We start from the raw sequence: 53,482 nt of genomic DNA, 5'->3' as shown, positions 1-53,482 counted from the left end.
TTGGAAAGCCACAGTATAATAATTCCTATACCTACAATGCAGAGGACTACAATCCGAACCTGGAATTCCAATATTTAAGAGCCCGTTATTATGATGTAGAGCGGGGGGATTTCCTGACGGAGGATACTTATTTAGGTGACATTACAGACCCATTGACCCTGAATAGATACAATTATGTGAAGAGCAGTCCTTTGAACTATATTGATCCTAGTGGGCATTTTTTCAAAATTCCAGAGAGCTGGTTACCACCAACAAAAAGTAATATAATGGGTGTGGATGATTATACATCGTTAGCCAATGACAGTAATGCTAGGCGGGACTGGGGTAAGTAGGCTGGCTCTATTGGTAAGGATCTTACAAATTAGCAGAGGACACAACTTGCAAATTCGATGAAACAGGCGGAAGAAAGTTCTTTTACTGTTACTTGTGATTATGTAGTAAATATTGCAGCATCAACATTAAACTTTATATCAAGTTTTGTAGCAGGAGCTGTGACAGCAGTATTAGAAAACGGAACGGCCATAATTAAGAAACCTGAAGAACTAATTGCATTGGCCCAAGGACGCGAATTTACTTCTCTCACTGATGTCATGGAAATGTATGTGGGAAATCGAGCAGCTTTTTATGCTGGAAAATTAGCTGGTGATTTAGCCAGCATAGTGGCTGGCATCATACTGGCTCTTACAGGAAAATCTCTAGAGGCAGGCGGTATAGTTGCAGTGCCAGTAACCGGCGGAGGTTCCATGGTAGTAACAGCTGCAGGAATTGTTCTGGAATTAGAAGGTCTTTCGATTACTGCCAGTGCTTTAGGGGATGTCGTGGTAGCGTCTAAAGAACTTGGAGTTGAAATATCACAATTCGCAAGCGAGAGTGGTGGATCTTCTAAAGGGGATTCTGAGTCTAGCCATATGTTGGGAGAAAAAGGAACTCAATTTGAAAGTAAAACAACATGGAAGAATGGAAAGACGGAGCGCCTTGACGTAGAAAATCCTGCACCAGGTGAACGACCAGGACAAATTCATTATCATGATGCTAAGAATAATAAGTGGATGTATGATATTGATGGAAAATATTTTTATGATGGGGACACCGGTGACTTAGCGCCTAACAGCATTCAAAAATTATTAAAAGATTCAAAGTTTAGTAGCGCAATAGAAAAGGCTTTAAAGTATTTAGGAGAACAATAATGGTAAAAATGAATGAAAAAATGAAAGAATTATTAAAAAGAGAAGGAGGAGAAAGCCAGATAAACATATCAGAATTATGTAAAAATATAATTTTGAAAACGAAGTGCATTAATGATTGTGTTTTATATGACGAAACTGGGAATTTGGAAAAGAAAAAAATAAACTGGGAATTTGTATTAAAAATTAATAAAGATTGGACAGGTTATGAGGTTAGTCATAATGAAATTTTAATACCAGATGTTATTTTTTTTAAAGATAATATAGTAACATTTTTGGAAGAGATGAGAGCACAATTAAAAATAAAATATCCAAATAAAATTTTTTGCCTTGTTTTGTCATATAGTGATAGAGGAGTTCTAAGATTTCATACATATAGACCCATTGAAGGATTGTGGTTATCGCCCGAAATTGAAAGGTATAAAGAACCGATTTTATTTGACTTGTGATTTGCTGGTAAATATGCGTTAAATCCTGCCCAATTTGGTGGGGTATATTCCTAGCGGTTATGCATTACATTCGGCATTGGGTATAGGAAAAACCATATTCAATAGTCTTAAATACCCCCTTCAGATAATTGTCGGAAGGGGGTGTTTTACATTATGGCAATTCAAATGATTCAGATATCAACAAACGAAACATCAAGAAAGAGTAAATGATTCCATTAAAACTAAGAGAGGTGCCGAGATGCCTTCTAAAGAAATACAAATGTTGATAGATAACTTGCATTATTGGGATGTTATAGCTCCCAGTTCAATCATGTGAAAAATTATGACAAATTTGGAACAGTAAAAAAATAAAACAATCACAATCATCATACTTTTTGCAGGATGCTAAAATTGGCGAAGTCATTGAATCGGGTATTACCTTTCATTGAATCGGGTATTACCTTTTATACATGCAAAATAATCATGTTTCCATTGGATTTGGAAATTTGGTGTAAAGATATACAGATTACAAAAGAAAAGAGGAATATAGATAAAATACTTCAGGAGAAAAAACATGAGAGAAGAGGCTGATAGATGAGGAATCGTGCTGCAACGTTTTTTACTGTCATATTATGTTCATTTAGTATATGGATAATGGCTTGCGGAAGAATGACAGGAGAGACCATGGGTGATAAGGAAGATGAGCCTAAGGTGAGTTTAAATGGTGATGAAAAGGATATTCAAATACAAGATAATGATAATTCTTTTTATCCTGATAACAATAATAATTCAGTAGCTTTTTTAGTAGATTCAAAAGAAATAAGTAAAATTGAAGAAAAAGTTTTGAAAACAGGAGAAGTAAGGAATAAAAGTAAATATTGGAAAAAGGTGGTTGCCTGGGATGAGGAGAATCTAAGAACAGGGGTAGATAGGGTATTTGAACCATTACTAAATTCTGAGAGTCAATATTATAGTGTAATTGATCTTGAAGGTTTCCCGAAAACAATTCTTTACTTAGCAAAAAACGAGATATATGCATGAAATGGTTATATTTTTGTAAATGATGAATTAGGAAACTATTTTAAGGGGCATATTTGGTATTCACCTACTGTCAAGGCGTCAGAATTTAGTGATGAGGTATTTAATGAATATGAGACAGTGAACCTTCAATTGCTGGTCGATATGCTGTCTGTACTGGAATAATACCGATTTTTAAGAAAAGTAAATTACTCTATCAAGAGATTATTTAATGACTTTAGAACCTTAATATTGTTTGCCCCATCGCCACTGGACAGAAAAGCGTGAGAGTCATGTAAATATCAACGAATAACAATCTTTTTTCTCCAAAAACTATAGAAATCTCCCCCCAAATATGATAAAAATATAATTAGATTTTATGTAAAGCACCAAGTTCACAGAAATGGAGGAAATGCAAATGAGCGAAGAAAATAAAGCCCCCCTTCTCACCGAAGAACCGGTAGAAACCATGGAGGATTATGCGGCGGAGCTGGAGGCATCCTATAAGAGGGTGAGAGAAGGCGACCAGCTTACCGGAACTGTTGTCAGCGTCAGCGAGGACAAGGTGATTCTGGATTTAAAATATTATGCAGAAGGAATCATTTATAAAGAAAACATGAGCAATGATCCTGATTTTATTTTAAACCTGGAGATTCACCCCGGAGATGAAATCACTGCAGAGGTCATAAGGACCGATGACGGAGAGGGAAACATCCTCCTTTCCAGAAAGATGGCTAACGACCGCCAGGCATGGGACAAGCTGAAGGCCATGCTGGATGACCGCACTGTGACAACCGTCAAGATCGCAGAGATCGTAAAAGGCGGAGCAGTGGCATTTTTAGAAGGTATCCGGGGATTTATTCCGGCTTCCAGGCTTTCCGCGGAATATGTGGAGGACTTAGAGGAATACAATGGTAAGACCATCGAGGTCACCGTCATTACGGCAGATGAGGAAAACAACAAGCTGGTGCTGTCAGGCAAGGAGCCGGCCCTTTTAAAGATGAATGAAGAAAAAAGCAAAAAGATCGCCAAGTGCCAGGTGGGAGCTGTTATGGAAGGAACCGTGGACAGCATAAAAGACTACGGCGCATTTATAAACCTGGAAAACGGTCTTTCCGGCCTTCTTCACATCTCCCAGATCAGCACCCAGAGGATCAAGCATCCGGGCGTCGTCTTAAAAGAAGGACAGACTGTGAAGGTGAAAATCATCTCCACAGCAGATAACAAAATCAGCTTGAGCATGAAGGCTGTTTTAGAGGATGAGGAAGCCGCAGAAGAGGTATTTGACTACCAGGAGGAGGGTTCTGCCTTCACAGGTCTTTCCTCTTTATTAAAAGGATTAAAATTTTAGAAACTCAAGGAAAACAATATAAATTGCCAGGTTTCTATGGTATACTATTAAAAGGGCTGGGGGCTGCCGGATTATGGGGCTGCCCCTGTCTTATGGGGTCAAATACCCCGCGGGGTATCTGATTCTCGCAGCATTCGCCAAATGCAGGAATGGAAGCATTCCCGCAGATGGCCCATTGTTCGCGGAAATTAAAGCGCAAGTGAAAGAGGGGAGGGGGTATGAAGAATGAATATTCCCAAATCATTTGATCAGGTGGACCAGTGGAAATCAGTCATGTTTTTGTATGACTCGGCACTAAAGGAAATCAACACAAAGATCGAGATACTCAACAATGAGTTTATTCATATCTATAATTACAATCCAATTGAGCACATCAAGTCAAGACTTAAGACGCCGGACAGCATCGTAAAGAAGCTGAAACGGTATGGTTACGAGGTGACCATCAACAATATGGTGGAGCAGTTAAACGACATCGCCGGAATCCGGATTATCTGTTCCTTTACGTCGGATATTTACCAGATTGCGGAGATGATAACCAGGCAGAGTGATGTTACGGTCCTTTTTGTAAAGGATTATATCAAATATCCTAAACCAAACGGCTATAAAAGCTACCATCTGGTCCTTACCATACCCATTTATCTGGCAGACGGGCCGGTGGATACTAAGGTGGAGGTTCAGATCAGAACCATTGCCATGGACTTCTGGGCCAGTTTGGAGCATAAGATTTACTACAAGTTTGAAGGCAATGCACCGGCCTATTTACAGCAGGAGTTAAAGGCCTGTGCTGATGTGGTGAATGTGCTGGATGCCAAGATGTTTTCCTTAAACCAGGCCATACTGGAGCTGAGTGAGGCTCAGCAGAGAAAGGCTCTGGAGGAAGAAAAGACGGAAGAGGAAGATCTGACATAAAAGCGCAGCCTTGACGATTCCATTCGCCGGGGCTGCTTTTGATTCAGTAAAGAAGAAGGTTATAAAGAAATGAGCATGTTAATCAAGGATACATGGAGGATTTTTAAGTTCAACCAGAAAAATGCGTTTGTGTTTGGATTTTTGTTCCGGGTGGTCACCACCATCCTGTATCTGACAATCTTGAACAAAGGCATTTTGTTTGCTCTGCGCATGGCGGGTTACAGCTATTTAACCGGGGCAAATATCGGCGCTTTTCTGGTAAAGCCATGGACCCTTATCTTATTGCTTGTGATGGCTGTTATGGGTATCCTCATCCTGACCTTGGAAACAGGCTGCTTTCTCACTCTTTATCAGGGGTCTTTTTATTCCTGGAGGATGAGGCCCTGGGAGATTCTGGCAGGAGGCTTTTCAAAGCTGGCTGATGAGGTGCAGAAGGGAAATTGGCGGCTGGGACTTTTGATTCTGGCTAATTATGCGTTTTCCAATTTATATCTGATGTACCGGCTTCTGACCCATGTAAAGCCCCTTAATTTTGTCCTGACAGAAATGCTTCGTCAGCCCTGGTGGAGGGCCGCTCTGGTTCTTTTTCTCATTCTTCTTCTGGTGACGGTGGTGCCGGGGCTTTATGCATTTCACGCCTGTATGATTGAGCAGAAAAGCTTCTGGGACGGGTATATAAAAAGCTGGTGCTTTGTAAGGCGCAGGCTGTTCAAGGTTGTCTGCTTAATGCTTATTTATTACGGGGCGGCCATCATAGGCCTCCGTCTGGTTTACTGGTTCTGTGTTTTGATTACGGCTGCGGCTGTGACCCTGCTTCCGGACAACAGGCTGGCTCTGGCAATTCTTCCGGCGGCTTGCGACAGGATCGAGCTGGTGCTCATATTTTTCACCAGTATGCTCATGACCATTGGAAACTTCGGCGCCCTCAGCCTTCAGTATCTGCAGTTTGGCAGCGGATACAAGAGGAAGGAAAAGGGCTTTTATCAGGCTCATAAAAAGTATGCAAACCGGCGCATGGCGGTTGCGGTTATGGCGGCTTCCGTGGGAATCAGTCTGGTTTCCCTTTTTTATGCGGTGCGCAACGGTTCTGTGATTACGGGAGATATTTTAAAGGAAATCCAGATCACTGCCCATAGAGGAAGCTCTAAGGCTGCACCGGAAAATACTTTGGCTGCCATGGCAAAGGCAGTGGAGGAATTAGCAGATTTTGTGGAAATCGATGTTCAGGAGACAAAGGATGGCGTGGTGGTTTTAGGACACGATACCACCTTGAAACGGGTTTCCGGTGTAAACCGCCCCATAAGCTCCTATACCTTTGAGGAGTTGAAGGAACTGGAGGCAGGAAGCTGGTTTTCCGGCGAATTTAAGGGAGAGCCCATTCCCTCCCTGGAGCAGGTTATGGAATACTGCAAGGGCCGTATTAATATTAATATTGAGCTTAAGAATCTGGGAAATGAAAGTCAGCTTCCGGATAAGGTGGTGGAGCTGATCGGAAAATACCAGATGAAGGAACAATGCGTGGTCACCTCCAGCCGGTTTTCCTATCTGGTCCGCATCCGCGAACTGGCTCCGGATATCCGGACGGGATATATTGTTTCAGCGGCCTATGGAAATTACTATTCCAGCGATACCATTGACCTTATCAGCCTTCGCTCCAGCTTTGTGACAGAAAGGCTGGTGGAGGCAGCTCATGAAAAGGGCAAGGCCGTCCACGCCTGGACGGTAAACAGCAAAAGTGAGCTGGAACGGATGAAGATGCTGGGAGTGGATAATATTATAACCGATTATCCGGTTCTGGCAAGGGAGATCGTATACCGTGAGGAGGCTACGGAAACGCTTTTGGAGTACTTGAGACTGGTTTTAAGATAGACAGGAGAAAATGATATGAAGGTTGTATTGCAGCGTGTGTCCAGTGCCAGCGTTACGGTAGAGGGCACACAGATTGGTTCTATTGGAAAGGGATTTTTGCTTCTCCTTGGAGTGTGTGATACGGATACAAGGGAAATCACGGAAAAGCTGGCGGATAAGATCTGCAAGCTTAGAATTTTCCAGGATCAAAACGGGAAGACCAACCTTTCTCTGGCCGATGTGGGAGGAGAGCTTTTGGTGGTCAGCCAGTTTACCCTTTATGCGGACTGCAAAAAGGGCAACCGGCCCAGCTTTATCAGGGCAGGCAGCCCCGCTCTTGCGGAGGAGCTTTACGAATATATGGTGGAGCAGCTAAAGGCCCGGGGAAACCAGGTGGAACACGGCAGCTTCGGGGCCGATATGAAGGTGGAGCTTGTCAATGACGGCCCCTTTACCCTGGTTCTTGACAGCCAGGAGATATGCGGAACAAATTAACTGAATCAACAAAGCAGCAGAGCGGATTGCGAATATCCGCCTGACCCAGCAGAGCAGGACAAAAAGCCTGCTGACATCATAGGAGGTTTACTTAAATGGAAAAGACAATAGGACAAAAGCTCCAGGACGAACTGACATTTACATTTCCCCACATTGCAAAGGCGGCACCTGAGCAGAGAGCAGAGGCAGAAGAGTTCTGCCAGGGCTATAAAAGGTTTTTAGACAACGGCAAGACAGAGCGGGAATGCGTCAGAGAGGCATTGGCAATGCTTGAGATGCAGGGTTATGTGCCGTTTGAAGAGGGAAAGGCTTATAAGACCGGGGATAAGGTCTATCTGGTAAACAGGAATAAGGCCATTCTGGCAACTACCTTTGGAAAAGAGAACCTGGATAAGGGAGTGCGCATCAACGGTGCCCACATCGATTCCCCAAGGCTGGATTTAAAGCCTAATCCCCTTTATGAAAAAAGTGAGCTGGCTTTCTTTAAAACCCATTATTACGGCGGAATCCGCAAATACCAGTGGGGTGCCACCCCTCTTGCCATGCACGGTGTTATCATCAAGAAAAACGGGGAAACCGTTGAAGTGAATATCGGAGAAAAGGAAGGTGATCCTGTATTCTGCGTGACAGACCTTCTTCCCCATTTATCTGCAGAGCAGAATGAGAGAAAGCTGAAGGACGGCTTAAAGGGAGAGGAGCTTAATGTGCTTGTAGGCTCCATTCCATATCTTGACCAGGCGGAAATTAAGGAGGGAGTCAAGCTTTTGGCTCTTAAGCTTCTTCATGAACGCTACGGAATTGTGGAGGCTGACTTTTTCCGGGCAGAAATCGAGATGGTTCCGGCAGGAAAGGCCCGGGATGTAGGGCTGGATGGCAGTATGATCGGAGCTTACGGACAGGATGACAGAGTTTGCGCCTACACGGCCTTGATGGCGGAAATCGAAGCCAAAGAGCCGAAGTACACCACAGTGACTATTCTGACAGATAAGGAAGAAACTGGTTCTGACGGAAATACAGGGCTCAGCTCTGATTATGTGCGTCACTACATTGAGGACCTTGCTCAGATGGCAGGAGTTAATACCAGAACAGTGCTGCGAAATTCCATCTGTCTGTCCTCGGATGTGAATGTGGCTTATGACCCCAACTTCCCTCAGGTATGCGACGAGCGGAATACCTCTTTCTTAAACAAGGGATGTGTCCTGACCAAGTACACCGGAGTGCGGGGAAAAGTTGGCACCAGTGATGCCAGCGCAGAGGTGATGGCAAAGGTAATTGCCATGCTGGAGCAGGAGGGAGTTTACTGGCAGGCAGGAGAGCTTGGCGCCGTGGATCAGGGCGGCGGCGGCACCATTGCCAAATATGTGGCCCATATGGATGTGGACGTGGTGGATTTGGGAGTTCCCATTCTTTCCATGCATTCTCCTTTTGAACTTTCCTCTAAGCTGGATGTGTACAATACATACAGGGCGTTCCAGGCTTTTTACAAGTAATAAAATTTAAATAAAGGAAGTTACGGTTTCATTAAGAAATATATGCCAATTTCAGGAAAAGGCTTTTTTTACTTTGGCTGATATGGTATAACTGTCAGGAGACAGTTGTGTCGGAATTAATTTAATAGAAGGAAAAGGATTATATGATGAAAAAAATTTTTAAAGTATGTATGTGCGGCCTTGTGGCTGCAGCTCTTATTTCAGGCTGTGGAAAGAAGGCAGCAGAAGAAACAACAGAGGCGGCAACCGAGTCCTCTGCCCAGGAGACTCTGGAAACAGTGGATTTATCCGGTGTGGATAACGGAACCATCACCCTTGGACAGTACAAGGGAGTGGAAGTGACCAAGGATGCAGTGGAAGTGACAGATGATGAAGTGAACCAGCTCATTCAGGGTGAACTGGAGCGCAGCGCAACATATGAAGAAGTGGACCGTGTTGTCCAGGACGGCGACCAGGTTAACATCGATTACGTGGGAACCAAGGATGGAGTTGCCTTTGAAGGCGGAACAGCTCAGGCCTATGACCTGACCATTGGCTCAGGCCAGTTTATTGAAGGCTTTGAAGAGGGCCTTGTAGGTGCTAAAAAAGGAGATAAGGTCAACCTGGACCTCACCTTCCCGGAAGGCTACCAGAGTGCAGAATTAGCAGGCCAGGCAGTTGTATTTGAAGTGACTGTCAATGCCGTAAAAGAGAAAAAGGTTCCTGAGTTAAACGATGCCTTTGTTCAGGAGAAATCTGAATTCAAGACAGTGGATGAATACAAGGAAGACAAGATGCAGACCCTGCTGTTAGAGAAAAATGAGCAGGCAGAGCAGAAGGTACAGGGCGACATCTTCAATGCAGTGTTGGAAGGCTCTACCGTTGAACCCAACCAGGAAGCCATTGATGCAAATTACAACAATGTAGTAGCCACTTATACGAATCAGGCTGCAGCCTATGGCATGGACCTTGCCACCTTTGCAGGCGCTCTTGCAGGAATGGATGTGGAAACCTTTAAGGAAACCGTGTTAAAGCCTCAGGCAGAAGGAATGGTAACCCAGAGACTGGTGATCAACGCCGTTGCAGAAGCAGAAGGAATCACTATTTCCGATGAGGACCGCCAGGAGGTCGCAGATCAGATGGGCTATGAAAGCGTGGAAAAGCTGCTTGAAATCGCAAGCCAGTTTGACCTTGACGATTATATTATGACCAATAAAGTAATGGATTTTCTGAAAGAAAACGCAGTGATTAAATAACAAATAAATTACGACAGGGAGGAACCTTTCATGCAGCTTTTAATGGACCGAATCCGCAGGGATGGAAAAATCAAGGCCGGCAATGTGTTAAAAGTTGACAGCTTCTTAAATCACCAGATGGATATTAAGCTGTTTGTTGAGATCGGAAAAGAGTTTAAGAGACGTTTTGCCGATTGTGAGATCAATAAGATACTGACCATAGAAGCGTCCGGTATCGGCATTGCCTGTATTGTGGCCCAATATTTCGATGTGCCGGTGGTTTTTGCAAAAAAATCCAAGACCAAGAATATTGCAGGCGATATTTATACCACCCAGGTGGAATCCTTCACCCATGGCAGGACCTATGATATTATGGTTGCCAAGGAATTTCTGGGAGCTGGTGACAAGGTGCTTCTCATTGACGATTTTTTAGCCAATGGGAAAGCCTTGGAAGGTCTGGCTGAAATTGTAAAAAATTCCGGCGCAGAGCTGGTAGGGGCGGGAATTGTAGTTGAAAAAGGATTTCAGCCCGGAGGAGACCATTTAAGAGAGCAGGGAATTAAGGTAGAATCCCTGGCTATCGTGGAAAGCATGGATGAGATCGCGGGTACCATACGTTTTCGGGGGGAATGATGGCTGGAAAGAGAAAGGTTTTATTTTTTGATATTGACGGAACCCTTTATTCTGAGGTGAACCGGATTGTGCCGGAAAGTGCCAAAAAAGCGGTGGCTAAGGCCCGTGAAAATGGGCATCTGGTATTCATCAATTCGGGCCGTCCGTATTGTCTTATTGGGCCTATTAAAGAAATGATTGAGGTGGATGGTTACTGCTGCGGCTGCGGAACCAGGATAGTGGCAGGAGAGGAAGTTCTTTTCTCTGCCACTATCCCTCGTGAAAGAGGCATTGAGATTAAAAAGATCATTGTGGATCATAACATGGATGGAATTCTGGAGGGGACGGAAGACTGTTATTTCCGGGAAGGAACCTCCCGCATACCTGCAATCGAAAGTCTGAAAGAAACGCTGAAGAAGGAAGGCAGTGTGCTCTCTCCCTTTGGCTGGGAAACAGATTGTTATGATTTTGATAAATTCTGTGTCTTTACTGATGAGAAAAGTGATTTAAAGGGCTTTGCCCGTGCCATAGGGCTGGACTTTGATATCATAAACAGGGGGAACGGTTTTTATGAATGTGTTCCAACCGGATATTCCAAAGCAACAGCCATGGAAGTGGTCTTGAAGCATTACGGAATTCCTCTGGAGGACGCCTACGTGTTTGGAGACAGCACCAATGACCTGTCCATGTTTGAATATGCGAAAAACTGCATTCTCATGGGACATCACGATGTGGAACTGGAGCCTTATGCAACCTTTTACACCAAAAATGTAGAGGATGACGGGGTGGCTTATGCCATGGAGAAGCTGGGGTTAATTTGATGAAAAGCAGGAAGAAAATAGAGAAAAGGCAGATCATCATGTATCTTCTGGGTATTTTGCTCATTCCGGTGGGGGTTGTTTTGACCGTAAATTCCCATGCAGGAGCGGGAGGATTTGATGCTATGAACTTTGTTCTGGCAAAATACCTGGGTATCAACACTTCGTATGTGATTTATGCAACTTCATTTTTGATTGTACTCATTACAGCAGGAATCCGCAGAACTTATCCCAGAATGGTTACCTTTGTGTCATCATTTTTAATCGGATTTTTTATTGATATCAGTAAGAAAATGCTGGAGGGTGTGGAGGGAACAGGACTTATTTCCTCGGCAGTCCTGCTCATAGTGGGAATAGTTATACTGGGCTTCGGCGCCGCCTCTTATATTGCCTCGGGACTGCCGCCCAATACCAATGACGATCTGGTTGTGGCACTGAGGGAAAAGGGAGTGCCTATTGGAATGGCTAAGATTAGTTTTGATGCGGTATGTGCTGTTCTGGCTTTTCTTTTAGGCGGTGAGATCGGCTGGGGAACCATTGTGATTACCTTTGGCCTTGGATGTGTGGTACAGTTTTTTGATGGCATTATTGGCAGCTATGGGAAAAAGGCTGTTCCAAACTAAAAGCAAGAAATAAAAAAGCAAGAAAAATAAAAAGGCCGCTCTTTCACCTGTTCAAGTGAGAGAGCGGCTTAAATTTTATTATTAGTTCATCTTTGCAAGAATACTTCTGGCTACGCTCAGTCCGTTTGCAGATGCCTGCTGAAGACCTCTTGTTACAGAAGCGCCGTCGCCGATGGCCCGTAAGCCTTTTACGCTGGTTTCAAAATCCTGGTTAACCACAACCTTATTGGAGTAGAATTTCACTTCCACACCATATAACAGGGTCTCATCGCTGGCAATGCCGGGAGTTACCTTGTCAAGTGCAAGAAGCATTTCCTTGATGGCCACCATAATGCGGTGAGGGAATACCAGGGATAAATCTCCGGGAACTGCATCCTTTAAAGTGGGGATTATGTTATTACGGCATAATCTCTCTTCCGTGGTACGTCTGCCTCTCTGGAAATCACCGAAGGTCTGAACCAGAATCCTTCCGTCGCAGAGCATGTTGCTTAACTGGGCGATGTGCTTGCCGTACTCAATGGGAGTCTTAAAAGGCTTTGTAAAGTTCTTTGATACCAGAATAGCGAAGTTGGTATTGTTAGTCTTATACTCCTGGGACTTATAAGCATGGCCGTTGACAACTGCCAGTCCGTTTTCGTAATATTCCGTAGCAACCTCTCCGGAGGGATTGGTACAGAAGGTACGGACCTTATCGTCAAAGGTAGGAGTGTAATAAACCAGCTTTGCTTCATAAAGGTTCTTATTTAAGAATTCCATGACCTCATCACGAACCTCTACACGAACGCCGATATCCACAGTTCCCACCATGGTTTCAATGCCGTGGTCATCGCAGATGTGGCTGAACCAGTCAGAACCTTCCCGTCCGATGGCGGAAACGATTTCCGGTGCGTAACAGGTCTCATCCTTATCGGTAATGACAGCTGTTGCCACATTGTCCTCGATAATGATGTCCTTTACCATGGTGTTAAATGCCATTTCAACGCCCTGTGCCAGCAAGTGCTCCTGGAGGCGGGTATAAATCTTATAGCCTTCCTCTGTTCCTAAGTGACGGATGGGACATTCGATCAGCTTTAAGTTGGCGTTGATGGCCTTTCTTCTGATCTCCTGGATTTCCTTCTGCTTGTCCACGCCGTAAACATTGGTGTCAGCTCCGAATTTCAAGTAAATATTGTCAGATTCCTTTAACAGCTCTGAAGTTTTATCGTATCCCAGGATTTCAGGAAGATTTCCGCCTACGTCAGGGGATAAGGACAGCTTTCCGTCAGAGAATGCTCCCGCTCCTGCAAAGCCGGTGGTGATGGAGCATGGCTTGCAGCCTACGCACGTCTTGGTTATTCTCTTTGGACATGCCCGTTTTTCAATGGGACGGCCCTTTTCTATCATTAAAATTTTAAGGTCTGGTCTTTTTTCAATCAGTTCATAAGCACAAAAGATACCGGATGGGCCTGCACCGATGATGATTACGTCGTAATTCTTGGAAACATTCTTCATGAACATTACTCCTTTTCTATCAAATCCTGAGACAACTGTTACATGGAAATATATTTTGCCCGCCTTTTTTCATATTCAAACAGGCACAGCGGCTCTATTTTACCATAGAGGGATGAGGATGACAAGAAAAATCATATTAATAAAAGATAAAATTAAAGATGAAAGCCCTTTTGCCTTTACATCTGAAAATGTTGCTGTTAAAATGAAGAGACAGCGTTAGACCCCCGGTAAGGGAAATCTAACGCTTTTCAGGCGTGAAATGCTTTAAAAATGGTATGAATCGGGACGGCAGTTAATATAGTGAGGAGAATCAACATGTATATCATAGCAGGACTTGGAAATCCAACAAGAGAATATGAAAAAACCAGACACAACGTAGGTTTTGAGGTAATAGATATACTGGCGGACAGGCTGGGAATCCGGGTGACGGAAAAAAAGCACCGGGCTTACTGCGGCCAGGGAATGATAGGCGGGGAAAAGGTCATACTATCAAAGCCCCAGACCTTTATGAATTTAAGCGGCGAAAGCATCCGCTCCATGGCTGATTTTTATAAGGTAGAGCCAGAGCAGATCATCGTCATCTGTGATGACATCAATTTGGCAGAAGGGCAGTTGAGGATCAGGGCAAAGGGCAGTGCAGGCGGACACAACGGTTTGAAAAATATCATCAGCCACTTGGGAACCCAGGAATTTTTGAGAATCCGGGTGGGAGTGGGAGAAAAGCCTAAGGAAATGGATCTGGCAGACTATGTTCTGGGACGGTTTCCAAAGGCCCAGGCGGAGCTTATGGCCCAGGCCTATGATGACGCTGCAAAGGCAGCCATCATGATGGTCACAGACGGGGCGGATACGGCAATGAACTACTTCAACAGGAAGAAATAAGGAGATTTCATGAGCGATCTATTTGAAAAACCATTGCGGGAGCTGAAGGATTTTGAGGACCTGGCAAATGATTTGGCAAAGGGAGCCGGACCGGCTGCGGCAAGCGGCTGTATGGATTCCCAGAAGGTCCATCTGATGTACGAGGCGGCTAAGGAAGCAGGGTTTAAGCTGGTGGTAACTTATGATGATATCAGAGCCAGGGAGATCTATGAGGATCTGCGCTTTTTTGACCCCAATGTCTGGCTTTATCCTGCCAGGGACTTGCTTTTCTTCAATGCGGATATCCATGGGAATCTGCTGACCAAGCAGCGCATGGAAGTGTTCCGTCATCTGATGGAGGGTGACTCCGGCTGGGTGGTGACCACCATGGACGGATTGATGGACCATTTGCTTCCTCTTGAATACTTAAAAGAACAGGTGCTTTACGTAGAGGAAGGTCACATCATCGATGTGGAGCAGTGGAAGAAGCGTCTTTTGGAGCTGGGATACGAGCGTATGGGCCAGGTGGATGGCATGGGCCAGTTCTCCATCCGGGGCGGTATCATTGATATATTCCCTCTGACAGAGGAACTTCCGGTCCGCATTGAGCTTTGGGATGATGAAGTGAATTCCATCCGTACCTTTGACTTGGAAAGCCAGAGGTCCGTAGAAACCTTAGAAAGCATCCGGATTTACCCTGCCACGGAAATGGTGCTGACAGAGGAACAGATTCAGGATGGAATCGGCATCCTGGAAAAAGAAGCCCAAACCTATGAAAAAGAGCTGAAAAAACAGTCTAAAATCGAAGAGGCCGCCAGAATCCGCCGCCATGTTTCCGAACTTTTAGAAGGAATCCGGGAAGGGTGGAAGCAGAGAGGCTTAGATGGCTATGTCCACTATTTCTGCCGGGAAAGCGTTTCCTTTCTGGATTATTTTCCGCAGGAGCACAGGGTATTGTTTTTAGATGAACCGGACCGGCTTAAGGAAAAGGGAGAAACCGTTGAAACGGAATTCCGGGAAAGCATGATACACCGTCTGGAAAGCGGCTATCTGCTTCCCAGCCAGACAGGGCTTCTCTTTTCTGCAAAAGAAATGCTTGCCAGGATTCAGACAAAGACCACCGTTTATTTAACCGGCCTGGAGCAGAAGCTGTCCGGCTTTTCGGTAAAAAACCGTTACAGCTTCCAGGTGAAGAATGTCAATGCCTATCAAAACGGCTTTGAACTTTTGATTAAAGACTTGACCAGATGGAAAAAGGAAGGTTATCGGATTGTCCTTTTGTCCGCCTCCAGGACCAGGGCCAGCCGTCTGGCAGGGGATTTGAGGGAATACGATTTAAGGGCCTACTGCCCCGATGAAAGTGAGGAGAGCAGCGAGGTAAAGCCGGGAGAAATTCTGGTGACCCATGGAAACCTGCGGCGGGGCTTTGAATACTCTCTGCTGAAATTTATCGTCATCACAGAGGGCGATATGTTCGGAGTGGACAAAAAGAGGCGGAAGAGGAAAAAGACGGTCTATGAAGGGACTAAAATCCGCAATTTCTCAGACCTTTCCGTGGGAGATTACGTGGTTCATGAAAGCCATGGCCTTGGAATCTACCGGGGCATTGAGAAAATAGACCAGGATGGAATCACCAGAGACTACTTAAAAGTGGAATATGCGGAAAACGGAAGTCTTTACCTGCCCGCCACCAGACTGGATGGAATTCAGAAATATGCGGGAGCTGAGGCCAAGAAGCCTAAGCTGAACCGCCTGGGAGGAGACCGGTGGAATAAGACCAAGGCAAAGGTCAAGGGCGCGGTAAAGGAAATTGCAAAGGATTTGATCCAGCTTTATGCCGCCAGACAGCAGACCGAGGGCTTCCGGTACGGAGAGGATACGGTCTGGCAGAAGGAGTTTGAAGAGATGTTCCCCTATGAGGAGACGGAGGACCAGTGGGATGCCATTGAAGCCACCAAGGCGGATATGGAAAGCCGCAAGGTCATGGACCGTTTGATCTGCGGGGACGTGGGTTATGGCAAGACGGAAATTGCTTTAAGGGCGGCATTTAAGTCCGTTCAGGAGGAAAAGCAGGTGGTCTATCTGGTTCCCACCACCATTCTGGCCCAGCAGCATTACAATACCTTTGCCCAGAGAATGAAGGACTTTCCCGTCCGGGTAGACCTTTTGTCCCGGTTCAGGACTCCGTCCCAGGTGAAGAAGACTCTGGAGGATTTAAAACGGGGTACCGTGGATATTGTTATCGGCACCCACCGGCTTCTGTCAAAGGACGTGAAGTTTAAGGATTTGGGACTGCTCATCATTGATGAAGAGCAGCGCTTCGGAGTGACTCATAAGGAAAAGATCAAGCAGTTAAAGGAAAATGTGGATGTTCTGACTCTGACCGCAACCCCTATTCCCAGAACCCTGCACATGAGTCTGGTAGGAATCCGGGATATGAGCGTGCTGGAGGAGCCTCCGGTGGACCGGGTTCCCATCCAGACCTATGTGATGGAATACAACGATGAGATGGTCCGGGAAGCCATTCACAGAGAGCTTTCCAGAGGCGGTCAGGTGTATTATGTATATAATCGGGTAGGAAATATCGATGAGGTGGCAAACCATATCGCAAAGCTGGTTCCTGATGCAGCAGTCACCTTTGCCCATGGACAGATGCATGAACACGAGCTGGAGCGGATTATGCTGGACTTTGTGGCCGGAGATATTGACGTTTTAGTCTGCACCACCATCATTGAGACAGGGCTGGACATCCCAAATGCCAACACCATCATCATCCAGGATGCAGACCGCATGGGCCTTTCCCAGCTATACCAGCTTCGGGGACGGGTGGGGCGTTCCAACCGGACCTCCTATGCCTTCATGATGTATAAGCGGGATAAGCTTTTAAAAGAAGAGGCGGAAAAACGCCTCCAGGCCATCCGGGAATTTACGGAGCTGGGCTCCGGTATCAAAATTGCCATGCGGGATTTGGAAATCCGGGGTGCGGGAAATGTGCTGGGAGCCGAACAGCATGGACACATGGAGGCCGTGGGATACGACCTTTACTGCAAGCTTTTAAACCAGGCGGTTTTGGAGCTTAAGGGAGAGCGGAATGAAGAGGATGCCTACGAGACAGTGGTGGATTGCAGCATTGATGCCTATATTCCCTCTTCTTATATTAAGAATGAATATCAGAAGCTGGATATTTACAAGAGGATTTCCAGCATTGAAAATGAAGAGGAATACATGGATATGCAGGATGAGCTGATGGACCGTTTCGGCGATATTCCAAGGCCGCTGGAAAATCTCTTGAAGGTGGCTGCCTTAAAGGCATTAGCCCACAGCGCCTATGTGACGGAGGTCAATATCAACCGCCAGGAAATCCGCCTTACCATGTATAAAAACGCAAAACTCAATGCGGAAAAGATTCCGGAGCTGATCAGCCGGTACAAGGGAGATTTAAAGCTTCAGACTGGAGATGAACCGGTATTCAAGTATTTAGACCGGCGAAAAAACAATTCCATTGATGTGATGGTAGAACAGACTCAGGTAATTTTAAAAGAAATATGCGAATTAACCTTAGGATCATAAGCCAGAAAGTCAGGGCCTGCTTTTTAATAAAAGCAGGCCCTGATTTTAAAATTTGGGAAAAATGGCAGACTTAAGTATAATCTTTTGTATTCGTAGCAAAATAATACCAGACATGATTTACCTGATACTAAATCGCACAAGATGGAGGAATTATAATTATGAAAGCAACAGGTATTGTGAGAAGAATTGACGACCTGGGACGGGTAGTAATACCAAAGGAAATCCGAAGGACTCTCAGGCTGAGAGAGGGAACACCTCTTGAGATATTTACCGATAGGGAAGGAGAGATCATTTTAAAGAAATATTCCCCTATGGTGGAGTTGACTTCCTTTGCCGTCCAATACGCAGAGGCCATGGCCCAGACTACCGGGCTTACTGTATGCATCAGCGACAGAGACCAGATTATTGCGGTAGCGGGAGGGTCGAAAAAGGAGCTTCTCCAAAAGACCATCAGCAAATCGCTGGAAGCCCTGATCAATGAACGGGCTGTTGTAACGGCAGGTAAAGATGAAAAGGGCTTTATTTCTCTGACCGACGAGACCTTAGAGGGTGTGACCGCCCAAGTTGTGGCTCCCATCATCTGCGAAGGTGATGCCATTGGCTCGGTAACTCTTTTAAGCAGAGAGCCAAGAGTCCGTTTCGGAGAAATGGAAGCAAAGCTGGCTACAACGGCCGCCGGTTTCCTGGGCCGCCAGATGGAGGGCTGACCTGTTGACCGCTGAAAGCAGTAAGGAGGTGAAAAACTATGAAGGATTATTTGCCGGAAGAAGATTACTACGGAGATGGCGACATCCCGGAAATTGATACAGAAACCTATGAAGACGGATTCTATGTAGAACCCCTGCCGGAATCAGAAAGACCCAGAAGAGACGGCCCCGGAGGAAACTAAAGACAGCCGGAGATAAAAAAGAAACGGCCTGGGCCGTTTCTTTTTAACATCTTTAATAGATAATCTGATCTCCATCCTTGATGGAGTAATTCACTTTTACGTTCAGCTCTTCCATCCACTGTCTGGTTTCCAGAGTCTTCCAGTCCCCGCTTCCGATGCCGCCGCCGTTATCATTGTTCCAAAGCCAGAGGGGGCAGGGCCAGAGGGCGATCTGGGGCTTGATGAGGGCATAGACGTCTTTGTTGACGCCGTATTGGCCGTGGTGGGACATCTGGACGATATCACTTTTTAAGTCCTCGGCGCTGCAGTCTTTGGCTAAGGCATCGCCGCCGTCAGGACCTAAGTCTCCAAGAGCCAGAATGCTCACGTTATTTAAAAAGAACTTATAAACAACAGAGCTGTTGTTGACGGCAGCCGTCTCCAGAAGATAAGGGTCATTTAACACTTTGACCTTGATCTGGCCGATCTGGATTTCCTGGTTCTTACGGACCTGGTGAACGCTTTCCTTAGGAAGAGTTGCCAGAGCAGAGATCAGGCGGGGAATTAAGTCAGAGCGGGAAGGTTCCACAGCCTCATACCAGGCCGGGTCCGCCATGGAATGATACACATGATCAATGGTGATCTGGCTGTCAGGGTTATTGAGGATTTCCACAAGGGCGCCTACATGGTCTGAGTGGGGATGGGTGATGAACCAGCCGGATACCCGTCCGCCTTTGGAGCGGATCACATCAGTCAGGTGTGCGGCATCCATGTCCCAGCCGCCGTCGATGACCACAAGCGTTCCATCCTTATCCTGTAAAACCATAGAAAGCATCTGCCGGTTGTCGGAGTTGGCTAAAAGGGATAAGCTTCCCCCGTCAAAGATTTTAGCACCCGGTCCTATGGTGAGAGAGGGGCCAAAGCTCATCCCCTTTAAAGTCAGATCTCCCTGGGTTTTCATAGAAGGAGAAAAGCCGGATAAAAGAGAAGGAAGTACAATGTTAAGCATCAGCAGAAACACTGCTATTTTTTTCCAGATGTTAAAATGTTTCATAAATTACCTCCAGGTTCATTAAACTATCCACTATTATATAGGAAGAGGATATTTTTTAACAGAGGGGAAAAGCAATTGTCAGAAAATCGTCAGAAAGTCAGGTGGTTTCCATAAGTCGGAAATGCAGGGAAATGGCTTGCCAAAAGCGGAAAAAACCTTGACAAATACTGGAGAAACAGCTATAAATGATATAGTAATCGTGTTAACGCGAAAAATCGTAGCCCGGGCTACATTCTAGGAGGAAGATATCAATGAACAAAGCAGAGTTAATCGCAGCAGTAGCAGAGAAAGCAGATCTGTCCAAAAAAGATGCAGAGAAGGCGGTTAAGGCTTTAACAGATGTAATATCTGAAGAGCTGGTTAAGGGTGAGAAGGTTCAGTTAGTTGGTTTCGGTACATTTGAGGTGTCTGAGAGAGCAGCAAGAGAGGGAAGAAACCCAAGAAGCGGCGAAGTTATGAATATCCCAGCTTCCAGAACACCAAAATTCAAAGCCGGAAAAGCTTTAAAGGATCTGATAAACGAATAATTTATGAGACTCGATAAGTTTCTTAAGGTTTCCCGCCTCATTAAAAGAAGAACCATAGCCAACGAGGCCTGCGACGCAGGCCGGGTGCTTGTCAATGACAAACCTGCAAAGGCTTCCTTAAGCGTAAAGACCGGTGATACGATTGAGATTCGCTTTGGAACCAGCTCTGTTAAGGTGGAAGTTCTCGATGTGGCGGAAACTGTAAAAAAGGATGAGGCTAAGGAACTTTACCGCTATCTTTAACCCATTGGTCTTAATATTCAGGAATATTACAGGGAACCTCCTAATATACTTTATACAGGTATATTAGGAGGTTTTCTTATGGAAGAAAGAATGAGTATCCGCCCTCACAGGCTGCAAATCGAAAACAGAGCTTCCGGTACGATCACAGGGGTCCGGGAGGTAGTGTCCTTTGATGAGGGACAGGTGGTTCTGGACACGGATATGGGACTTCTGACCTTAAAGGGAAAAGAGCTTCACGTCAGCCGGCTGACCTTGGAAAAAGGGGAAGTGGATTTAAACGGCAATATTGAAAGCATTGTCTATTCTTCCAATGAAGCCCTTCGAAGGTCCGGAGAATCCCTGTTTTCCAGGCTGTTCAAATAAAGAACCGGAGGGAGTCGTATGAGCGTTCATATTGTGTATGAAGTCAAGCTTCTGCTCTACAGCTTCCTGACGGGCGCAGGGCTTATGATGACGTATGATCTTCTGCGCATTTTCCGCATCTTTGTTCCCCACTCCTATATTTTTACGGGAATAGAGGACATGGTGTACTGGGTTTATGCTGCGCTGGTCACATTTTCCCTGCTGTATGAGCAAAATGACGGAAGTCTCAGAGGATATGCCATAGCCGGGGTATTTATAGGAATGGTTTTATATGATAAAATAATAAGCAAACATTTTTTAAAACTCTTGAAACATTTTCAAAAATATTTTACAATAAGGATAGATAGATGTAACCGGAAAAAGCAGAGTAAGAGATGACTGGTGATTGTATGAGCAGTATGGGGAAATCGAGAAGAAAAAGAAAAGATAAATGGGGCAACCGTATGACAATCATAGGGACCACTTTTGTTGTGATCAGCCTTGCTGCCATTGTTACGATAAAAGGGGAGAGCCTAAGGGAAAAGGACCGGGCGTACCAGATCCGTCTGGAAAACTTAGAAGCCCAGGTAGCCAGGGAAAAGGAGCGCTCCGGAGAGCTGGAGGAGTACCGGGTATACGTCCAGACCAAGCAGTATGTGGAGGAAGTGGCAAAGCAGAAGCTTGGACTTGTAAAGCCTGATGAGATTCTTTTAAAGCCTTCTAAGAGGCGGTGAAAAAGCAGAACATTGTCGTATAATTTTAAAAACAGAGTCAGCCATTTTGACAAATATTTCCCTCCTGCCTGTATATAATGGGGTCTAAACCATGAAACGGGCAGGAGGGATTTTTGTGTTCAGACGTAAGGCGGGACATCACCATATGGCTGATGTGAATGTATATACTGCAAAGAAATTAAATGACATGGCAAATTCGTTGGGAGAGCTTGCCAGGGCGTTTACAGATGATTTATCCTCACAGCAGGGACTTACAAAGGAGGACGGCGAAGCAGCGCTTCAGACTGCAGCGTCCATGGTATGCGCAGGATGCACCAAATGTATCGTATATCCGGGACAGGAACAGGATAATCAGTATTACCTTCACTATCTGATTCGTGCATTTGAACAAAAGGGGAGCGTGGACTACGGGGACATGCCCCGTTTTTTTCTGGAAACGTGCAAACACAAAGATGAATACTTAGTCCAGCTGAACCGGGGCCTTGGAAGGGCCACCATGAATCTGGCCTGGAAGAACCGGTTTTTAGAGAGCCGGGATGCGGTTGTGGCCCAGTTTAAAGAACTGGCCGTTATTTTAGAGGAATTTTCCTATCAGGTGGAAAACTCTGTTGACATAACTCCTAAATGGGAGGACGCTGTAAAGCGGGCATTCCGGCGCCACCACATTTCCGTAGAAAAAATACTTTTTCTGGAATATGAAAACCGCCAGAGGGAAGCATATATAACTATGAGGACTGTAAACGGGCGGTGCGTGACCGTAAAGGAAGCGGCAGAAATCCTGGGGGATGCTGTGGAGGAAGGGGAATGGACCGTGCCTCCTGACGGCAGAAATCTGGTGACAAAACAGGCTGATACCATACGGTTTGTGGAGCGGGGGCAGTATCAGGTGATTTACGGCGCTGCCAAGGCTACTAAGACCGGGGAAGAGGTATCCGGGGATAACTATACCTTCGGCCAGATCCAGCCCGGACAGGCCATCATGAGCCTGTCGGATGGAATGGGCAGCGGAAAGGCCGCTGAGGAGGAGAGCAGACAGGTGATCGAGCTCACCCAGAGGCTTTTGGAGGCCGGCTTTTCAGCCAGGGCAGCCCTTAAGCTGGTCAATACGGTTTTGCTGCTGACCGGAATGTCCCAGCACCCGGCCACCCTGGATTTGTGCTGCATTGATTTGAAAACAGGAATCTTAGAGGCCATGAAGCTGGGGGCAGCCGCCACCTACATTCTCAGTGACAAGGGTGTGGAGCTGTTAGAGGCGGGAGAGGTGCCCATGGGCGTTTTAAACGGCGTGGAGCCTGTTTTGCTGTCTAAAAAGCTGTGGGAGGACAACCGGATCATCATGGTCAGCGACGGTGTTTTAGATGCACTTCCGGCAGAGGATAAGGAGCTGATGCTTCAGGAATTCATTGCAGGAATGCCCATAAAAAATCCTCAGGACATGGCGGACCGGATTCTCCTCTTTGCCAGGTCCTTTACGGAGAGGACCAATGACGATATGACGGTTTTGACAGCCGGCATATGGAAACGAAAATAGTAATTGCAAGGGACATGTTTTGCGGGTATACTTATCGTAGTATGCTGACTGTTCAGCAGTGATTTATCAGCCAAATTATACATGGCACAGCTAGGAAAATATGCAGAGAAAGGTGGTTCCATGTACAAAAAGATATTGGACTATATCAGGCGGAACCGGCTGTTTGCGACCGGAGACAGGGTCATTGCGGCCCTCTCCGGAGGTGCCGATTCGGTCTTTCTTCTTATGGTCTTAAATGAGTTAAAAGAGGAACTGGGGCTTGTGCTGAAGGCCATCCATGTCCACCATGGCCTGCGGGGTGAGGAAGCGGACCGGGACAGTGAATTTTCCCGGGATCTTGCCAAAAAGCTGGGGGTGGATTTTTCCTGCATCCATGTGGATGCGGCACGCTATGCCAGGGAAAACGGAATGTCAGTGGAAGAAGCCGGACGCCACCTGCGCTATGAAATTTTTGATATGGAACGGCTGGACTTTGGAGCGGTGAAGATTGCAGTGGCCCATCATGCAGACGATCAGGCGGAGACCATTCTTTACAATCTGTTCCGGGGAACCGGGTTAAAGGGGCTTGGGGGAATGCGTCCTGTAAGGGATCATATTGTCCGCCCTCTTTTGTGTGTCAGCAAAGAGGAGATTCTTGCATATCTAAAAGAAAATGGGATATCTTATTGTGAGGACTCTACCAATGCTTTAGATGACTATGCCAGAAACCGAATCCGCAGCAGGATTCTGCCCCAGATCAGGGAGCAGATTAACAGCCGTGCGGATGAAAACATCCTCCATGCGGGAGAAATGGCGGCAAAGGCCGATGCTTACTTAGAAAAGCAGGCAAAGAAGCTTCTGGACTGCCTGGGAGTCTGGGAACGGGATGAAGACGGCAAAGCGACAGGCTGCGGGATTTCAGCAAAAGCTCTTTCAGAGGAAGAAGAAATTATCAGAAGCTATGTCATCCGGGCCATGATCCGGTCTGTCCGGGACTCCATGAAGGATATCACCATGAACCATGTGGAAAGCGCAGCAGCGCTTCTTTTTACGCAGAAAGGCAAGCGGGTGGACCTTCCCGGAGGCCTGATGGCGGTGCGTAACCCGGAGGAATTGTGGATAAAAGAGAAGAGCCGGAAGGTTTTTGGGGAAAAGGAAGGTGAAATTTTGCTTCCTGAAGTGGAATTTAAGGTATTTTCCTACAAAAAAGGCCAGGAAATTCCCAAAAACGGGTATACGAAATGGTTTGATTATGATAAAATCAATAGTACGCTTTCTGTAAGGTATCGGGAAACCGGAGATTACATCACACTGTCCGGAGGCGGAAGAAAATCCGTTAAGTCCTTTATGATCGATGAAAAGATTCCCAGGGAGGAACGGGGTAAAATTCCCCTGGTAGCAGACGGCTCCCATGTCCTCTGGGTAATCGGATACCGGATCAGTGAATATTATAAGATTACAGACGATACCCATACAGTCATACAAATGCAGATAGACGGAGGAAGCACCCTCCGGGCATACCATTATGCCCAAAATGCAGGGCAGGAAAGAGGAAAACACAATGGATGATAAGATACGCACACTGCTTTCAGAAGAAGAGGTTGCACAGAGAACAAAGGAAATTGCTGAGATAATCAGCAGGGATTATGAAGGAAAGCCCCTTCACTTAATCTGCATCTTAAAAGGAGGCGTTTTCTTTACCTGTGAGCTTGCCAAGAGAATCAGCATTCCCATTACCATGGACTTTATGTCCGTGTCCAGCTACGGAGCCGGAACGGTGTCCAGCGGAATCGTAAGGATTGTCAAGGATCTTGATGAGTCCATAGAAGGAAAGGATGTATTGATTGTAGAAGACATTATCGATTCCGGCAATACCTTATCCTATTTGATTGAGGTGTTAAAGCAGAGGAATCCAAACAGCATTGAGCTGTGTACTCTTTTGGATAAGCCGGAGCGCCGGGTAAAGCAGCAGGTAAAGGTAAAATATACCTGTTTCACTGTGCCTGATGAATTTATTGTAGGCTATGGCCTTGATTACAATCAGAACTACCGGAATTTACCATATATTGGAATTATAGAACAGCAATAAGGAGGCAGCGTGTTGAAACAACAGCAACCATTCAGAAGTTTAGGTTTTTTGCTCCTGCTGGCCGTCATTTTCATATTTGCCGTCAGCCAGACTAAAACAGGCAGCAGCATTACCAACCAGGAACTCATGCTGGCCATTGACCAGGGAACCATAGAAAAAGTGACCATCTATATGAACGATCCCCCTCCTACGGGCCGGGTGGTGTTAAATATGGATGGCAATGCGATGGAGGCCAATGTATCCAATGTCATTGACATTCAGGACCGTTTGGACCGCAATGGAATTGATTATACTCTTGAAGCAGTGCAGAAGGAAAACTTATTCTTGAGCATTGCCCTGCCGTTGATCCTCACAGCAACGGCTTTGGTGTTCCTGTTCATGATGATGAACGCCAGAGCAGGGGCAGGAAGCGCTAATAACAGGATGATGAACTTTGGGCGGAGCAGGGCCCATCTGGCCAAGGATGCCAATAAGGTCAACTTCGGCAAGGTAGCAGGACTTGAAGAGGAAAAGGAAGAGCTGGAAGAGGTGGTGGATTTCTTAAAAAATCCCCAGAAGTACACCGGAGTGGGAGCCCGTATTCCCAAGGGAATCCTGCTTGTAGGGCCTCCCGGAACGGGTAAAACCCTTCTTGGAAAGGCAGTGGCAGGAGAAGCCGGAGTTCCGTTTTTCTCCATTTCCGGTTCTGATTTTGTGGAAATGTTTGTGGGTGTGGGAGCTTCCAGAGTCAGGGATCTCTTTGAAGAAGGAAAAAAACATGCCCCCTGTATTATATTTATCGATGAGATCGATGCCGTTGCCCGCCGCAGAGGTACGGGCATGGGCGGAGGCCATGACGAAAGGGAGCAGACCTTAAACCAGCTCCTTGTGGAGATGGATGGTTTCGGAGTCAACGAAGGAATCATCGTAATGGCTGCCACCAACCGGGTGGATATTCTGGACCCTGCTATTTTGAGACCGGGACGTTTTGACCGTAAGGTGGGCGTTGGAAGGCCCGATGTAAAGGGAAGAGAAGAGATTTTAAAGATCCATTCAAAAGAAAAGCCTTTGGCAGAAGATGTGGATTTAAAGAGAGTTGCCCAGACCACTTCCGGATTTACCGGTGCGGATCTGGAAAACCTGATGAATGAAGCGGCCATCTATGCGGCCAAACAGGGAAAGAAATACATCAATCAGGCTGATATTGAGAAGTCGTTTATAAAGGTTGGAATCGGAGCAGAGAAAAAGAGCAAGGTGGTTACGGATAAGGAAAAGAAGATTACGGCTTACCACGAGGCAGGCCACGCAATCTTATTCCACGTGCTTCCTGATGTGGGACCGGTGCACACCGTTTCCATCATTCCTACGGGAATCGGAGCCGCCGGATACACCATGCCCCTGCCGGAAACTGACCATATGTTTAACACAAAGGGAAAGATGCTTCAGGATATTATGGTGGGACTTGGCGGAAGAATCGCAGAGGAAATTATTTTCGGCGACATTACCACCGGAGCCTCCCAGGATATCAAGCAGGCAACCGCTCTGGCTCGTGCCATGGTGACCCAGTACGGCATGTCCGACAAGGTAGGTATGATCAATTACGATAATGACGGAGACGAAGTTTTCATCGGCCGTGATCTGGCCCATACCAAGAACTACGGCAGTCAGGTGGCAAATACCATTGACAACGAAGTGAAGCGGATTATTGACGAATGCTATGAAAAGGCCAGGGAGATCATCTTAAAGCATGAGGATGTACTCCATGAGTGCAGTAAGCTTCTGATCGAGAAAGAAAAGATCGGACAGAAGGAATTTGAGGCATTATTTCCAGTTTCAGAAATAGCATAATTTTAACAAAACCAGTGCAGACCCGGTAAAATCTCTAATTTTTATGACCTGGTCTGCACTTTTTTTGATAGGGGAGAAGAGGATTGCAAAAATGCATAAAAATAATTTTAAAAAAAACGTATGTTTGTGCACACTTATTTTGAAGACCGTGGTATATTAATAAATGTAACCCCCCCCAATACATTATATAGTTTTTGCTACACCCCATAAGAAACGAAATACCTTCTCCGAAAAAACGGTCAGCTCCCCCGCTGGCCGTTTTTTCTAATTTTTTGTGAAAAAGGCGGGGTTGTATATTTGGGGTGAATCGGATAGAATAGAACGTATAGATGACGAGAAAGGAAATATAAAATATATGTGCTTCCAGGCTGAGACCATAGATAGAAATGCATTATTCACCGACGAGACTGAAAGTTTCCGATTTCCGGCAGAGCCTAATGAGGGAGACGATGTAATCCTGCTTTTTCGAACCGCAAAAGATGGTGCGGACCTGGTCTGTTACATTCAGGAGGGCAAGACGGAAGAGCTTGCCATGGAAAAGACAGATTCCGATGAATTGTTTGATTATTATGAATATAGATTAACGGCAGTAAACGACAAAATCAGCTACAGCTTTAAGGTGGTAAAGGGCGGGGAGGTCTGTTATTACAACAGACTGGGTCCCTCCGACCAGAATACGGCAGGCTTTCAATTCCGCATTGTGCCCGGCTTTTCCACTCCGGATTGGGCCAAAGGAGCTGTCATGTACCAGATCTATGTGGACCGGTTCTGCAACGGAGACGAGAGCAATGACGTGGTGGATGGGGAGTATATCTACATCGGCAGGCCGGTGACCAGGGTAGAGGACTGGGAAAAGTATCCCAACCAGATGGATGTGGGGTATTTTTACGGCGGAGATTTACAGGGAGTGTGGGATAAGCTGGATTACTTGAAAAATCTGGGCGTGGATGTAATTTACTTTAATCCCATTTTCGTATCGCCTTCCAACCATAAATACGACTGCCAGGACTACGATTACATTGATCCCCACTACGGCGTTATCGTAAAGGATGGAGGCAGAACCGTGGAGCCGGGGACTGCGGATAACAGCCATGCGGAAAAATACATGATACGGACTACGGACAAAGAGAATTTAGAAGAAAGCAATGCATTTTTTGCCCGGTTTGTAGAAGAGGTACATAACCGGGGGATGAAGGTGATTTTAGACGGCGTGTTCAATCACTGCGGTTCTTTTAACAAGTGGCTGGATGGAGAGCGGATTTATGAGATGTCCGGCAATTATGATCCGGGAGCTTACGTGTCAAAGGATAGCCCTTACCGAACTTTTTTCAAGTTTTACAATGAAGAGGCGTGGCCGTACAACAGCTCCTATGACGGCTGGTGGGGCCATTCCACCCTGCCGAAGCTCAACTATGAGGATTCTCCTATTCTTTATGATTACATCATGTGTATTGCCCGCAAATGGGTTTCTGCGCCCTACAACGTGGACGGCTGGCGTCTTGATGTGGCCGCTGACCTGGGCCACAGCAGTGAATACAATCACAAATTCTGGAGAGATTTCCGCCGGGCGGTGAAGGAAGCCAACCCGGAGGCTATTGTGCTGGCAGAGCATTACGGTGACCCCTCCGGCTGGCTCCAGGGAGATCAGTGGGATACGGTCATGAATTACGATGCATTTATGGAGCCTGTTACCTGGTTTTTAACGGGCATGGAAAAGCATAGCGATGAAAGCAACCCCCAGCTTTTCGGTGACGGGGAAAGCTTTTTCATGTCCATGAAGTACCACATGAGCCGTATGATGGGAGGTTCCATCCTGGTGGCTATGAATGAGCTGTCAAACCACGACCATTCCCGTTTCCTGACCAGAACCAACGGCCAGGTGGGCAGAATATCCACCCATGGTCCTGAGGCGGCTTCTGAGGGCATTAACTACGGCATATTTCGGGAAGCGGTCATGATCCAGATGACCTGGCCCGGCGCTCCCACCATTTACTACGGAGACGAGGCCGGGGTCTGCGGCTGGACCGACCCTGACAACCGCAGAACCTACCCTTGGGGCAAAGAGGACTTGGAGCTGGTGGAATTTCACCGGTATATGACAGAGCTTCACCACTGCCTGCCTGCTTTGCGGCTGGGGTCCTTAAAGCAGCTTCTGGCCGGATACCACCTTATTTCCTACGGCAGATTTTACGGAGATAACATCTGCGCTGTAGCGGTCAATAGCCTTGATAAGGACCGGACTGTGACCATTCCCGTCTGGCAGCTTGGTTTAAAGGACGGGGAGACCATGTCCCGCTATATGCTGACTTATGAAAATGGTTACAATGTGGGTAAGGTTACTTATGAAGTGGAGAAGGGCCAGATCACCGTTGACATGCCCGCAATCAGCTCTGTCCTTCTGGTGGCGGACCGGGAATAAAACCCTGAATTTGGAACTTAGATTTTTTTCAAAAAAACCTTGATTTTTTCATGTCCCTATGGTAAAATTACGCTTGCTTGACAAAAAAGCATGGGCGGATTCCCGAGCGGCCAAAGGGGGCAGACTGTAAATCTGTTGTCGACGACTTCGAAGGTTCGAATCCTTCTCCGCCCAGTTCATAAGAATTGGAATCATAAAAAACATCCTTTTAAAACGGCATGGAAGCCGGAGAAAAAGGATGTTTTTTTGTTGTACCACAGAAGAATATTTCTCTGCTTAAACGATTATGGGTTTTTCTTATAGGCATACATGCCCAGGCGGTTATTGGTGATATACATAACCGGAACTAGCAGTTTTTTCACTCCGGGGAGCAGATGACGCATCTCATCAGTGAAGTTGATGAGGCCGATCTGCTTGATTCCAGGGCAGAGACGTGTCACTTCACTGCCATCCTTAACGCCCCAATGAAACTGAGCCCCGGTCTTTCTAACTGTATCATGAACGCCTCCTTTGTTCACCAGCCCCTTGTACAGCAGATCAAAGTGGGCTTCAAATCGGTCAAAGCCTCTGGTTAATATTCCGAGGAGTTGGGCCACTTCCCTTTCGTGGAGATACATCAGCATGCCCTCGGAAATAATCAGAAGATGCCCGCTGTTTGTTTCCACCTCCTGCGTCCAGCTGGGGTCCAGGGCGGATTTGGAAATATCCTTCACACGGGGGTGATCTTCAAAAAACAGTTTGCGCTGCTCAATCACCTCAGGGAAATCCAGGTTATACCACATTATTTTTCCGTTATCCACCCTGGAAAAACGGGTATCCAGTCCGCAGCCTACTGACACGACAGTGCATTGGGGATGCCGCCGGATAAATGCCCGCGCCTGATCATCCATCATCTTGGCCCGGGCCAGAACACCGTAATAGGACATAATACCGCTGTCAAATTTAGAGAAGTCGTAGTCTATTTCTGCCACCATCTCCGCTGCCTTTTGGTCGTTAAGGACAGGAGCAGCACTTGCCGCGTCTTTTGCCCGTATGTAAAGAGTGATTAAAAGCGTCTCCATGACGCCGTCGAGTTTTACCGCCATATTCATTCCTCCCCGCATATGTTATGCAATTATTAAATAGTTAGTTTAGGCTAACTATACGCTTCGGCATTCTGTTTGTCAAGGGTCAATGATACTTTCAATATAAAAAGCCGGTTCAGCAAAAAACTGAACCGGCTTCCCTTATTTTTACGCCTCTGCCTTCCAAAAGCCATGAAGGTTGCAGTAAGCGAAAGCAGCCTTTGGAGAATCTCCTTTTTCCAGGGTAAAGCAGGCTTTGGGCTCACAGTCGGGGCTTAAGTTCACTCTCATAATGCATCCAGCCTCAGTTTGAAGACAGACCCAGGTAATATTGTGTTCCTCAGACATGGGATGGAATACGCTTCCCACCTTTACAGTCACGTGTTCTCCGTCTGTTTCAATGAAGGGAACATGCTTTTCTGAAGCGCCGTCAGAAGTGTTGGGTTCCAGCACTTCAAAGGGCTTTAAGCTGTCGGGAAGGGCTGCATTGGGTGTTCCTAAGATCACTTCCAGGATAACATTACGGTTTTTGTCAGTCAAAAATACAGGTTCATTTTTCATATGGGCCTCCGATCATAAAAGCTTCTATATATAAATATAAAGCTGTTTTCATTTCCTTATCAGATTTCCCCAATGAAGGCGGAACCATTACACCATATTTTTCCATTATAAAAATATCAAAACCTTTTTACAGAAGCTTCTTATAGGTAGCGTCTACAAGGGCTGCACCCAGAGGTGCCGTAACCAGTATGGACAAAACAGCCGCAGTCAGCACAATATCTCCGCAGGCCAGTCCCATAGCCAGGGGAATGCCTCCGATGGCCGCCTGCACTGTGGCTTTTGGAATATAGGCAATGGCAGTGAAGATCCGTTCTTTTTTGTTGAGACGGGTTCTGATCAGGCAGGTAAAAACGCCCAGCATCCGAAATACCAGAACGCAGAGTATGAGGGCAACCGCCATAAGTCCTGCATTTAAGGCATAGCTGATATTTACCGTAGCACCTACCAAAACGAACAGCCATACTTCAGCCCCCACCCAAAGCTTTGAGAACTTCTCAGACAGGCGCTTGGAAAGCTCATATTTTCTCAGACGGAGGGAAGCTCCCAGGGCCATAACTGCCAGAAGGCCGGAAAAGCCCATAATTCCCTTTACATTGTGTTCTGCCGTAACCAGCAGAAAGGAAACGGATAAAATCAGAATCACCTTGCCGCTGTTCCGGATATGGAATTTGGTAAAGAAGAGAGACATAAGAATGCCTGTTAAAACTCCCACAGCCAGACCTGAAAGGATGGATATGGGTATGGAAACAAAGCTTAATGCGCTTATGGTTCCGCCCTCCGCCAGTCCGGTAAAGGCGGTAAACAGCACGATGACAAATACATCGTCTACAGAAGCTCCTGCCATAATGATCTGGGGAATGGATTTTTCTGTTCCGTAACCTTTTTCTATAAGCTTTAACATCCGGGGAACAACCACGGCCGGAGAAACGGCGGCGATCACAGTTCCCATAATGGCGGCCTCCAGACGGGTGACTCCCAGAAAAGAAGGTGCCAGAAGGACCATTCCAGCGATTTCAAAGCAGGCAGGCACAAAGCACATGAGAATAGCAGGACGTCCTGCCTTTTTTAAATCCTCCACGTCCAGATTCAGCCCGGCTCTGGTCAGAATAATGATCAGGGCGATCTGGCGCAGTTCTGCTGATATGTTCAGGATAGAACCATCAAGCAGGTTCAGGGCATAGGGCCCCAGTATGATTCCTGTTATGATCATGCCGAGAAGTCTTGGAAGTTTCAGCATTTCAAACATTTTTCCCAAGGTCATTCCGCAAAGGAATACAAGGGCAAGGGATAATAGCATATCAATCTCTCCAATCTACGCAGACCGTCAAAAAAAGCTGATGAGTCTGCGATTTTTATAATCACAGAAGTCATCAGCTTTGAAAGCGGTTTAGGGACTGACCCAAGGGAGAACCTCATTCCCTGTTTCTCACATTATAATATGTTTCTCTAAGTTTGGCAAGATATTTGTTTTTTTCATTAAAATTAGAAAACTTGCTTGACAAGATAAAGGAAATCTTGTAAAATTACACATGTTGTAAGTGGTTATGCCCAGATAGCTCAGTTGGTAGAGCAGTGGACTGAAAATCCACGTGTCGCTGGTTCGATTCCGGCTTTGGGCATTTATAAAGGAAAGTAAGATAACTCATAGGAGTTATCTTTTTTTATGTTCATAGAATTATTACATATTTCAAACGGTGGTTCTATCACAGAAAGAGAGGTAATCCTATGGCACATTGTTTCCTTTGTTGTGGTAAGTGACAGATACAGTATTACAGAAAATAATACGATATCTATTTTTAATGGATCAGTCATTATTTATACTGGCTTCAATGATATTGTGGATAACATGAAAGGACAGTATAGAAGTTTTGATGAAACCTTATTCACATTTAAATATGAAACTTATGGAAAATAATGGTATCTTAGGGTATAATGTAAGAAAATATTAAGATGTGGGAGGAAATGAGTATGGCACTGGTAAAATGCCCTGAATGTGGACAGGAATTAGAAGAGGGATTAACAGTATGCAGTAAATGTGGTTGCTCTGTTAAGCATAATGAAAATAAAAAGAACAGAAAAACAATTATAATAGCATGTGCGTGTCTTGCGATTGTAATATTCGTTGGGAGCATTGGGGGTTTTATAAATAATTCTGATCCTATAAAAAAATATATATCACTATTTAATAAAAACAAGAACGAAGAAGCAGTTGAAGTATATAATAGCAAGATTGCAGGTAATAATGAATTATTGGAAAAACTATCTTTAGAACAGAATTCTAATATGGATGATATATATACACGGTTTAAAGATGGAAAAATTTTATACGATGATGCTATTGAAGATATTTCAATATATACAGAATATGAAGCATCAAAAAAATATGCAATAGAGGTTCAAACAAAAATTGAGGCGTTAAAGAGTTCTCGAAAAGCATATGAGGATGCGGAGAAAGCCCAGAGTGATGGGGATATAAAAACAGCATTAACAAAATATAAAGCAGTTATAGAAGAGGATAATAATTATATTGATGCGTCAAAGAAATTAAAGGATTTGACAGAATCATATAAAACAGAATTGTTAAATGAAGCAGAGAATTTATCACAAAATAAAGAATATAAAGATGCAATAGCCAATGTTGATAAAGTGATTTCAGTTATTGGTTCATCGGATGAACTAACCGAATTAAAGCAAAAATATTCTGATATGAAATCGGAGCAATATGCAAAAATAGTTGTTGTTGATAAATCAGCTACCCCGAAAGATACATCAAAATGGCTTTTTAATGATTATGTTAATATGGTTTTTGAAATAACCAACAATAGTGATAAAGATATAAAAGGTATTGAGGGAGCATTAACAATTAGTGATTTGTTTGGAAAAGAAATTCTTAGAGTAGGATGTGACTTTACAGGAAATACTATCAAAATGGGAGAGACACATACAGAAAGTGATTTGTCCTATGAGTGTAATCCGTTTATTGATGAAGATATGAAGTTTTTTAACACAGATTATAATGATTTACAGTTTAGTTATGATATTTTAAGTATTGTATTTAGTGATGGTTCTACCATAGTTCCGGAATAATAAATACCAAAGAGAGGTCTACTGTAAAAAGCAGTAGTCCTTTTTTATTGCAAGAAAGGAGAACACGATGCCGAAATAGAAAAACCAAAGGAGCTGGGAGCCCCGGCAGTTCTTGGAATATCAAGTATTACTGGAAATATAAGTTTAAAATTAGGATTTTTAAGGTCATATACAGGGGAATTCCTGAATACAAATGGTGAAGAGGTCATTGATGTTATTGGAACATGGCCTATTGGAAATTGTAACTTAGAAAATTCCATTAAAAAACTATTACAGGTAATAAGGTTTCATTGAAGGTGGATAATGAGGACATGATAGAGGAAACCTTTGCATTGAAATTTAAAAATTTGACTAGTCAATATACTCCATCTAAAATTGAAATTTGTATTGTAGAAGGATCAAAAAAAGTGCTGAATATTAGTTGACAGAACTTAGACATTATGATAAAATATAAAACGTTCGTGAGATAATTCTATGAATAAAATATAAAAGAGTTATACGAAATCTTTTATACGCCTAGGAATAGTTGGGTTATACGAGGTCTGTTTTATGAATTGGTAGAGCAGAGGACTGAAATCCTCGTATCGCAGGTTCGATTCCGGCTCTGGGCATTGTGCTTCCCTTAAGCACTTTTGAAATGTTTTGAGGTTCCGTGCGGGTGTAGTTCAATGGTAGAACACTAGCCTTCCAAGCTAGATACGTGGGTTCGATTCCCATCACCCGCTTTTCATGAAAAACCGGAAAGTCTTTTTAAAGACTTTCCGGTTTTTGCCATCCCCTGAACGGTCAGGCGTGTTCTTTTTCTTTTATCTCATATCTGAATTCAACTGAAACCTCCCGGCTTCATCCCTTAATATAACAGCATAAGTCGACTTCTTCTCACTTGAGAAGGAGTTTTCTTTTGCTGTGGAAACGTTGGTGACGGCGTTGGAAAGTACCAGGCGGATCAGCCTGTTTCTGAAGCACTGAAGAAGGGTTACCATAGAAAAGATTCTGAAGGAAAGTCGAGTTTCTTTTTAACTTGTATGCAATTCTTATATTGGTTTTTTATGGGAACATTTCCCTGTTATTTGTGAAACCGACCAGAATATTAGGGTATAATAAAAAAAATATAGAAAAAATGATAACAAAATAATTGATTTTTATAACTGGATGTGATATATTTTACAAAGTGGATAGAGATGAAATACATATTTGTACAGACTGATATGCATTTGGCGGGATACTGATATGCAATCTGAAAACCGCCTTTGCAAAGAAAGATACAACGGGGAGGAACAGGAAATGGCAGAAACAGAAAAAGGAAACCAAAAGAACGATATTTACAACCAGCTTCGCCGCCACATACTGAGCCTTGATATCCCGCCGGGAGAGCGGCTCAGTGAAAATAACTTGTCCAGCCAGATGAATGCCAGCCGGACTATGGTGAGGGAGGCTCTTTCCCGATTGGTGGAAGAGGGATATATGGTGGTGTATCCTCAGCGGGGAACCGAAGTTACCTTATTAGATGTGGAACGAATCAGACAGGCAGTATTTGCGCATATTGTATTGGAGCAGGCCATGATTGATGATATCTGCCGCCAGGGGCTTACAAAACAGCAGGAAGAGCAGTTGGAAGCTGTTCTCAACCGGCAGAGGTCCGAGATGGATGAAGAAAGCCCGGTTGATTTTCTGGTTACGGAGCAGCAGGTTCATTATCTGCTTTCCACATTTTGCGGCAGGGAATATGCTTGGGAGGTTTTCCGGACTATGGACTGCGACCTGCTTCGTTTAAACTATCTGCAGTATACGACTTTTAACTATAAGATTGATATGTCTTCCCTGACCAGCCGGGAGCATGCTCAGGTGGAAGGACGCCTTCTGCTTGACCATTTAAGGCGGAGGGATGCCGAAGCGGCGTGTTTGATTTGTGCCAATCATTTCAACACCATTCTCTGGAATGCAGGGACTCTTCGGGAAATTTATCCACAGTTCTTTTCAGGAATGGCCTGATGCCGGACCTGATAGAAATAGATTTTTCACTATATTTGTGATGGAGCACCCTGCGGGCATACCATAATGTCCAAAATGCAGGACGGAAAAGAAGAAGCACCCTGCGGGTGTACCACGATGCCCAAAGTACAGGGCAGAAAAGAAGAAGCACCCTGCGGGTGTACCATGATGCCCAAAGTACAGGGCAGAAAAGAGGAAAGGAGTTAAAGAACCGGGATTTGAGAGACCGCTTAAAAAGCGGACAGAGTATCTTACATGTATGGCGAATAAAAAGTTATGGAGGTATTAATTGTGGAGTATATCATTGGTATAATTTTATTGATTTCTTTCTTTGGCCTGGCATACTACTGTGTCAAGGGTCATAACCTGATGATCGGATTTTTGCTGATCACAATTCTTTGGACTATTTTACCCTTTGGCGGAACCCTTTTTGTAAGCGAGGCATTTTTAGAGTCCAATCCTATTTTGAAATTCGGCGCAGACAACACCATGATTGCTGCTCTGAACAAGATCTTCCAGTCAGCTCCTGAAGGCTGGGGAACCACTTTGGTAAACGTATGCTGGGGCGCATGGTTTGGCCGTGTCCTGATGGATACCGGAATTGCTTCCACCCTGATCCGTAAGACTGTTGAGCTGGGCGGAGATAAGCCATTTGTTACCGTTTCCCTGTTAAACATTGTTACAGCGTTAATCTTTACCGCTATGACAGGTGCAGGCCCGGTTATCGCTATCGGCGTTATCGTTCTTCCCATCCTTATGTCTCTGGGAATTCCGAAATCTGTTGCACTGTTTTCCTTTATGGGTTCCGTTGCAGCCGGTATTTTCTTAAATCCTGTAAACTTTGCACAGTACCGCGCTTTCTTTATCAAGCCGGAAGAACTGCCTGAATTCACTCTTGGCTGGTATGCATCACACTGGGGCTTTGCCGCTCTGGTTATCATGCTGGTAGCCACCACTCTGTTGTCTGCAGTTTATTTAAAGAAAGCAAAGACTGTTCACTCCTGGGCTGCCCAGACAAGAGGCGCTGCATCTGAACAGAAGAACGCTCCGTTCTACACCCTGATCCTTCCAATCGTGCCTGTAGTCCTTAAGATCTGGCTTGATTTCTCCGTTATCGGCGGTTTTGTAATCGCAGGATTTTTAGCCCTCTTCCTTTGCGGAAGAATGAAGGGAAGCTTTAAAGAGAACTGCCAGCTTGTAAATAAGCTGTACTATGACGGTGTGGTTGATACCGCTCCCCTGGTAGGCTTCCTTCTTACTCTGCCTATGTTCAACCAGGTAGCGTCCTATGCTTCACCTTACTTTAAGGTAATCTTAGGCAATGTAATGCCAAGAAGTGAAATCGTTGTATGTATCGTATTTGCTGTCCTGCTTTGCATGGGTCTATTCCGCGGACCGATGACCCTGGTTGGAAGCGGAGCTGCTACCCTTGGTGTACTTTCCAATGTTGCTTCCTTCTCTGTTCCCTTCCTTTATGCAGTATTTGTAATTCCTACAATCACTGTAAATATCGGAAGCTGTATCACTCAGTCCTGGGTTGCATGGGGACTTGCTTACACAAAGGTAGAGTCAAGAGAATTCTTAAAGCTCTCCATACCAAATGCATACCTTACCGGTGTGATTCAGTATGTGGCAACCTTTATTTTGCTGGGAGGGCTTGGAGCTGCATGGTTCCTTGGCTAAAACCAGTCAAACAAATTTATTTATACTCTCAAAATCCAAGGTATTAACCCATAAGTCCGGGGCGCCCCTGCGCGCCGGACGCTTTTCAACATGAATCTCAATGGGAAAAGCATGTCAGGAAAAAAGAAAGGAATGAAAAAGATGGCAGAACATAGAGCAGTCCGTATGGGAATCGACGTAGGCGGCACGTATACCAAGTGCGTTGCTATGGACAACGACTCCCATGAAATTATTGGGAAAAAGCAGGTAAAGACAACTCATGATCATAAAGACGGCGTTGCTGCCGGTGTTGTACAGAGTTTTCAGTACTGTATGCAGGAAAATAATATTGCACCGGAGGACGTGGTTTTCGTAGCTCACTCCACAACTCAGGCAACTAACGCATTTATTGAGGGAGACGTAGCAAACGTCGGAGTAGTCGGCATGGCCGGGGGAGGCTTAGAGGGCTTTCTGGCAAAACGCCAGTTGGCATTAAAGGATATTATTCTGGATGAAAAAGTAGGCCGTATGATCAAGGTGTACAACACCTTTATTAAGAAGAAAATGCTGACAGAAGATGTGATCAACAAAAGCATTGATGAGCTGCTGAACCAGGGCGCTCAGGTAATCGTGGCTTCTATGGCCTTTGGTGTAGACAGCATGGAAGAGGAAATGACCATTCATGACTGTGCAAAGAAGAAAAATGTGCCTGTAACAATGGCTTCTGATATTACGAAACTGTATGGACTTACCCGCCGTACCCGTACGGCAGCAATCAACGCTTCCATTCTGCCTAAGATGATGAACACAGCTAATGCAACAGAGTCCTCCGTCAATGCGGCAGGCGTTCACGTGCCCCTGATGATCATGAGAGGCGACGGCGGTGTTATGGAAATCGGAGAAATGAGAAAGCGTCCCATTCTGACCGCATTATCCGGCCCGGCCGCTTCTGTTATGGGTTCCCTCATGTATCTTCGTGCCTCCAATGCCATTTACTTTGAGGTAGGCGGAACCACCACCAATATCGGTGTTATCAAAAACGGACGTCCTGGCGTGGATTACGCTAAAATCGGCGGCCATGACACTTATATCAACTCCCTTGACGTGCGTATTTTAGGATGTGCAGGCGGTTCCATGGTCCGTATCGGAAGCAAGTCTGTAACAGACGTAGGCCCCCGTTCTGCTCATATTGCAGGATGTGAATATGCCTGCTTTACTGCGGAAGAGGAGATCGTAGATCCTCAGATTGAAATGGTAAGCCCCAAGCAGGGAGATCCTAACGACTACGTGACCCTGCGGTTAAAGAATGGAAAGCGCATCTGCTTTACCAATACATGTGCAGCCAATGTATTAGGACTGGTAGATAAGAAATATTTTGCCTACGGAAATGCCAACTCTGCAAGAAAGGCCATGCAGCCGGTTGCCGATAAGCTGGGCATCACCGTAGAAGAACTGGCAACCCAGATTCTTGATAAGGACTTTGAAAAGGTCAATGCCACCATCAACACGCTGGCAGAAAAGTACGGACTGGACCATGACAGCATGAGGCTGGTAGGCTGCGGAGGCGGAGCGGCTTCCTTAGTTCCTTACTGTGCAGGAAAAATGGGCCTTCAGTACAGCATTCCGGAAAATGCAGAGGTTATTTCCTCCATCGGTGTGGCTCTTGCCATGGTTCGTGATGTAGTAGAACGTGTTATCCCCAATCCGACTCAGGAGGACATCAGGGAGCTGAAGAAAGAGGCCGCAGACTTGGCAGTCAGCTCAGGAGCTTCTCCGGATACCATTGAAATTCATATCGAGATCGACAACCAGACCGGTAAGGTAACAGCCATTGCTACAGGTTCCACGGAAGTAAAGACTACCGACCTGTTAAAAGCCTGTGAGGAACCGGAAGCCTGCGAACTGGCCTTGGAAGACTTTGGTCCAAAGATTGCCAATGTGAAGCTGGCAGAGCAGACAGACAAGTTCTATGTATATAGAGGTGAAAAAGACGGAAAGACACCTCTTCGAATCGTGGATACCAAGGGCTTTATCAAAGTGCAGTGTTCAGACGGTGCCGTAGAAAAATGTAAGGCAAAGGATTATGAAGAAGTAGTAGAAAAGCTTTGGAAGGAAAATGCCGTATTTAAGACCGACTCTGTTCTCCGTCCTGACTTCTTCGTGTGCTTTGGACCGAGAGTAACGGATTACAGTGCCATTGACTTGGAGCAGGTACTGCTTCTTATGAATCTGGATTTAGGAGACCGGGAACCGGATGAAGATATTCTGATCATCGCCTCCAACAGGGAGATTTAAGAATCATGACAAAGGAAGAATTTCAAACAGCTTTAAAGCCCATTGCAGACGGACTTTTCGGAAAACAGGGAGGAAGGGAATACGAACGCCCTCACTTTGATGTGCGCCCTTTGGGTGATATGCTGGCAGACCTGGCTGAGATTGAACCGGAGGAATGGTACGGCTATGCATTTTCCAGAGAGCCCTTAAATGGAAAGTTTCAGGATGAACAGCGCAGGGAGTGGATGGAAAAGAGTCTGGCCTGCGGCAGGGAGTATGCAAAAAAGATCTGTGACAAGTATCAGACCGGGGATCCCAAGGAACTGGCAAAGGCCATGGGCATGGATGTCTCTTTCCCTGAGTTTCCGGAAAAGACCGACCGGGTGCTCTTTGCAGAGTTCCGGGTGCCTAATAAAATCTGCATTTATATGGACGCAGTAAAAAAAGCTGAAAAGATGTTTGAAAGACCGGGAGTTTCGGAAATTCTCACCAGGGAGCTGGATATCAGCCGGCTCCTTCTGGCTCATGAGCTGTTTCACTGCGTGGAAGAGCAGTATCATGAGGAGATATTTACGAAGACTGAAAAGATCAGGCTTTGGTCCCTGGGATTTCTTCACAATGATTCCAACATCATTGCCCTCAGCGAGATTGCGGCCATGGGCTTTGCCCAGGAGATTATGGGAATCAGCTATTCCCCCTATTTGATGGATGTATTTTTAGTATATGGCTATTCACCGGAGGAAGCCAGCGGTTTGTATGAGGAGATGATGGAGCTGGCTGGCAGAACCATTCCTCCCATTGAAACCGATGAAGAAAAAGATGCATAGAGATAAGAATGCAAGAAAGAAGGAGACCCTATGAGTTTAAAAATTCCCTACAGCACTGTTTTGGAAACAGTGGAAAAAGCATTGTTGAACGCTGGACTTTCTGAGGAAAAGGCAAAGGTATGCGCCTCTATTCACGCTCAGTCCAGTGCAGACGGAGTAGAAAGCCACGGATTGAACCGGGTTCCCCGTTTTGTGGAATACGTTCAGAAGGGCTGGGTTGATCCCAACGGTGAGCCGGAGCTTGTGGGCGGAAAAGGTGCTGTTGAAAATTATGACGGACATTTGGGAATCGGTATTACCAACGCCCTCTTTTGTGCGGATCGTGCCATGGCTCTTGCCAAAGAGCATGGAATCGGCTGCGTCGCTTTAAAAAACACCACTCACTGGATGAGAGGCGGTACTTATGCCTGGAGAATGGCAGAGGCAGGTTTTATGGGAATCAGCTGGATCAATACAGAAAGCTGTATGCCTTTATGGGGCAGCGATGAGCCGGGAGTGGGCAACAACCCTTTCTGTATCGCCATTCCCCGTGAAGACGGTCCCATTGTCCTTGATATGGCTATGAGCCAGTATGCTTACGGAAAGCTGGGGGTTTACCGTCTGGCAGGCAAGAAGCTTCCTTTCCCTGGCGGCTTTGACAAAGACGGCAACTTGACCGATGATCCGGGAGCCATTGAAGAGAGCAGAAGAATTCTGCCTACGGGTTACTGGAAGGGCAGCGGCATGGCCATTGCCCTGGATTTGGCGGCAGCTCTCATGTCAAACGGAAAATGCGGCTCTGACATCGATGAGGCCGATAACGGAAGCTGTACCGGATGCAGTCAGATTTTCATTGCTTACGATCCCTACCTGTTCGGAACAAAGGAAGAGATTCAGGCAATGCTCAACCGCAGGGTTGCAGCGGCAGATGCCACCCATCCAGAGCAGGAAGGCGGCCAGGTCACATGCCCGGGCGAGCGCACCATTGCTGCCAGAGAAAAGAGCATGAAGGACGGCGTATCCGTGGACGAGCAGATCTGGGCTCAGGTGGTTGCCATTTCTGAAGGCAATCTGGATACAGAAGACATTGCAAGCAAATAATAAAAAGGAGAAAACCTATGCTTTTTGCTAACAGTTCAATTGCAGAAAAATACGATTATCTGGAGGATAAATTCCAGGCAGCTTACAAGTGGCTGAGGGAGACAGATATCAAGGCTCTTCCGGTTGGAAGCTATCCCGTTATGGGAGATACCGTAATAGCCAACATTCAGGAATACACCACATTTCCGGCAGAACAGGGCTCTTTTGAGACTCATGAGAAATATTTTGATATCCAGTATGTGGTTACGGGAAGAGAGCAGTTCGGAGTATGCAAGCGTGACATTTTAAAAGAAAAAGAGCGCATTGAAGAAAATGACCTGATCTTTTATGAGGAGCCGGAGTTTTCCGGTTATGTGATCCTGGAGGAAGGCGATTTAATCGTGGTAGCTCCGGAGGATGCTCATAAGCCCCGCTGCGTGGCAGGAGAGCCGTGTGCAGTGAAGAAGGTAGTTGTAAAGGTAGCTGTTTAACCGGTTGCTTTATAATAAAAAAGGCTGCTGCAAAGCGAAAAGCTTTTTTGCAGCAGCCTTACAGGCAGTCAAGGGGATATTGGCAATCCGTTTAAATCAGGTTCAGTTTCAGAGGCATCATCAGATGGGCAATGAGAGTCTGATAAGCCTGGAGGCTGTCCCTGTTTTCCAGATGCTTGTAAAATTCCAGATGTTCTTCATAAGTCTTCTGAGCCCGTCCCGTAATGGCAAGGGCATTGGAAGTGGTTAAGTGAATGGTGTACAAAAGCCGCTGGAAGAGATGGTTGAATTCACTGTTCTGAGCGAAATGAACCAGAAGCAGATGGAACTGGTGGTCAGCCTCTGTAAAGGAAGTGGAAAAGTTTCCGGAGGCCAGGGCAGCCTTTTGAAGGTTTAAGGATTCCTTCATATCCGCCATCAGCTTCTGATACCGTTCCTCATCGGGGCACTGGGCGGCTAAATGGACGCAAAAGCCCTCAATGGCGCAGCGGGCCTCAATGGATTCCCTCATGGTTTCCTTATCCAGGCGGCGGATTTTAAATCCCCGGCTGGGAATGATGGTGATGTAGCCTTCCTGGGAAAGGTATTGAAGGGCCTCCCTTAAAGGAGTCCGGGAAATGCCCAGCTCCTTTGCCAGCCTGGTTTCAGAATAGAGAACCTCTGAATCAAGAGCCTTGGAAAGTATCTGTTCTTTTATGGTATGATAAGCCTGATATTGCAGGGAACCGGTGTCGTTCATGGAAAACTCCTATCTTAATATTATGGAAAATATCATACCCCAGAAAATTTATGAAGTCAATAAAAAAAGCATTGACCGGTATACCGGTATACAGGTATAATGAGGGAAGAATGTTTAAACTAAATATATATAGGAGGTATTATACAATGAATGCATTTGATTTAGGAAATGGTTTAAGAGTAATTGATTTAACAAAGGTGCTGGACCCTGAGACTGAGTCCAGAAGATGCCGGTTATTCCGTTTCAATACAGGCGGCCCTATTCCGGATTTCCATACCATCATGGACTTAACAAGCCATTTGGGAACCCATGTTGAGTGTCCTTATCATCATAATGATAACTGGACCGATGTACAGGGCCTTCCGATCAGCACATTTATGGGACGTGCCATCCATGTAAACATTACTCATATGGAGCCGAACGGAAAGATCAAGGGCGAAGATTTAGAGAAAGCCTGCGGAGACCGTATCAAGGAAGGCGACATTGTAATCCTGGATTCTGACTTCAAGCTTCCTCCATTTACACCGGCTACCAACACAGAAGAAGACAAGCGTCTTTTCATCTGCCGTGAAACCGCTGAATGGTTAAAAGAGAAGAAAGTGAAATGCGTTGGCTTTGGCGACGGCGTTTCTATCGAGAGCAATAACGAGGACGTAAGCGCATTCCATGACGTATTAATGGAAGTAGACGTAGTATTCCTGGAGGTATTAAAGAACTTAGAGGAGCTGACTACCGACACCTTCTTCATGTCCTACACTCCCCTTCCGATCAAGGGACTGGATTCTTGCCCAATCCGCGCTTATGCAATTGAAGGACTGGCAGAGTTTTCTAAATAATAAAGGGGAAATCTATGAAAATTGCCGTAATCGGGGCAGGGGCTATGGGTTCCATTTATGGAGCCCACCTGTCCCTGAACAATGAAGTATATATGGTGGATACGTCTGCCGTCACTGTGGACCACATTGAAGCAGAAGGCATCAAGCTTCAGGAGGATGGTACGGAAAATGTTTACCGCCCTCATGCAGTGACCTGTACAGAAGGCATGGAGCCGGTGGACCTGGTGATTCTTTTCGTCAAGTCCCTGTTTTCCAAAGCCGCTCTGGCAGGAAATAAATGTTTGATTGGTCCGGATACTTATGTGCTGACCCTGCAAAACGGTTCCGGTCATGAGGATATTTTGGGGGAGTTTGTAGATAAAGACCATATTATCATCGGAACCACAGAGGACAACGGAGCGGTATTGTCACCTGGCTGCGTCAAAAGAGGCGGAAAAGGCAATACCAATGTAGGAATGCTGGTGGAGGACAAAGCCGGATTTCTTCCGAAACTGAAGGAAGCTTTTGAATCCTGCGGCTTTACGATTAACATCCACTCCAACATCCAGCAGTTGATCTGGGACAAGCTTTTTACCAACGTTTCCTTAAGCGTGGTAACAGGTATCCTCCAGGTGGATATAGGCTACATTGCTGCCAATGAACATGCCTGGAACATGACTACCCGTTTAATTCATGAGGCTGTTGCAGTTGCCAGAGGTCTGGGGCTGGAAGCCGATGAAGAGGCCATTATGGAAAAGGTGAGGAAAACCTCTGAAGCTTCTCCAAACGGCTGTACCTCCATCCGGGCCGATTTACAAAACGGAAGAAGGACTGAGGTGGAGACTATAAGCGGTTCCGTCGTAAGGGCTGCAAAGAAATGCGGCATCCCGGTTCCGACCCATGAATTTGTAGTAGAAACGATACACGCAATAGAAGACAAGAGCCGGTAACAGATATAAGGAGAGGCTGGTTCCTGATTGGGGCCGGCTTCTTTGCTCATTACTATGGGGACTTCATAAGGGGGTTACTGCCATGAAAAAATTATACGTTGCTTCTATCACTCCTTTCGATCAGGAAGGGAAGATTAACGGAGAGGCGGCCAGACAGCTTTGGGAAAAGAACATTTCCCAGGGAGCTGACGGCTTCTTCATCGGAGGAAGTTCAGGAGAATGCTTTTTGCTGACAAGGGAAGAGAGAGTCCGTTCCTTTGAATTGGCTTCTGAGTACAAGGACAGGGCGGACATATTCGCCCACGTGGGTGCAATCAGCACGGCGGAAGCTGTTTTTTATGCCAGGGAGGCAAAGGAAATGGGTATTCCAAACATTGCTGCCACTCCTCCCATTTATTTCGGGTTTTCCGAAAAAGAGATTGCAGGATATTATTATGATATTGCGGAGGCGGTGGGCCATCCGGTTCTCTATTACAATATTCCCACCAGCACACATAAAAATCTGAACTTATCCAGCCCGGAAATTCAGGCTTTGTTGAAATCCGGAGCAGTAGGATCAGTAAAACATACTAATTTGGATATGCTTCAAATGGAGCGTATGCACAATATTAATCCTGACATCATCTGCTACGGCGGCTTTGAAAGCTGTATGGTGGCCTTTCTGGCTTTTGGATGTGAGGGATTTATCGGAAGCAGCTTTAACTTCATGCTTCCTCAGTTTAAAAAGGTCATGGAATTGTATCTGGAAGGCAAGGGGGATGAAGCCCGGGTCCTTCAGGCTAAGAGCAATAACATTCTGGATGTGCTGCTGAGAAACGGGCTTTGTGCCAACTTAAAGCATGTTGTTTCCGGACAGGGAATTTGGGCGGGAGATGTGAGAAAGCCTCTGCTGCCTCTGACAGAAGATCAGAAGGCAGAGATGGATCAGGTGCTGGAACAGTACTTGGAAATTTGTTAAAGGCGAAAATAATTGTAAAACAGATAAATGGACAATCATACAAGGAGGTTTCACATGAGAGCAGGAGTAATTGAAGCACCTGGAGTGCTTAAAATGGTAGAACGCGACATTCCGAAGATTGAAAAGGATACGGATGTTCTGGTAAAGATCAAACGGGTTGGTATCTGCGGTTCCGATATGCACATTTACCATGGAAAAAATGCCTTTGTTACCTATCCCCGTGTCTGGGGCCATGAGTTTGTGGGTGAAATAGCGGAAACAGGTTCTGCCGTTACCGCAGTAAAGGCAGGAGATCACGTTGTGGCAGAGCCCATCCTTTCCTGCGGCGAATGCTATGCCTGCCGCCAGGGCCGGAGAAATGCCTGCCAGACCTTAAAGGTTTTTGGCGTTCACGTAGAAGGCGGTGCTCAGGAATACGTTGTCATCCCGGAGAAAAACGCCCACATCATCCCCTCTGACCTGCCATGGAGCCAGGCTGTTCTGATCGAGCCCTTTACCATCGGCGCTCAGGCTTGCTACCGGGGCAATGTGCAGGAAGGTGACGTTGTATTTATCATGGGCGCAGGCACCATCGGCCTGACCATTATGGTAAATGCAAAGATTCTGGGGGCAACTGTTATTATTTCAGATATTGTGGATGGAAAGCTGGAATATGCAAAGAAGCTGGGAGCAGATCACATTATCAATGCCAAAGAAGTGGATGTTGTGAAAAAGGTGCTTGAAATTACAGAAGGCATGGGAGCCAATGTAACAGTAGATGCCGTTTGTTCAAAGGAAAGCTTTGAACAGGCCATAGATGTGACCAGCACTGCCGGACGCGTGGTGGAAATGAGCTTTAACACCACTCCAAGCGAAATCGCACCCGTTAAGCTGGCAAAGGGTGAGATGACCATTATGGGCTCCCGCCACCAGACAGGCCGTTTCCCTGTTGTCATCGAGTATTTAAAGCAGGGCAAGCTTCCCTTAGAGGGCTTTGCCAATGCGGAATTTTCCTTTGATCAAATGCATGAAGCCTTTGATTATGCGGAGAAAAATACAGATACCGTGCGCAAGATCATTCTTTCTATGGAATAATTTGTTTTTCTATATAAAAGAGGGTGTCCCCAAAGCGGTGTACTGCCTGCCTGACATGTCAAAAACATCATTATAATACAAACAAAGGGTAAAACCAAAAAACAGTGGTTTTACCCTTTTAACTATTAACAAGCAATATTCAGCAGTGTTACGTAATGCTGTCCGCCATGCATATCCAGCTCATCACGGCTTCCCTCAACCGGCACACGCGGGAGGCTGATTTTAGCCACCTGGATATGTTCCAGACAAAAGATCTGTAAGTCCTCTGGCTTAACCTGAAATGCCTTGGCAATAAATTCACGTTCTCTCTCAAATGCTGCCGTAACTCTCTTTGTATCCTCCACATTATTGCAAAAAGCATCAATAGTCAGCCAAAATGGCCCTGCATTTTTGCTTCGAATGTATTTAACAGTCTCTTCAATCGTGTTCATTTTGCACCTCCGAATTATAATGATTTCTGTATTCAATCGAAATGTTTCTATAGCCGGAACCCCTTTTCCCATGGGCCAGCTTCTTAGATCTCTTATCAGATATTCTCATAAGCAATGCGAACCAGTTCCAACGGATTCTCTACAGATACTGTGTGATACAGTTTGAACTCATAAATTGCGCCTCGTTCCATCTCTGCAGGCGAGAAAATGAAGGCATAAGAAGGCATCTGTTTCCCTTCAAACATATTGTAGTGGAGAAGTAACGGATTGAATGCTTTGGCAATCTGAGTTGCCATTTCCTGGGTATCAGCCGTAACTGTCAGCATCATCAGTACCTCATTTGGTACGTAGCCTTCGGGGGCCTCCATTCCAGAAACACCGTTGTAGCCATAAGGGCGGAGCCAGAAATGATAGCTGTCACGTGAAATACCCGCCTTTTCAAGCTTTTCGATACCAGCTTTGGATACTTCGTCTACCCATTTCATTGGATTCTGCATTATCTTACGGTCACGAATGCCCGCCATGCTGACAGTCTGATATCCCACAGGACCAGAACCCTCCAGCTTCAGCGTATAAGGAAGATATTCGATGGTTGTGCCTTCCACGCGCACTGCTGTATCGGACAATTCTGTATAAGTTGAATTTTTGGTGTCAATCATGATGCCAGGTTCTGTCAGCTGAATCGGATTGGAATTTTCATAAATCAAGTGTGCGGACACGGAATAAGCGGAAACTGTACTGCCTGGCTGAACAGATTTGATTGTAAAGCCATTTTCATCGACTTCCATAAATACGCCGCCCTGCAAACCGGCACTGGTGCATACGCCGCCGCACTCTACGGTTTTTGCTGCATGCCAGCAGGAAGCGGGATCACAGCCCTTCATCAGCGGATATGCTGCTATGACTGCCGTATCAGTAGACCGGCCTCCAATGATAATATCTGCGCCGTTTTTAAACGCTTCTTCATACGCTTCTGCACCAAGCAATGCCACAATCGTACTGCACTCATCAAATGTTTTTTTTGAAATTTCAGGAGCTCCGTGCAAGGCATTGATCTTTCCGTCACGGTATTTCTGTTTGATAATCTCAATATCCTGCTGAGAATAAATCTTGGCAATCTTCTTGTGGATACCGGCTTCCTCACAAATTTCCCGAATCAATGCGTACACAGTATCAACACCCTCATCCGAGCCGCAGGTTCCCGCAGAACCGATGGTCATGGGAATACCAAGCTGGTGTGCACCCAGCACCATGCGCTTTAAGTCCCGTTTCACATCACGGATGGAATATTTTCCGTGACCAGACCCCAGATAATAGGGTCCTGAATCTGTGGAGCCTGCATCGCTGGAAATAACATCCGGCTTCATGGCCAGACCTGCTTCAAATGCCTCTTCCGTACAGTTTAAACCAACTGCACCATATGGAACAAATACCTTTACGTTTGCCATTCCTACGTCCTCCTGTGCGTTTGAATAATATTAGACTTTTAAGATAAATTCTTAAGCTGCATCAGTGATTACTGTTTATGTTGACTTCATTATAATCATGATTTAAGATAGTGTAAAATACTGATTTTGACATTCTCACATAACGTTGATGTTATGTTATTTCCTTAAAAGATATGGAGACTCAACCATGATTAATGAAAAACAAATTTATTATTTGCTGGCGGTAGCTGAGGAACACAGTATTACAGCAGCAGCTCAAAAGCTTTACATTTCTCAGCCTGCACTGAGCCGTATGATTCTTGACCTGGAGCGCAGTCTGGGCACTTCACTTTTTATCCGAAACCGCGGTAACCTCCAGCCAACTCAAGCAGGGGAGGTGTATTTGCGTGGCTGCAAGGATGTACTGGCAATTTCTAAGTCCGTTTCAAAAGAAATCTTTGATTTAAGTGACAGCCGAAGCGGTCGAATCACCCTGGGCCTTACTTCCCTCACTGGAGAATTTTTACTTCCAGCCATTTTAGATACCTTTGAGCAGAAATTTCCTCATGTAGAACTGGCGCTGATTGAAGAACGCATGAGTGCACTTCAAGAGATGGTAAAAAGCGGAAAGGTAGATATGGCTTTTGTCTATCAGACAGATGATCCCGAACTGGAATATCGCCCGATTCTGGAAAATCCCATTTATCTGCAGGTTCCGCCATTCTTTATGAAAGAAAAATCCACCTGGAGACCAGGCAGCCAAAATCCACCCATACTGCCGGAGTCACTTTCGGGACAACCCATGATTCTGTTAAAAAAGGGACGGAGCATGCGTGAAATGGCGGACCGTCTTCTGATGCAATTTCAAATTACCCCCGGAAAAGTGATTGAGACTGAGAATATTCACCTTGCCCGAAGTCTGGTAAGCTTAAATAAGGGATTTACCTTTGTTCCCAGCATTGCCATACACCATTTTACCGGAAGTGATAACACCAGTTTCTATTGCCAGGTAAAAGATTATCCAATGAAGCGCAGCTTATATTGTTGTTATAGGAAACATGGATATCTGACAGTTGGAGAACGTTTTTTGATAAATATGATTCCAGAAATACTGGAGTGACACAGCATAGTCCAGCCGCTGTTCCCCATGATCTTTTCAGTCAGGCTGGTTTGCTGTCAACATTGGTATTCAATCCACACCGTATTAACTCAAAGATAATTAAAATTTCTGAAAACAGTGTGATTATGAGCAGATGAGTATTCTTTTCAGAAGTAAGAAGGGATGATAAGAATATGAAAGAAGAAATAACCATTTTTTTGGCCTCTATAGTATTTTCAGCATTCCGTGACCAGGAATGTGAAACCCAAAGAGGCCAAATATGAATAAAATATTGAAATAACGAAGTTCCTATGCCGGCATACAAGTAAGTATCAATGGTGAGAGGAAAAAGGTGAATTCCAGGCACGCCCTTATTTCCCCCGAAGGGAAAAACGGGATAAAAGTCCCTTGTTGTCTCCGGTGCTGTGAAGCCCATCCATAAGATAATCATAAACCCGGGTCATGGCTTCCGGCTCCACCCACTCCGGTGAATCCCGGTAACCGCCGTGCATGGTGGTGGAAATCTCCATTTGTTCCAGGATCATGTCAAACTCCGGCGGGCGTCCAAGGATTCCGCTGCCCATGCCGGAAAGAACCTTTAAGTACTCAATATCCCAGCGGGGGATAGAAGCGATACTGATGGCTGGAATGGAAAGCCCGGAAAAGGAAGCTTCATCGCTTTTGGGAAGATACTTTACCAGCAGTCCGTTGTGGGCCTTTAAAACCTTCTGGCTGCAAAATGCCGATACAGAGGGCTTTCTTCCATTTCCCCGGTCATAGACGGCTATGGTATCCCCGTAGCCGCATACATCTAAGTTTACCACTCCCGTAATTGCCTTCCGGTCCATTTGGGATGCGTAAAGGCGGCTTCCTGTATTTCCCGATTCTTCCCCGTCAAAAAAGGCGAAGCGGACAGGAAGGTTCTCAGCGGAAAGGGTCTTGGCAAGATCGATGAGAATACAGAGGGAAGCGGCGTTGTCATTGGCTCCGAAGCTTCCCGGAACTCCGTCGTGATGGGCACAGAATAAGAGCCCTGGCGCCTCGTTCCAAGGATTGATTAAGTAGTTGATAATGCCTCTGGGAGCCTTGACAGAAGGTTCCTCCTCCTGTCTCATATAGGATAGACCCTCCTGGTTTAAAACTTCTTCCAGAGCTTTCCGCCTCTGGTCCGGATCTTTTTGAGAAAGTGTGGTTAAGTGGCGGCTTATGTTCATTACGCTTCTCCCTTTGTGCTCTCCTTTGGAAGACAGCTATCCAGAGGAACCTTAATTACGATTTTGCGGATAGGAGCAGAACTTTCTCCTATTTTAATAGCAGGGATGTGAATATCCCAGGGGAAATACATAGCATAAGTTCCTGGAACCATATGGATGCGGCCTTCCGGAGCTGATGGGTCATTGAAGAAAAAGCCGATATCCCTTGGAGTGGAAAAAAGGTCCTCTTCGATCTGCCCTGTCCCGTCATTGTTGTAAAATCCCGCTGCTTCCGGTCCGCCGGAAGCCAGAAACTGTACGTCAATGATCTTTTTATGAACCTCCGGTCTTAAGCTTTCCCGGTCTGAAGTATTTAAGTCAAGAACCTGCATAATGACAGGCACGCCGCCCAGCTCTATGTTAAATACGCCCGGCTCATGGGCTGCCATATCGTGATTTTTTAAAAAGAGGAGAGCCCGGCCGAGAGGTTCCGGCAGCATGGCGATCTGCTGTGTAACCATGGGATTGTGAATATTTCCGAAAATCATAATAAATCCTCCTGACTCATTAATTTGATATCAATAGATTACTGCATGGCAGTCAAACCGCCGTCCACCCCAAGAATCTGTCCGCTTACAAAAGATGCTCCGTCACTGGATAAATATAATGCCGCGGCAGCGATATCCTCTTCCCTGCCGATGCGTCCCAAGGGGATGCGGTCTGTCAGGGTTTTAAAGAACACCGGGTCATCAAGCTGGAAGGAATTGATGGGGGTTCTGACAAAGGTAGGAGCAATGGCGTTGCAGGTGATACCGTACTTGCCCCATTCGCAGGCAAGCTGCTTGGTGTACATATTGACTGCACCCTTGCTGGCGCAGTAGGCAATGTAGTCCTGTTTGGTTCCGATAAAGCTCTTTACCGAAGAAAGATTGACGATGCGGCCATACTGTTTAGGAATCATAAACCGCTTTCCAACGGCCCTGGTCACGGCATGAACTCCTTTTACATTTAAATCCATTACCAGGTCAAAAGTGTCCTCGTCGTAATCCTCTGCGGGAAGAAGGCGGTTCATTCCGGCACTGTTTACCAGGATGTCAATGGTTCCAAAGGCCTTGTCCACTTCATCCAGCATCTTGTTTACGTCTTCCGGGTTTCGGATGTCACAGCTTAAAGCCAGAAAGCTGCGTCCGGCCTTTTTTGCTTCTTCCGCCAGAGCTGCCGCCTTTTCCGGATGTCCGCCGCATACGGCCACATCGGCTCCATTTTGTAAAAACGCTTTGGCAATGGCACTTCCCAGGCCCCCGGTTCCTCCGGAAATCAGAGCTTTTTTTCCTGTCAGTGCAAATGGGTTCTGCTGAAATTCACTCATCGTTAAGAAATCCTTTCTGTTCTGTGCTGCCGTCAATAAAGTAACTGGGATAGCTGTCCCTCAAAGGCTGTACCAATAACAGTATCCGGGACAAATGATGGTGGTAAATGGTGCATGCCCGGTCCGTATCCCTTTTTACAAGAGAATCAGTAAGAGCAGTTAAATCCTTTAAAAAATCCCTCGTCACAGAGGGGTCCATGGTGGACAGAAATAAAAGACGCTGTAAATCCATGCCGACCTTCTGGACAGGCTCCCAGACGTGATCCATCTTGCCTGCCAGCTCATAAAGAAGCCGGTAGTAATCATTAATTAAAAGAGCAGGCTGGGTGAAATCCTCCTGAGCCAGATAATCCTCAAGCTGGTGCAGGGTGTGGTAGAGGATGTCAAACTGAGTCTGCTTTACGTTGCGGATGAAAATATTCTGAAGCATTGCCGTTCCAAGATGCTTGTAAATCCAAAGGGTCTGCTCAATTCGGTGAACGGAGATTCCGGATACAAAGGCTCCCTTCTGGGGAACGATATCCACCAGATTCTTTCGGGAAAGCTTATAGAGAGTATCGTGAACCGGAGTCCGGCTGATATTGAGCGCCTCGGCAAGTTCCACCTCGTTCATCTTCCTGCCTGGAGGCAATTGGAGATTTAAAATAAAATGACGGATGATCCGGTATGCATATTGACGCGCATCCTCCGTACGTCTTCGGGGCGGCAATTTTTGAAACGGTATGAGTGACATGTAAAGCTCCGTTCTGCCGCTTTGGGCGGCATAGCTGTTTTTACCTATTTTATCATTTTTCAGCAAAAAAATCTACCGGATTTGAAAAAGCAGGAAAAAGGCCCGCAAATCACCTTGGGTCAGTGTTTTGCGGGCCTTTGCCATCGTTTTGCC

General features: G+C 45.7%; 55 protein-coding genes, 3 tRNA genes and 1 riboswitch. Of the genes, 46 read left to right on the top strand and 12 right to left on the bottom strand.

The features are described from left to right. From V7M78_RS03910 to V7M78_RS03850, 14 genes are all read left to right on the top strand, one after another. A partial coding sequence (locus tag V7M78_RS03910) for an RHS repeat-associated core domain-containing protein (protein ID WP_333646624.1) occupies nucleotides 1-332 on the top strand: 332 nt, incomplete at its 5' end. A 57-nt stretch (nucleotides 333-389) separates the two neighbouring features. Continuing rightward, nucleotides 390-1,187, top strand: coding sequence for a hypothetical protein (locus V7M78_RS03905; protein WP_333646622.1), 798 nt, complete (start codon nucleotides 390-392; stop codon nucleotides 1,185-1,187). Continuing rightward, nucleotides 1,187-1,633 (top strand): hypothetical protein, encoded by a 447-nt coding sequence (locus tag V7M78_RS03900; RefSeq protein WP_333646620.1) that lies wholly within the window; start codon nucleotides 1,187-1,189, stop codon nucleotides 1,631-1,633. Before V7M78_RS03905 ends, V7M78_RS03900 begins: the two co-directional genes overlap by 1 nt. A 573-nt stretch (nucleotides 1,634-2,206) precedes the next feature. Beyond that, complete coding sequence (locus tag V7M78_RS03895; protein WP_333646618.1) at nucleotides 2,207-2,653, top strand: hypothetical protein; 447 nt, start codon at nucleotides 2,207-2,209, stop codon at nucleotides 2,651-2,653. Between the two features lie 9 nt (nucleotides 2,654-2,662). Further along, nucleotides 2,663-2,815, top strand: a complete 153-nt coding sequence (locus V7M78_RS21610) for a hypothetical protein (RefSeq protein WP_442914621.1) — start codon at nucleotides 2,663-2,665, stop codon at nucleotides 2,813-2,815. Nucleotides 2,816-3,047: 232 nt separating this feature from the next. Then, nucleotides 3,048-3,980 carry a 30S ribosomal protein S1 gene (locus V7M78_RS03890; protein WP_333646616.1) on the top strand — a complete coding sequence of 311 codons (933 nt, stop codon included), beginning with the start codon at nucleotides 3,048-3,050 and terminating at the stop codon, nucleotides 3,978-3,980. A gap of 225 nt (nucleotides 3,981-4,205) precedes the next feature. Continuing rightward, nucleotides 4,206-4,889 carry a GTP pyrophosphokinase gene (locus tag V7M78_RS03885; RefSeq protein ID WP_333646614.1) on the top strand — a complete coding sequence of 228 codons (684 nt, stop codon included), beginning with the start codon at nucleotides 4,206-4,208 and terminating at the stop codon, nucleotides 4,887-4,889. A gap of 69 nt (nucleotides 4,890-4,958) precedes the next feature. Next, entirely contained in the window at nucleotides 4,959-6,758 is a 1,800-nt protein-coding gene (locus V7M78_RS03880) for a glycerophosphodiester phosphodiesterase (protein ID WP_333646612.1), read from the top strand. 15 nt (nucleotides 6,759-6,773) lie between these two features. Then, complete coding sequence (gene dtd, locus V7M78_RS03875) at nucleotides 6,774-7,232, top strand: D-aminoacyl-tRNA deacylase (RefSeq protein WP_333646610.1); 459 nt, start codon at nucleotides 6,774-6,776, stop codon at nucleotides 7,230-7,232. Nucleotides 7,233-7,327: 95 nt separating this feature from the next. Continuing rightward, nucleotides 7,328-8,722, top strand: coding sequence for an aminopeptidase (locus V7M78_RS03870; RefSeq protein WP_333646608.1), 1,395 nt, complete (start codon nucleotides 7,328-7,330; stop codon nucleotides 8,720-8,722). 143 nt (nucleotides 8,723-8,865) lie between these two features. Next, nucleotides 8,866-9,957: a trigger factor gene (tig, locus tag V7M78_RS03865; RefSeq protein WP_333646606.1), complete on the top strand. Its 1,092-nt coding sequence runs from the start codon at nucleotides 8,866-8,868 to the stop codon at nucleotides 9,955-9,957. A 30-nt stretch (nucleotides 9,958-9,987) separates the two neighbouring features. After that, on the top strand, nucleotides 9,988-10,569 hold the full coding sequence (locus tag V7M78_RS03860) for a xanthine phosphoribosyltransferase (protein WP_333646604.1): 582 nt from the start codon (nucleotides 9,988-9,990) through the stop codon (nucleotides 10,567-10,569). Then, the gene (locus V7M78_RS03855; protein ID WP_442914620.1) at nucleotides 10,569-11,369 is read left to right on the top strand and encodes a Cof-type HAD-IIB family hydrolase; all 801 of its coding nucleotides are present in this window, start codon (nucleotides 10,569-10,571) and stop codon (nucleotides 11,367-11,369) included. Before V7M78_RS03860 ends, V7M78_RS03855 begins: the two co-directional genes overlap by 1 nt. After that, complete coding sequence (locus V7M78_RS03850) at nucleotides 11,369-11,989, top strand: YczE/YyaS/YitT family protein (protein WP_333646600.1); 621 nt, start codon at nucleotides 11,369-11,371, stop codon at nucleotides 11,987-11,989. The genes V7M78_RS03855 and V7M78_RS03850 overlap by 1 nt, the downstream gene beginning before the upstream one ends. An 81-nt stretch (nucleotides 11,990-12,070) precedes the next feature. Here V7M78_RS03850 and V7M78_RS03845 read toward each other — a convergent pair whose 3' ends face one another. Beyond that, nucleotides 12,071-13,480 carry an NAD(P)/FAD-dependent oxidoreductase gene (locus tag V7M78_RS03845; RefSeq protein ID WP_333646598.1) on the bottom strand — a complete coding sequence of 470 codons (1,410 nt, stop codon included), beginning with the start codon at nucleotides 13,478-13,480 and terminating at the stop codon, nucleotides 12,071-12,073. Between V7M78_RS03845 and V7M78_RS03840 the strand changes: the two genes are divergently transcribed. The 5 genes from V7M78_RS03840 to V7M78_RS03820 all read left to right on the top strand — a co-directional run bounded on the left by V7M78_RS03840 (nucleotide 13,479) and on the right by V7M78_RS03820 (nucleotide 18,800). Then, a complete protein-coding gene (locus V7M78_RS03840) occupies nucleotides 13,479-13,700 on the top strand; it encodes a hypothetical protein (protein ID WP_333646596.1) in 222 nt (73 codons plus the stop codon). The genes V7M78_RS03845 and V7M78_RS03840 overlap by 2 nt on opposite strands. Before the next feature lie 95 nt (nucleotides 13,701-13,795). After that, nucleotides 13,796-14,362: an aminoacyl-tRNA hydrolase gene (gene pth / locus V7M78_RS03835; protein ID WP_333646594.1), complete on the top strand. Its 567-nt coding sequence runs from the start codon at nucleotides 13,796-13,798 to the stop codon at nucleotides 14,360-14,362. A gap of 9 nt (nucleotides 14,363-14,371) precedes the next feature. After that, nucleotides 14,372-17,911 carry a transcription-repair coupling factor gene (gene mfd, locus V7M78_RS03830; RefSeq protein ID WP_333646592.1) on the top strand — a complete coding sequence of 1,180 codons (3,540 nt, stop codon included), beginning with the start codon at nucleotides 14,372-14,374 and terminating at the stop codon, nucleotides 17,909-17,911. 158 nt (nucleotides 17,912-18,069) lie between these two features. Continuing rightward, the gene (gene spoVT, locus V7M78_RS03825) at nucleotides 18,070-18,618 is read left to right on the top strand and encodes a stage V sporulation protein T (RefSeq protein WP_333646590.1); all 549 of its coding nucleotides are present in this window, start codon (nucleotides 18,070-18,072) and stop codon (nucleotides 18,616-18,618) included. Between the two features lie 38 nt (nucleotides 18,619-18,656). Continuing rightward, nucleotides 18,657-18,800 (top strand): AE-binding protein, encoded by a 144-nt coding sequence (locus tag V7M78_RS03820; protein ID WP_333646588.1) that lies wholly within the window; start codon nucleotides 18,657-18,659, stop codon nucleotides 18,798-18,800. A 52-nt stretch (nucleotides 18,801-18,852) separates the two neighbouring features. Here V7M78_RS03820 and V7M78_RS03815 read toward each other — a convergent pair whose 3' ends face one another. Then, a complete protein-coding gene (locus V7M78_RS03815) occupies nucleotides 18,853-19,833 on the bottom strand; it encodes an MBL fold metallo-hydrolase (RefSeq protein ID WP_333646586.1) in 981 nt (326 codons plus the stop codon). A gap of 251 nt (nucleotides 19,834-20,084) precedes the next feature. Here V7M78_RS03815 and V7M78_RS03810 point away from each other — a divergent pair, with 251 nt between their 5' ends. From V7M78_RS03810 to V7M78_RS03760, 11 genes are all read left to right on the top strand, one after another. Then, nucleotides 20,085-20,360: an HU family DNA-binding protein gene (locus tag V7M78_RS03810; RefSeq protein WP_333646584.1), complete on the top strand. Its 276-nt coding sequence runs from the start codon at nucleotides 20,085-20,087 to the stop codon at nucleotides 20,358-20,360. A gap of 3 nt (nucleotides 20,361-20,363) precedes the next feature. Then, the gene (locus V7M78_RS03805; protein WP_333646582.1) at nucleotides 20,364-20,603 is read left to right on the top strand and encodes an RNA-binding S4 domain-containing protein; all 240 of its coding nucleotides are present in this window, start codon (nucleotides 20,364-20,366) and stop codon (nucleotides 20,601-20,603) included. Between the two features lie 78 nt (nucleotides 20,604-20,681). Further along, nucleotides 20,682-20,966 carry a sporulation protein YabP gene (gene yabP / locus V7M78_RS03800; RefSeq protein WP_333646580.1) on the top strand — a complete coding sequence of 95 codons (285 nt, stop codon included), beginning with the start codon at nucleotides 20,682-20,684 and terminating at the stop codon, nucleotides 20,964-20,966. An 18-nt stretch (nucleotides 20,967-20,984) separates the two neighbouring features. Next, entirely contained in the window at nucleotides 20,985-21,344 is a 360-nt protein-coding gene (yabQ, locus tag V7M78_RS03795; protein ID WP_333646578.1) for a spore cortex biosynthesis protein YabQ, read from the top strand. Nucleotides 21,345-21,355: 11 nt separating this feature from the next. Next, a complete protein-coding gene (locus tag V7M78_RS03790) occupies nucleotides 21,356-21,679 on the top strand; it encodes an FtsB family cell division protein (protein ID WP_333646638.1) in 324 nt (107 codons plus the stop codon). Between the two features lie 115 nt (nucleotides 21,680-21,794). Continuing rightward, nucleotides 21,795-23,210: a SpoIIE family protein phosphatase gene (locus V7M78_RS03785; RefSeq protein WP_442914618.1), complete on the top strand. Its 1,416-nt coding sequence runs from the start codon at nucleotides 21,795-21,797 to the stop codon at nucleotides 23,208-23,210. Between the two features lie 120 nt (nucleotides 23,211-23,330). Next, a complete protein-coding gene (gene tilS / locus V7M78_RS03780) occupies nucleotides 23,331-24,758 on the top strand; it encodes a tRNA lysidine(34) synthetase TilS (RefSeq protein WP_333646576.1) in 1,428 nt (475 codons plus the stop codon). Beyond that, nucleotides 24,751-25,278, top strand: a complete 528-nt coding sequence (gene hpt, locus V7M78_RS03775; RefSeq protein WP_333646574.1) for a hypoxanthine phosphoribosyltransferase — start codon at nucleotides 24,751-24,753, stop codon at nucleotides 25,276-25,278. The genes tilS and hpt overlap by 8 nt, the downstream gene beginning before the upstream one ends. Nucleotides 25,279-25,290: 12 nt before the next feature. After that, a complete protein-coding gene (ftsH, locus tag V7M78_RS03770; RefSeq protein WP_333646572.1) occupies nucleotides 25,291-27,105 on the top strand; it encodes an ATP-dependent zinc metalloprotease FtsH in 1,815 nt (604 codons plus the stop codon). A 355-nt stretch (nucleotides 27,106-27,460) separates the two neighbouring features. After that, nucleotides 27,461-29,524: a glycoside hydrolase family 13 protein gene (locus V7M78_RS03765; protein ID WP_333646570.1), complete on the top strand. Its 2,064-nt coding sequence runs from the start codon at nucleotides 27,461-27,463 to the stop codon at nucleotides 29,522-29,524. 92 nt (nucleotides 29,525-29,616) lie between these two features. Beyond that, nucleotides 29,617-29,698 (top strand) — tRNA-Tyr (locus V7M78_RS03760). 110 nt (nucleotides 29,699-29,808) lie between these two features. On the opposite strand, the gene V7M78_RS03755 is transcribed toward V7M78_RS03760, so the two are convergent. From V7M78_RS03755 to V7M78_RS03745, 3 genes are all read right to left on the bottom strand, one after another. Continuing rightward, complete coding sequence (locus tag V7M78_RS03755) at nucleotides 29,809-30,609, bottom strand: class I SAM-dependent methyltransferase (protein WP_333646568.1); 801 nt, start codon at nucleotides 30,607-30,609, stop codon at nucleotides 29,809-29,811. A gap of 147 nt (nucleotides 30,610-30,756) precedes the next feature. Then, entirely contained in the window at nucleotides 30,757-31,149 is a 393-nt protein-coding gene (locus V7M78_RS03750) for a desulfoferrodoxin family protein (RefSeq protein WP_333646566.1), read from the bottom strand. A gap of 127 nt (nucleotides 31,150-31,276) precedes the next feature. Next, complete coding sequence (locus tag V7M78_RS03745; protein WP_333646564.1) at nucleotides 31,277-32,446, bottom strand: cation:proton antiporter; 1,170 nt, start codon at nucleotides 32,444-32,446, stop codon at nucleotides 31,277-31,279. Nucleotides 32,447-32,503: 57 nt separating this feature from the next. After that, a riboswitch (Fluoride riboswitch) is annotated at nucleotides 32,504-32,578 on the bottom strand. Between the two features lie 117 nt (nucleotides 32,579-32,695). On the opposite strand from V7M78_RS03745, the gene V7M78_RS03740 reads away from it, so the two are divergent. The 11 genes from V7M78_RS03740 to V7M78_RS03690 all read left to right on the top strand — a co-directional run bounded on the left by V7M78_RS03740 (nucleotide 32,696) and on the right by V7M78_RS03690 (nucleotide 42,541). Continuing rightward, nucleotides 32,696-32,768, top strand: a tRNA-Phe gene (locus V7M78_RS03740). Nucleotides 32,769-32,812: 44 nt separating this feature from the next. Continuing rightward, on the top strand, nucleotides 32,813-33,064 hold the full coding sequence (locus V7M78_RS03735) for a hypothetical protein (protein ID WP_333646562.1): 252 nt from the start codon (nucleotides 32,813-32,815) through the stop codon (nucleotides 33,062-33,064). A gap of 53 nt (nucleotides 33,065-33,117) precedes the next feature. After that, nucleotides 33,118-34,236, top strand: a complete 1,119-nt coding sequence (locus tag V7M78_RS03730; protein ID WP_333646560.1) for a zinc ribbon domain-containing protein — start codon at nucleotides 33,118-33,120, stop codon at nucleotides 34,234-34,236. 654 nt (nucleotides 34,237-34,890) lie between these two features. Then, a tRNA-Gly gene (locus V7M78_RS03725) sits at nucleotides 34,891-34,961 on the top strand. A 559-nt stretch (nucleotides 34,962-35,520) separates the two neighbouring features. Continuing rightward, nucleotides 35,521-36,228: a GntR family transcriptional regulator gene (locus V7M78_RS03720; RefSeq protein WP_333646558.1), complete on the top strand. Its 708-nt coding sequence runs from the start codon at nucleotides 35,521-35,523 to the stop codon at nucleotides 36,226-36,228. A 66-nt stretch (nucleotides 36,229-36,294) separates the two neighbouring features. Then, the gene (locus tag V7M78_RS03715) at nucleotides 36,295-36,435 is read left to right on the top strand and encodes a hypothetical protein (RefSeq protein WP_333646556.1); all 141 of its coding nucleotides are present in this window, start codon (nucleotides 36,295-36,297) and stop codon (nucleotides 36,433-36,435) included. 84 nt (nucleotides 36,436-36,519) lie between these two features. Then, a complete protein-coding gene (locus V7M78_RS03710; RefSeq protein ID WP_333646554.1) occupies nucleotides 36,520-37,911 on the top strand; it encodes a citrate transporter in 1,392 nt (463 codons plus the stop codon). Nucleotides 37,912-38,052: 141 nt separating this feature from the next. After that, a complete protein-coding gene (locus tag V7M78_RS03705) occupies nucleotides 38,053-40,185 on the top strand; it encodes a hydantoinase/oxoprolinase family protein (RefSeq protein ID WP_333646552.1) in 2,133 nt (710 codons plus the stop codon). A 5-nt stretch (nucleotides 40,186-40,190) separates the two neighbouring features. Further along, the gene (locus V7M78_RS03700; RefSeq protein WP_333646550.1) at nucleotides 40,191-40,991 is read left to right on the top strand and encodes a hypothetical protein; all 801 of its coding nucleotides are present in this window, start codon (nucleotides 40,191-40,193) and stop codon (nucleotides 40,989-40,991) included. 30 nt (nucleotides 40,992-41,021) lie between these two features. Beyond that, nucleotides 41,022-42,071, top strand: coding sequence for a 3-dehydro-L-gulonate 2-dehydrogenase (gene yiaK, locus V7M78_RS03695; protein ID WP_333646548.1), 1,050 nt, complete (start codon nucleotides 41,022-41,024; stop codon nucleotides 42,069-42,071). 17 nt (nucleotides 42,072-42,088) lie between these two features. Continuing rightward, entirely contained in the window at nucleotides 42,089-42,541 is a 453-nt protein-coding gene (locus V7M78_RS03690) for a YhcH/YjgK/YiaL family protein (RefSeq protein WP_333646546.1), read from the top strand. Between the two features lie 91 nt (nucleotides 42,542-42,632). On the opposite strand, the gene V7M78_RS03685 is transcribed toward V7M78_RS03690, so the two are convergent. Next, the gene (locus V7M78_RS03685; protein WP_333646544.1) at nucleotides 42,633-43,280 is read right to left on the bottom strand and encodes a GntR family transcriptional regulator; all 648 of its coding nucleotides are present in this window, start codon (nucleotides 43,278-43,280) and stop codon (nucleotides 42,633-42,635) included. Between the two features lie 146 nt (nucleotides 43,281-43,426). On the opposite strand from V7M78_RS03685, the gene V7M78_RS03680 reads away from it, so the two are divergent. From V7M78_RS03680 to V7M78_RS03665, 4 genes are all read left to right on the top strand, one after another. Then, nucleotides 43,427-44,116: a cyclase family protein gene (locus V7M78_RS03680; protein ID WP_333646542.1), complete on the top strand. Its 690-nt coding sequence runs from the start codon at nucleotides 43,427-43,429 to the stop codon at nucleotides 44,114-44,116. Nucleotides 44,117-44,130: 14 nt separating this feature from the next. After that, nucleotides 44,131-45,045, top strand: coding sequence for a ketopantoate reductase family protein (locus V7M78_RS03675; RefSeq protein WP_333646540.1), 915 nt, complete (start codon nucleotides 44,131-44,133; stop codon nucleotides 45,043-45,045). Nucleotides 45,046-45,127: 82 nt separating this feature from the next. After that, on the top strand, nucleotides 45,128-46,003 hold the full coding sequence (locus V7M78_RS03670; RefSeq protein WP_333646538.1) for a dihydrodipicolinate synthase family protein: 876 nt from the start codon (nucleotides 45,128-45,130) through the stop codon (nucleotides 46,001-46,003). A 54-nt stretch (nucleotides 46,004-46,057) separates the two neighbouring features. Next, complete coding sequence (locus V7M78_RS03665; RefSeq protein WP_333646536.1) at nucleotides 46,058-47,077, top strand: zinc-binding alcohol dehydrogenase family protein; 1,020 nt, start codon at nucleotides 46,058-46,060, stop codon at nucleotides 47,075-47,077. Between the two features lie 125 nt (nucleotides 47,078-47,202). Here the strand turns inward: V7M78_RS03665 and V7M78_RS03660 are convergent, their stop codons facing one another. After that, nucleotides 47,203-47,508 carry a DUF4387 family protein gene (locus V7M78_RS03660; protein WP_333646534.1) on the bottom strand — a complete coding sequence of 102 codons (306 nt, stop codon included), beginning with the start codon at nucleotides 47,506-47,508 and terminating at the stop codon, nucleotides 47,203-47,205. Nucleotides 47,509-47,603: 95 nt separating this feature from the next. Then, complete coding sequence (locus tag V7M78_RS03655) at nucleotides 47,604-48,956, bottom strand: acyclic terpene utilization AtuA family protein (RefSeq protein WP_333646532.1); 1,353 nt, start codon at nucleotides 48,954-48,956, stop codon at nucleotides 47,604-47,606. 187 nt (nucleotides 48,957-49,143) lie between these two features. On the opposite strand from V7M78_RS03655, the gene V7M78_RS03650 reads away from it, so the two are divergent. Continuing rightward, nucleotides 49,144-50,055 (top strand): LysR family transcriptional regulator, encoded by a 912-nt coding sequence (locus tag V7M78_RS03650; RefSeq protein ID WP_333646530.1) that lies wholly within the window; start codon nucleotides 49,144-49,146, stop codon nucleotides 50,053-50,055. A 350-nt stretch (nucleotides 50,056-50,405) separates the two neighbouring features. On the opposite strand, the gene V7M78_RS03645 is transcribed toward V7M78_RS03650, so the two are convergent. From V7M78_RS03645 to V7M78_RS03630, 4 genes are read right to left on the bottom strand one after another with little or no spacing between them, the layout of a single operon-like run. Further along, a complete protein-coding gene (locus V7M78_RS03645; protein ID WP_333646528.1) occupies nucleotides 50,406-51,248 on the bottom strand; it encodes a M28 family peptidase in 843 nt (280 codons plus the stop codon). Further along, entirely contained in the window at nucleotides 51,248-51,775 is a 528-nt protein-coding gene (locus tag V7M78_RS03640) for a YhcH/YjgK/YiaL family protein (RefSeq protein ID WP_333646525.1), read from the bottom strand. The genes V7M78_RS03645 and V7M78_RS03640 overlap by 1 nt, the downstream gene beginning before the upstream one ends. Before the next feature lie 38 nt (nucleotides 51,776-51,813). Then, a complete protein-coding gene (locus tag V7M78_RS03635; protein ID WP_333646523.1) occupies nucleotides 51,814-52,596 on the bottom strand; it encodes an SDR family NAD(P)-dependent oxidoreductase in 783 nt (260 codons plus the stop codon). Then, nucleotides 52,589-53,329: a GntR family transcriptional regulator gene (locus tag V7M78_RS03630; protein ID WP_333646634.1), complete on the bottom strand. Its 741-nt coding sequence runs from the start codon at nucleotides 53,327-53,329 to the stop codon at nucleotides 52,589-52,591. The genes V7M78_RS03635 and V7M78_RS03630 overlap by 8 nt, the downstream gene beginning before the upstream one ends. Between the last annotated feature and the right edge of the window lie 153 nt (nucleotides 53,330-53,482).

This window comes from Lacrimispora sp. (assembly GCF_036758025.1).
Classification (GTDB): domain Bacteria; phylum Bacillota; class Clostridia; order Lachnospirales; family Lachnospiraceae; genus Lacrimispora.
This window is presented reverse-complemented; position numbering and strand designations above follow the sequence as displayed.

What these genes read in the sequence shown, in the direction of transcription:
- pth (WP_333646594.1), top strand. Translation starts at nt 13,796, where the DNA reads ATGTATATCATAGCAGGACTTGGAAATCCAACAAGAGAATATGAAAAA.
- tig (WP_333646606.1), top strand. Translation starts at nt 8,866, where the DNA reads ATGATGAAAAAAATTTTTAAAGTATGTATGTGCGGCCTTGTGGCTGCA.
- V7M78_RS03675 (WP_333646540.1), top strand. Translation starts at nt 44,131, where the DNA reads ATGAAAATTGCCGTAATCGGGGCAGGGGCTATGGGTTCCATTTATGGA.
- tilS (WP_333646576.1), top strand. Translation starts at nt 23,331, where the DNA reads ATGTACAAAAAGATATTGGACTATATCAGGCGGAACCGGCTGTTTGCG.
- V7M78_RS03850 (WP_333646600.1), top strand. Translation starts at nt 11,369, where the DNA reads ATGAAAAGCAGGAAGAAAATAGAGAAAAGGCAGATCATCATGTATCTT.
- V7M78_RS03815 (WP_333646586.1), bottom strand. Translation starts at nt 19,833, where the DNA reads ATGAAACATTTTAACATCTGGAAAAAAATAGCAGTGTTTCTGCTGATG.
- V7M78_RS03860 (WP_333646604.1), top strand. Translation starts at nt 9,988, where the DNA reads ATGCAGCTTTTAATGGACCGAATCCGCAGGGATGGAAAAATCAAGGCC.
- V7M78_RS03855 (WP_442914620.1), top strand. Translation starts at nt 10,569, where the DNA reads ATGGCTGGAAAGAGAAAGGTTTTATTTTTTGATATTGACGGAACCCTT.
- V7M78_RS03845 (WP_333646598.1), bottom strand. Translation starts at nt 13,480, where the DNA reads ATGAAGAATGTTTCCAAGAATTACGACGTAATCATCATCGGTGCAGGC.
- yabP (WP_333646580.1), top strand. Translation starts at nt 20,682, where the DNA reads ATGGAAGAAAGAATGAGTATCCGCCCTCACAGGCTGCAAATCGAAAAC.
- yabQ (WP_333646578.1), top strand. Translation starts at nt 20,985, where the DNA reads ATGAGCGTTCATATTGTGTATGAAGTCAAGCTTCTGCTCTACAGCTTC.
- V7M78_RS03765 (WP_333646570.1), top strand. Translation starts at nt 27,461, where the DNA reads ATGTGCTTCCAGGCTGAGACCATAGATAGAAATGCATTATTCACCGAC.
- V7M78_RS03790 (WP_333646638.1), top strand. Translation starts at nt 21,356, where the DNA reads ATGAGCAGTATGGGGAAATCGAGAAGAAAAAGAAAAGATAAATGGGGC.
- yiaK (WP_333646548.1), top strand. Translation starts at nt 41,022, where the DNA reads ATGAGTTTAAAAATTCCCTACAGCACTGTTTTGGAAACAGTGGAAAAA.
- V7M78_RS03745 (WP_333646564.1), bottom strand. Translation starts at nt 32,446, where the DNA reads ATGCTATTATCCCTTGCCCTTGTATTCCTTTGCGGAATGACCTTGGGA.
- V7M78_RS03635 (WP_333646523.1), bottom strand. Translation starts at nt 52,596, where the DNA reads ATGAGTGAATTTCAGCAGAACCCATTTGCACTGACAGGAAAAAAAGCT.
- V7M78_RS03735 (WP_333646562.1), top strand. Translation starts at nt 32,813, where the DNA reads ATGTTCATAGAATTATTACATATTTCAAACGGTGGTTCTATCACAGAA.
- V7M78_RS03755 (WP_333646568.1), bottom strand. Translation starts at nt 30,609, where the DNA reads ATGGCGGTAAAACTCGACGGCGTCATGGAGACGCTTTTAATCACTCTT.
- V7M78_RS03680 (WP_333646542.1), top strand. Translation starts at nt 43,427, where the DNA reads ATGAATGCATTTGATTTAGGAAATGGTTTAAGAGTAATTGATTTAACA.
- V7M78_RS03820 (WP_333646588.1), top strand. Translation starts at nt 18,657, where the DNA reads ATGAAGGATTATTTGCCGGAAGAAGATTACTACGGAGATGGCGACATC.
- V7M78_RS03670 (WP_333646538.1), top strand. Translation starts at nt 45,128, where the DNA reads ATGAAAAAATTATACGTTGCTTCTATCACTCCTTTCGATCAGGAAGGG.
- V7M78_RS03700 (WP_333646550.1), top strand. Translation starts at nt 40,191, where the DNA reads ATGACAAAGGAAGAATTTCAAACAGCTTTAAAGCCCATTGCAGACGGA.
- V7M78_RS03870 (WP_333646608.1), top strand. Translation starts at nt 7,328, where the DNA reads ATGGAAAAGACAATAGGACAAAAGCTCCAGGACGAACTGACATTTACA.
- dtd (WP_333646610.1), top strand. Translation starts at nt 6,774, where the DNA reads ATGAAGGTTGTATTGCAGCGTGTGTCCAGTGCCAGCGTTACGGTAGAG.
- V7M78_RS03840 (WP_333646596.1), top strand. Translation starts at nt 13,479, where the DNA reads ATGAACATTACTCCTTTTCTATCAAATCCTGAGACAACTGTTACATGG.
- V7M78_RS03895 (WP_333646618.1), top strand. Translation starts at nt 2,207, where the DNA reads ATGAGGAATCGTGCTGCAACGTTTTTTACTGTCATATTATGTTCATTT.
- V7M78_RS03810 (WP_333646584.1), top strand. Translation starts at nt 20,085, where the DNA reads ATGAACAAAGCAGAGTTAATCGCAGCAGTAGCAGAGAAAGCAGATCTG.
- V7M78_RS03890 (WP_333646616.1), top strand. Translation starts at nt 3,048, where the DNA reads ATGAGCGAAGAAAATAAAGCCCCCCTTCTCACCGAAGAACCGGTAGAA.
- V7M78_RS03730 (WP_333646560.1), top strand. Translation starts at nt 33,118, where the DNA reads ATGGCACTGGTAAAATGCCCTGAATGTGGACAGGAATTAGAAGAGGGA.
- V7M78_RS03720 (WP_333646558.1), top strand. Translation starts at nt 35,521, where the DNA reads ATGGCAGAAACAGAAAAAGGAAACCAAAAGAACGATATTTACAACCAG.
- V7M78_RS03645 (WP_333646528.1), bottom strand. Translation starts at nt 51,248, where the DNA reads ATGAACATAAGCCGCCACTTAACCACACTTTCTCAAAAAGATCCGGAC.
- V7M78_RS03660 (WP_333646534.1), bottom strand. Translation starts at nt 47,508, where the DNA reads ATGAACACGATTGAAGAGACTGTTAAATACATTCGAAGCAAAAATGCA.
- V7M78_RS03665 (WP_333646536.1), top strand. Translation starts at nt 46,058, where the DNA reads ATGAGAGCAGGAGTAATTGAAGCACCTGGAGTGCTTAAAATGGTAGAA.
- V7M78_RS03655 (WP_333646532.1), bottom strand. Translation starts at nt 48,956, where the DNA reads ATGGCAAACGTAAAGGTATTTGTTCCATATGGTGCAGTTGGTTTAAAC.
- hpt (WP_333646574.1), top strand. Translation starts at nt 24,751, where the DNA reads ATGGATGATAAGATACGCACACTGCTTTCAGAAGAAGAGGTTGCACAG.
- spoVT (WP_333646590.1), top strand. Translation starts at nt 18,070, where the DNA reads ATGAAAGCAACAGGTATTGTGAGAAGAATTGACGACCTGGGACGGGTA.
- V7M78_RS03715 (WP_333646556.1), top strand. Translation starts at nt 36,295, where the DNA reads ATGTCCAAAATGCAGGACGGAAAAGAAGAAGCACCCTGCGGGTGTACC.
- V7M78_RS03750 (WP_333646566.1), bottom strand. Translation starts at nt 31,149, where the DNA reads ATGAAAAATGAACCTGTATTTTTGACTGACAAAAACCGTAATGTTATC.
- V7M78_RS03705 (WP_333646552.1), top strand. Translation starts at nt 38,053, where the DNA reads ATGGCAGAACATAGAGCAGTCCGTATGGGAATCGACGTAGGCGGCACG.
- V7M78_RS03685 (WP_333646544.1), bottom strand. Translation starts at nt 43,280, where the DNA reads ATGAACGACACCGGTTCCCTGCAATATCAGGCTTATCATACCATAAAA.
- V7M78_RS03690 (WP_333646546.1), top strand. Translation starts at nt 42,089, where the DNA reads ATGCTTTTTGCTAACAGTTCAATTGCAGAAAAATACGATTATCTGGAG.
- V7M78_RS03650 (WP_333646530.1), top strand. Translation starts at nt 49,144, where the DNA reads ATGATTAATGAAAAACAAATTTATTATTTGCTGGCGGTAGCTGAGGAA.
- V7M78_RS03885 (WP_333646614.1), top strand. Translation starts at nt 4,206, where the DNA reads ATGAATATTCCCAAATCATTTGATCAGGTGGACCAGTGGAAATCAGTC.
- V7M78_RS03900 (WP_333646620.1), top strand. Translation starts at nt 1,187, where the DNA reads ATGGTAAAAATGAATGAAAAAATGAAAGAATTATTAAAAAGAGAAGGA.
- V7M78_RS03640 (WP_333646525.1), bottom strand. Translation starts at nt 51,775, where the DNA reads ATGATTTTCGGAAATATTCACAATCCCATGGTTACACAGCAGATCGCC.
- V7M78_RS03805 (WP_333646582.1), top strand. Translation starts at nt 20,364, where the DNA reads ATGAGACTCGATAAGTTTCTTAAGGTTTCCCGCCTCATTAAAAGAAGA.
- V7M78_RS03630 (WP_333646634.1), bottom strand. Translation starts at nt 53,329, where the DNA reads ATGTCACTCATACCGTTTCAAAAATTGCCGCCCCGAAGACGTACGGAG.
- V7M78_RS03880 (WP_333646612.1), top strand. Translation starts at nt 4,959, where the DNA reads ATGAGCATGTTAATCAAGGATACATGGAGGATTTTTAAGTTCAACCAG.
- V7M78_RS03905 (WP_333646622.1), top strand. Translation starts at nt 390, where the DNA reads ATGAAACAGGCGGAAGAAAGTTCTTTTACTGTTACTTGTGATTATGTA.
- mfd (WP_333646592.1), top strand. Translation starts at nt 14,372, where the DNA reads ATGAGCGATCTATTTGAAAAACCATTGCGGGAGCTGAAGGATTTTGAG.